The organism is Lentibacillus jeotgali, assembly GCF_000224785.1.
Classification (GTDB): Bacteria; Bacillota; Bacilli; order Bacillales; family Amphibacillaceae; genus Lentibacillus; species Lentibacillus jeotgali.
The window spans coordinates 1-55,842 of record NZ_AGAV01000001.1 but is presented as its reverse complement, the minus strand read 5'-3'; the positions used below and the strand labels follow the sequence as shown (position 1 = coordinate 55,842).

Genomic DNA, 55,842 nt, shown 5'->3' with positions numbered 1-55,842 from the left:
ATTCGCAGTAGCTTGCTTCTTATATTCTTTTTTGTTGTTTTCGATTTCTTCCAGCGTTAATAACGATTGATTTTCCCAGTTTCGGAGAATACCCTCAATGTAATTCAACTGTCTTTTGTTATTGGCACATGCTATCTCCATAGCCTTGCGTATGATTTTTTCAGGTTGCTTAAAAGAAGAATCATCCAACCACGACAACAACTGGTTTTTTCCCTGAATATTATTTAACCCGAATCCGTTACCATCCCAAAATTGAATGATTACTGACGTTTGGTGTTGTTCTTTATCTGTATCTTTATTTTTCTCTAATTCTTCCTCTGTATCTGGTGGACATTTGTCCACCCCTTGTCCACCTAAAAAGTTCGCACTACTTTTTTGCTTACTTTTAGTTATTCTTTGTTGCTGTTTCTTAAAAGCTCCAACGCTTTGCATACCAATCATTTCCTCAACCTGCTTTAGATATATCTCTCCATTTTCTAAAATTTCCACTAGACCAATTTTTGTTAATAATTTCATAGCAACAACAACTGTGTCTGAGTTTGTTTTAGTTAGTTCAGCCAACTTTTTATGGTCATAGGGAATTAGCATTTGACCAACATTTCTTATTAAAATCCCATTGGATCTTAATGATTTTAGGCACAATTTTAAATAAAATAAAGAATATTCCTTACCATTCGGCTGTTCCTCTAACCAATCTATAGCGTCTTCTTCAAAAAAATCCTCTTTTAACTGTAACCAATAAAATCTTTTATTCTTTTCGTAATTAGTCACAGAAGCACTCCTATCACCTATTTTTTTCATCTCCTAAGTACTCTTTTAATAACTTCGGCGAGATGTGATATGTCCATTTACTAGACATTTGGACCGCTATGCCAATCGGTAAAATATCTCTCTGTAAACCAATTCGAACAAATTGCTCGGATTTCCCTAATCTTTTTGCTGCCTCTGATACTTTTATATTCATTTTTTCTTTGTCATCATTGTCTGTGAACATAAAAATCCCTCCAATCGAAATAAATAGGTTATTTTAACAAATTATCACTACAAGAGAACACTTCATCAAAACTTAGATCATTAAAGCCTTGAAGAACACCTGTGACAAATTTACCCCCTGGATTCCTCTTACCATTCATAATTCGATTGACAGTACTTTGCGTAACTCCTACTTCTTCTGCAAATTGGCATTGAGAAATACCTTTGTTCTCCAAATATGTTTGTAGAAAATTTACATCAACTAATATGGCTTTTGTTCCATCCATAAATAACCCTCCCTCCTTTTGCCTTTTGGTAATTGCCTTATGGTAATAAGCTAACATTTACATTACCTTTTGGCAATACTTTTTAATGTTTTTCTCTGAATAAATTTCCTTTTGGTAACAAATTTTAGTAAAATAAGAGTAAGAAAGGTATCAGTGTATTAGGAGCGAAAACGATGACCCATCGATTTGGAAAATACTTAAAAGAAAAAAGAGATGAAAAAGGCTTTACCATCAACCAACTATCTCTATATTCAGGTATTAGTGCTGCTCAGTTGTCTAGAATTGAAAATGGAAAAAGAGGAGTTCCGAAAGCTGAAAATATCCAGAAACTTGCAGAAGCATTGCTCGTACCTTACGATGAAATAATGCGGATGGCTGGGTACTACAAACCAAGTGACACCAAACAACAAGAGCAGGAGCTTCCTGAGCTGTCAGAGAAGGACGAGCGTGATATAGCTAAGGATTTAGAAAAAATGATAAAAAATTTATCTAATGACGATGCATACTCACAATTCGATGGAAGGGCGATAGATGAAATGGAAAAAGAAGATAGAGAATTATTAATTGCTTCGTTGGAAAATTCGCTGCGCATGGCCAAACGAATGGCGAAACAAAAGTTTACCCCCCATAAATATCGAAAGTAAGATATTCTGTGGCATATTTAATACCTAGAAATACAGCAATTAAGCTTATTACAAAATATGGAACGAATTGTCCTTTTGAAATTGCAAGACAGAAGGGTATCACAATTTATTTCGAATCTCTGGGGGGGTCCTTCGGGTACTATGCTTGCTACAAAAGGATTCAATCAATTCATATTAATGATAGTATCAATGAAGCTCTGCAAAAATTTGTTTGTGCCCATGAATTAGGCCATTCAATACTACACAAAAATGAAAATACTCCTTTTTTAAAAAGGAATACATTTTTTTCAACAAACAAAATTGAGTTAGAAGCGAATAAATTTGCAGTCGAACTACTCATTCCAGATGAATTTATTTATGAATTTAGGGATACAAGAGTTACAATAAAAGAAGTGGCTCAGAAATTTGGGGTTCCAGAAGAGGTGTGTCACTTGAAAAAAATTGACCATATAGATTAAAACGTACAATGTTGTACTATTTTTTTATACCGAGAAACAGAACATATATTCTGTTTCAGTTATTAGTAATTGAATTTAATGCCAATTGAAATTACATTAGTTACTACAGCCACAATTAAGGATGGTGATGATTGTGAAAAACCCAAATGGCTACGGTTCAATCTTCAAATTGTCTGGGAAACGAAGAAAACCATTTGCTGTAAGAATTACAACCGGTTGGGATAATAACGGAAAACAAAAGTTTGAATACCTCGGTTACTATACGTCAAGACAGGAAGCAATGATTGCATTAGCTGATTATAACAGTAACCCATATGATCTTTCTGCTGGTAAAATCACTTTTGCTGAAATTTTTGAAAGGTTCTCTAAAGAGAAGTTTCCTAAAGTTTCAAAGTCCAATGTGCTTGGATACACTGCATCATTTAAAAAAGCAGAAGCCCTTCATAACATGAAATTTGTTAATATCAAAAAGTCGCATCTACAATCAGTAATTGACAACTGCGAGAGATCACATGGTACGAAAAGGGAAATCAAAGTCTTGTTCAATCAATTGTATAAATACGCAATGGAAAATGATTTAATTCAAAAGGATTATTCAAGATTCGTAGAACTACCGAAGAATGATTCCAAAAGCTCACGCAAGCCGTTTTCAATCGATGAAATTGATAAATTATGGGACAATGTCCATCGTTTGGATGATATCGATACCGTTCTCATCATGATCTATACTGGATTACGTCCTGGTGAGCTTGTGGAGGTAAAAAATAAAAACATCTACCTTGAAGAAAGATATTTCCGTGGTGGTTTTAAAACAGAAGCTGGAACAAATAGAGTGGTGCCTATCCATAAGAAAATACATTCGCTTTTTGATGCTCGAATGGATCCGAAAAATGAATACTTAATCGTAAATCATGAGGGAAATAAAATGAGTTACTATACGTATTACCACGAAAGATGGAAAAAAGTTATGGAACAGTTGGAAATGAATCATAAACCCCATGATTGTCGTCATACCTTTGCAACACTCATGGATAATGTTGATGCCAATAAATTGTCCATTAAGCGAATAATGGGACATGCATCTAAAGATATCACAGACAAAGTCTATACACATAAAGACATAGAACAGCTTCTCATAGCAATTGACAAGCTATGAGAAGAACTGTTTTTCTCTTTAATTTTTTGTATATTACTCGTATATTACTTGTATATTATGTGTGAATTTTTGCCTATTTTTAAAGCAACGCATATATAGTAGAATCCCCCAACCATAGGCGGCTGGGGGATTCGTGAAAATTGATTGCTTAACGTTTTGAGAACTGTGGTGAACGACGTGCACCTTTAAGACCGTATTTCTTACGTTCAGTCGCACGAGCGTCACGTGTCAGATATCCTTCACGCTTAAGGGTTGCACGGTACTCAGGGTCTGCTTCCAGCAGTGCACGGGCAACTCCGTGACGGATAGCGCCAGCCTGTCCGGTAAACCCTCCCCCGTCAACGTTAACCAGCACATCATATGTGCCCTCAGTTTCAGTAGCTTTCAATGGCTGATTCAAAATAATACGTTGTGTTTCATATGGGAAGTAGTCTTCTGCATTACGTTTGTTAATTAAAACACGGCCTGTTCCTGGAACAAGACGGACACGTGCAGTTGATTTTTTACGGCGTCCGGTGCCGTAATATTGTACTTGTGCCAAATTGAATAACCTCCTTTTTATTAACCGCGAAGTTCGTAAGCTTCTGGTTTTTGTGCTTGATGATTGTGTTCAGCACCTCTGTATACGTGTAGTTTTTTACCCATTTTACGTCCTAAAGGGCCTTTTGGAAGCATGCCTTTAACCGTTGTCTCAAGCATTTGTATAGGATACTTTGAACGCATTTCATTTGCAGAGCGTGCTTTCAGTCCACCTGGGTGGTTTGAATGACGATAGTACATTTTGTCAGTCAGTTTTTTACCAGTCAGCTCAACTTTGTCAGCATTGATAATGATGACATGATCGCCGGTATCAGCATGTGGTGTGTAAGTTGGTTTATGCTTTCCGCGCAGGATTGCAGCAACCTCACTAGACAAACGTCCAAGCCGCTTGCCTTCAGCATCCACAACAAACCATTTGCGTTCGATATTATTTTCATTGGCCATGAATGTTGTGCGCATGGTCATTTCCCTCCAATTTCAATCATTTCATTTCAAGAGTCGTTTACATATTTCATCACAATTAGTTTCCGGGGCTAATCGTGGTTCAAATAAAAATACCACAAACCATCATATACCAGAACCGAGCGGATGTCAAGTTTTACGGGCATTTTTCTTAAATATAGTAAAAGCGGTTCACACACTAGTTTCTGCTAAATAGCTGTTGTGTTTTAGCCCGCATCCAATAGTCAGTAACCGGTTCTATTCAATTAACATTGAATGGGGAACCGCCCCATTCAATGACGTTTCACTTTATCATTATTTCCCGGGAAATGATGAAAGTTGTCTATTATTGACCGTTGTCTGGCCTCCTACTCCTCATACCGTACATTCCTCAGGTATAAACCTTGCGGCGGAACTGTGTCTCCGGCAAGCTGCCGATCTTTTTGATCAAATAAACGCGGTATTTCTGCTGGCTCCAAATTACCCCGGCCCACCTCAAGAAGTGTTCCGACAATGATCCGGGCCATGTTATATAAAAACCCATGTCCCCTCATAACAAATTCTATTTGGCTTCCTTCTCGCTGACAGGAGACTTCCACTAGTGTTCGGACCTTGCTGCCTTTGACACTGGCTTTTGCCGATGAGAACGTGGTGAAGTCGTGCGTGCCCTCGAAGTATTTACACGTTTCCTGCATTTTAGCTATGTCTAAAGTATATGGATACTGGTAAACATAGTTACGTTTGAATACATCCGGTTCCGGTTCATTCAGAATATAATACCGGTATTCCTTTTCCAACACATCAAAACGTGCATGAAATGAAGCCGGAACCTCTTCTGCCTCATTTACATGAATGTCTGACGGAAGCATTGCATTTAGCGCCCGTTTCCAGTCGGCCGGCAGCAGGTTATAATCAGATTCAAAATGAATAGCCTGTGCTTTTGCGTGAACACCTTTATCAGTCCTGCCTGATGGATAAACCTTCACATAGGCTCCTTTATGAATTTTCGCGAGCGCCTCTTCTAATTCCCCCTGCACTGTTCGCTCCCGGGACTGGATCTGTAAGCCCGAAAAATTTGTACCATCATAACTAATGACACATTTGATTTTAGCCATACGTCCCCGGTCCTTCCTAGTAGTTTCTTGTCAAAAATAATAAGGCTGTAACAATAATAAATAAAATAAAGACCATATAGTCACGTTTGCCGAGTATCAACTCTCGCAGTTTCGTACGCCCTTCACCGCCTTGATATCCGCGGGCTTCCATTGCCATTGCCAATTCCTCCGCCCGCTTGAAGGCACTGACAAACAGCGGCACGAGCAGCGGCACAACTGCTTTGACTCGATCCCTTAACGGCCCCGTCCGAAAATCGACACCGCGAGATGCCTGTGCCTTGGAGATTTTATCCGTTTCCTGCATAAGTGTCGGGATAAACCGGAGTGAAATCGACATCATCAACGCCAGTTCATGGACAGGGAACCGTATCCTTTTCAACGGATGGAGCATGTCCTCAATGGCATCCGTTATTTCGATCGGTGTGGTGGTCAATGTCAACAATGATGTCACTAATATAAGCAAGAAAAACCTTATAGATATTGCAAATCCTTGTATGAGTGCGCCTGAATAAATGCTGAATCCAAATATATCTATTAGTACAGTACCTTTATTTGTGACAATCAAATGCAATAAAAAAGTAAATACAATTAAAAACCAGACGGGTGTCAGCCCTTTTAAAATATATCGGATTTGAATCCGGGTCGTGAACATGCTTGCCAGTGCAAAGACAATTAACACACTGTAGCTTATTACTGAATTTGCTAAAAAAACGATGAAAACAAAGAAAAAAATGACAGTAATCTTGGTTCTCGGGTCCAACCGGTGAACAAACGATTCACCGGGAACATACTGACCGATTATCAACGCATTATTCATCTTTTCCGGCTCCCTTCAGGACTTGCCGGATTTCCCTGGCAAGTTCGGCTTCGGATTGCCGGCGGAAAGGAACTTTCTGCTCGAATTTTTCTGAAAATGCATTGATGAACTGTACCATTTCCGGGACGTCCAACTGAACGTTGTGCAACGCCTCCCGTTGCGTCAGAACATCTTCCGGCTTACCTTCCATATATTTTGTTCCATCATTTAAAATAATCACGTTGTCAGCATATTTAACGGCATCTTCCATACTGTGCGTAACAAGGATTGTCGTCAGCGCCTGCCGTTGGTGCATATCATAAAACATATCCATCATCTCATGCTGGCCCCGCGGATCAAGTCCTGCCGTCGGCTCATCCAGTACGAGCACTTTCGGCTTTGTCGCAAGCACACCGGCAATCGCCACGCGTCGCATTTGTCCGCCGCTCAATTCAAACGGGGACCGCCCAAGCAACTCCTCCGGCAGCCCAACTTCAGTTGTTATGTCACGCACACGGTTTTCAATTTCATCTTCAGGGACATTGAAGTTTTTTGGGCCAAAAGCGATATCTTTTTTGACCGTTTCCTCAAATAATTGGTGCTCCGGATACTGAAAAACAACACCTACAAGATTTCGAAGCATTTTCATGTTATCCGGTTTTTCATCATTCGTTAACCGGTATTTTCCAATCGTTACTTCCCCTTCACTCGGACGCACCAGGCCGTTAAGATGCTGGATCAATGTCGATTTGCCGGAACCGGTATGGCCAATAACTGCTGTAAACGTGCCAGATGGGATGTAAAAAGACAAGTCTGCAATCGCTTTATGGGCAAAGGGTGTGTTTTTCTGGTAAATATAGCTTACGTGATTGAATGTGATATCCATAGTTCCTCCAGCAGCTCTTCGTGGTTTAGTGCCTCATTATTGATCGGAACGCCTGCTTTCCACAACTCATCAGATAAAGCTGCCACGAACGGAATATCCAAACCGATCTTGCGCAATTCCGCTTTTTTTGCAAATATATCCCGCGGTGCCGCTTCATCCCAAACCTCACCCGCGTTCATGACAATCACCCGTTCAGCCTCCACGACTTCCTGGAGGTCGTGAGTGATGGTAATCAAAGAAAGATTTCGTTTTTCTTGTACATTTGTGACAGTTTTCATGATTTCAGTTCGGCCTCGGGGGTCCAGCATTGCGGTGGCTTCATCCAAGATCAGAACTTGCGGAAATATTGCCAGCACACTTGCAATCGCCACCCGCTGTTTCTGGCCCCCGGAAAGTTTGTGCGGTTCTGTCAGCCGGTATTCCTGCATCCCGACAGCCGATAACGTATCATTGATACGCCTGACCATCTCATCGCGTTCAATGCCGCGGTTCTCCATCCCAAAGGCAACATCATCCTGTACAGTTGTGCCGACAAACTGGTTATCAGGATTCTGAAATACCATGCCGACATCTTTACGGATCTCCCAAATTGAATCCTGAGTTACCGGGCGGTTATTAATGATAATTTCGCCTTCCTGGGGAAAAAGCAGGCCATTCATCAATTTCGCAATCGTCGACTTGCCTGAGCCATTATGACCAATGATAGCAATTGCTTCATTTTCATAGATTTCAAACGAGCAGTTTTTCAATACCCAGGGCTGCTCTTCTCCGTATCTGAACGATACATTTCTAAACTCGACTATTTTATTTCGCATATTTGCTTACCCTTTCACTCGGGCGGCACTACAAACCCCCTGGTTTTGTTGATCTTCGCTCCAGACAATTCCACTTGCTGTCAACAGACAAAATAGCGATGAGTAGAACAAAGGGTCTACCCCCATGTCCCAATTACAAAAAAAGGGCTGGGATTCACCTCGTGGAAGAGATTCTGTCCTGCCCTTATCATATCGCCTGCATTAAACAAGTTCGATGATTGCCATTTTTGCTCCATCACCCTGACGGGACCCCAGCTTAAGGACACGTGTGTATCCGCCTTGTCTGTCCTCGTAGCGTGCCGCGACGTCATCGAACAATTTTTGAATAACTGTTTCATCCTCATTTGCTTCCTGATCATACAGAAAAGCAGCTGCCTGGCGACGCGCATGAACATCACCGCGTTTGCCAAGTGTAATCATCTTTTCGACTGTTGATTTCAGATCTTTCGCCTTCGCTTCTGTTGTTTCAATACGCTCATGGATAATCAAATCAGAAGCAAGGTTGCGAAGCATTGCCATGCGGTGATCTGTCTTACGCCCTAATTTCCTGGCCATGGACTATCCCTCCCTTTTTACTGAAAATCTCAAGGTGTTATTAGTCATCATCTCGCAAGCCCAAGCCTAAATCTGCAAGCTTCACTTTGACTTCCTCAAGCGATTTGCGGCCAAGGTTGCGCACTTTCATCATATCTTCTTCTGATTTATTTGCTAGTTCTTGAACGGTGTTGATTCCAGCGCGTTTCAAACAATTGTAGGACCTTACAGATAAATCTAGTTCTTCGATAGTCATTTCCATAACTTTTTCTTTTTGATCTTCTTCTTTTTCAACCATAATTTCTGCTTTTTGTGCTTCGTCTGTTAAGCTGATGAAAATATTAAGATGCTCATTAAAGACTTTTGCCCCCAATGAAACAGCTTCCTCAGGACGGATGCTGCCATCGGTCCATACATCCATTGTCAGCTTATCGTAGTTCGAAACTTGCCCTACACGTGTGTTTTCCACTTGATACGTTACACGTGATACAGGTGTAAAAATAGAATCAACCGGGATAACACCAATTGGCTGTTCATCATGTTTGTTCGCTTCAGCCGGTCGATATCCGCGACCGCGCTCTGCCGTTATTTTCATATGAAGTGTTCCATTGCCGTTGATTGTTGCAATCGGCAGATCGGGATTCAGCACCTCTACATCACTGTCGTATGTCAAGTCTGCAGCCGTAACTTTTCCTTCACCCTGCACATCGATCTCTAACGTTTTGACATCATCAGAGTAAATCTTCAATGCAAGCTTTTTCAAGTTCAAAATAATGGTTGTTACGTCTTCAACAACACCTTCGACTGTTGAGAACTCATGCTGAGCCCCATCAATTTGAACTGATGTAACAGCAGCACCCGGAAGTGAGGATAGCAGGATACGACGCAAGGAGTTTCCTAAAGTAGTACCATATCCACGTTCAAGCGGCTCGGCGACGAACTTCCCAAATGTAGCATCATCGGTGATCTCTACCGTTTCTATTCCCGGCTTTTCAATTTCGATCATTCTATAAAACCCTCCTTTAAAACGTCGAAACCCCGGTCAGACATTCGGCAATGTCCAACCGAAATTCCCCAAGTAGGCAGTTGGCGTTTCTGCACTAAAACACTATCGTCTTTATCTTGCTGTCAGGTTCACTTAAAAGATTCGTATATCTCGCTTTTTACTTTTAGCTATCATAACCCATTATAGACAACGTGACAAATATCTATACGCGAGTCTTATACACGACGACGTTTTGGCGGGCGGCAGCCATTATGAGGAACCGGTGTTACGTCACGAATAGCTGTAACATCAAGTCCTGCTGCCTGCAATGAACGAATTGCTGCTTCACGGCCGGCTCCTGGTCCTTTAACCGTTACTTCCAATGATTTCATACCGTTATCGACTGCGTTTTTGGCAGCTGTCTCAGCGGCCATTTGTGCAGCAAATGGTGTTGACTTACGGGAACCTTTAAAGCCAAGTGCACCTGCAGAGCTCCATCCGATTGAATTTCCTTTGACATCTGTAATGGTTACAATCGTGTTATTAAATGTTGAACGGATATGCGCAACACCCGTATCAATATTCTTTTTCACGCGGCGTTTACGCGGTGTGTTCTGTTTGCGTGCCATAGATGTTTACCCTCCTTTGCGTTACTTTTTCTTATTAGCCATTGTGCGACGCGGGCCTTTACGGGTGCGTGAGTTGTTTTTCGTCTTCTGACCACGCAGTGGCAAACCGCGGCGGTGTCTAATTCCTCTGTAGGACCCGATTTCGATCAGACGTTTAATGTTAAGGGATGTTTCACGACGAAGGTCACCTTCAACTGAATAATCGCCGATTGCCTTACGGATGCTGCTTAATTCATCCTCAGTCAGGTCGCGTACACGTGTGCTTTCGGAAACGCCTGCCTCTTTCAGAATTTCCTGGGCAGTGCTTTTGCCTACACCGTGAATATAGGTTAATGAAATAACTACACGTTTATCACGTGGGATGTCAATACCTGCAATACGTGCCATAACTTGCTTGCACCTCCTTGTTTATTAGCCTTGTTTCTGCTTGTGTTTCGGATTATCGCAAATCACCATTAATTTACCTTTACGTTTGACGACTTTGCATTTTTCGCAAATCGGTTTTACAGATGCTCTGACTTTCATCAATTTTACCTCCTTTTATATCGGAGCTCGCGCGAGTCTATTTATAACGGTACGTAATTCGTCCTTTGGTTAAATCATATGGCGAAAGTTCTACCGTCACTTTATCGCCAGGCAAAATGCGGATGAAATGCATACGGATTTTGCCGGAAACATGAGCCAATACTGTGTGCCCGTTTTCCAGCTCCACATTAAACATCGCATTTGGCAATGTTTCGGTTACGGTACCTTCCACTTCAATAACATCGTCTTTAGCCATCGTGTTGATCTCCCTTCTTCAAATCAGTCACAACTTCATTGATAAATTTCGTTATGGCAAATCGCAATTTACCATTTGTGACACGACCAGTTTCTAGAAGGCTGTTTTGGACTTCCGGAGATATATAATCCATTACTTCAATATGATGCAGGTTCTTTTTCTTTGGCCGATCATATTTACGTTTTTCCCCATCTGCCAGCAAGACATACCGGTCATCAATCAGTTTTAGTACCACCGCGTATTGACCTGCTTCGCGTCCTTGCAGAATCCGAACAACTTGACCTATTCGCGGAATCGAATCAGCTTCGTTCAACAACGATCACCTTCACTTAGGCTTACTTTACAAAAAAGATTTTCCGATACGGTTCCATCGGATCTATTCACTGTTAAATCAGTCATAAATACCCACGGCATCCATTATACCGATTTGTGTGCCTGATTGCATCCATACGGTATACAGCCGGCAGATTAATACTCAATTGCTGATTGGATATCTTTAAATACGTGATCGATTTCCTGATCACCATCAATTTTAACAAGATTTCCTTTATCATGATAGAAATCCAACAGCGGCTTCATCTGTTCCAGGTTTACGTTCAGACGGTTTTTTACCGTTTCAGCCTGATCATCTTCGCGCTGCATTAATTTGGATCCATCATTATCACATATTCCCTCTTTTTGCGGTGGGTTATGCGTAACATGATAAGTTGCTCCACACGTCGGACAAATTCTGCGGCCCGCGAGACGCTCCACTAAATCTTCTTCCGGCACATCTACGTGCAGGACATAATCAATTGAGTCATCCATTTCTTCCAATAACGCTTGTAAGCTTTTCGCCTGTGCAACAGTTCTCGGAAATCCGTCCAATAAGAAGCCATTCTTACAGTCATCTCTGCCCAAGCGTTCTTTGACTATTCCTATTGTAACATCATCTGGAACAAGCGCTCCCTGGTCCATATATTCTTTAGCCTTCTGGCCCAGTTCAGTTCCTTCCTTTATCGCTAAACGGAACATATCTCCTGTTGAAATATGAGGGATGTGATATGCTTCATTTATTTTTTCAGCCTGTGTGCCCTTTCCGGCGCCCGGCAGACCCATCAAGATTAAATTCAACAGTTTTCCCCTCGCTCTCATTGGCAGCATACGTTACTTAATAAAGCCTTTATAGTGCCGTTTTACCAGCTGGCTTTCCAGTTGCTTCATCGTCTGCAGGGCAACACCCACAACGATCAGTAAGCTTGTGCCGCCGATTTGTACTGCTTGCGGCAGATTTGCCAGACCGCCTAATACAATCGGCAGTACAGAAACCGCTGCTAAGAAGATTGATCCCACAAATGTTAAACGATACATAACACGTGTAAGGTAGGTCTCTGTATTTCTGCCGGGACGTATACCTGGAATATATCCGCCCTGTTTTTGCAGATTTTCCGCCATTTGCTCAGGATTGACTTGAACAAATGTATAGAAATAAGTGAACGCAATAATCAAACCAACATAAATGACCATCCCGACTGGCTGGGTGTAATCAAAAATGGATTCGATTGTTGCTGCTATTTCATTACCTTCAAAAAGCCCTGCAATCGTCCGCGGTGCAATAATAAATGCTATTGCAAAAATCACCGGTATAACGCCCGCTGCGTTAACTTTTAACGGCAAATGTGTTGAGTGACCGCCAACCGGTGAACGGTTGACCAGCTTCTTGGCATATTGGATTGGTATTTTGCGCAGTGCCTGCTGGATAAAGATAACCCCGACAGTAACTGCCACCACTACCAATGCTATTAACGCAACAATGACAATATTAATGAACAATTCGTCACCGGCATCAACGAAATATTGACTGTATAGCTGGTTCACGCCATTTGGAACTGCCGAAACGATACCAGCAAAAATAAGAATGGAAATACCATTGCCGACACCATTTGCTGTGATCTGTTCACCCAGCCACATCAAAAATGCCGTTCCGCTCGTCAATACAATGGCAATGATCAAAAACTTCCATACACTTGGTTCGCTGATCAGCATCCCCCCGGCCATTGCGTTGAATCCGATCGACATGGCAATCGCCTGGACAAATGCAAGTAAAATCGTTCCATAACGTGTAACCTGAGCAATCTTTTTCCGGCCCATTTCACCTTGTCTTTTCCACTCGGTGAACTTTGGCACGACATCCATCTGCAGAAGCTGCATGATGATGGCTGCTGTAATGTAGGGCATAATCCCCATCGCGAAGATGGAGAAGTTCTGCAGTGCCCCCCCGCCAAATGTATTCAAAAAGCCGAACACATTTTGCTGGTTCATAAAATCAATTGCCTCTCTATTTGTATAAGGCACTGGAATAAATGTACCAAGACGGAATACAATCAGCATTAACAGAGTGAATATAATCTTCCGTCTGATATCACCTACCCGCATTAAATTGGAGATTGAACGGAACATTAAACCACCTCTGTTTTACCGCCCGCTGCCTCGATTGCTTCTTTGGCAGAAGCAGAGAACTTATGAGCTTTTACAGTGAACTTCTTCTCAACATTGCCTTTTCCAAGCACTTTAATGCCGGATTTTGGTTTGCTGACGACACCTTCATCAAGTAATAGCTCAGGTGTGATTTCTGTGCCCTCTTCAAAGCGATTTAAAGCATCCAGGTTTACAATAGCGAACTCTTTGCGGTGAACGTTAGTAAACCCGCGTTTCGGTAAACGCTGGAACAAAGGCATTTGCCCGCCTTCAAAACCTGGCCGTGTGCTGCTGCCTTCACGTGCTTTTTGACCTTTATGTCCTCTGCCGGATGTTTTGCCATTGCCAGAGGCCATTCCGCGGCCAACACGGTTACGTTTCTTACGGCTGCCTTCTGATGACTTTAATTCATGAAGTTTCATGTGTGCACCTCCTCTTACGCTTTATAATATTACACTTCTTTAACCGTTACGAGATGTGATATTTTGTCAATCATACCACGTATGGCTGGTGTGTCTTCACGTACGACGGATTGACGGATTTTTTTCAGGCCCAGTGATTGAACAGTCTGGCGCTGTCCTTCTGTCCGGCCGATGACACTGCGCGTGAGGGTGATCTCTAATTGTTTAGACATAGTATTTCCCTCCTTATCCTAACAGTTCTTCTACAGATTTGCCGCGTAGTTTTGCTACGTTTTCAGCTGTTTTTAAATTTGTTAAGCCATTTAGTGTTGCCCGAATCATGTTAATTGGTGTATTGGAACCAAGCGATTTTGTCAAGATATCGCCTACACCTGCAAGCTCAAGAATTGCACGTACAGGTCCGCCTGAGATAACTCCCGTACCTTCCGTAGCTGGTTTCATCAATACATTTCCTGATCCATAGCGTCCATGGATTTCATGCGGGATTGTAGTTCCGACCATCGGTACCTCAATCAGATTCTTCTTCGCATCGTCAACTGCTTTTTTAATAGCCTCCGGTACCTCTTTGGCCTTGCCGGTTCCAAAGCCTACATGGCCATTTTTATCTCCAACTACAACCAATGCGGCAAAGCGGAAATTCCGTCCACCCTTAACAACTTTCGCAACACGGTTTATCGCAACAACGCGTTCTTCAAGATCTAATTTGTTTGGATCAATGCTAGTATGCATCTATGTCCCTCCTTTATTTCACAATTAAAATTCCAGACCTGCTTCGCGAGCGGCGTCTGCCAATGCCTTTACACGTCCATGATAAAGGTATCCTCCGCGGTCAAAAACAACTGATTGATAACCTTTATCCTTGGCACGTTTTGCAACCAATGTGCCTACCTGCTCAGCAGCTGCTACATTGCTGCTGGATTCCAGGCTTAATTCATTATCGGTGGTGGAAGCACTTGCTAGTGTAACGCCGTCCATATCATCGATTAATTGTGCATAAATGTGCTTATTGGAACGATAAACATTCAGACGCGGGCGTTCCTGTGTCCCAAAGATACTCTTGCGGACACGTTCATGTCGTTTTTTGCGCAGATCATTTTTGTCAGGTTTTGCGATCATTCAGGCCACTCCTTTCTGCTCCCTAGCTAAAATTACTTAGCCGTTTTACCCTCTTTTTGGCGTACTTGTTCGCCTTCATAGCGAATACCTTTTCCTTTATACGGCTCTGGCGGTCTGATTGCACGAATATTTGCGGCAACGCCACCTACCAATTCTTTATCGATACCTTTTACGGTTAATTTCGTGTTTTGTGGAACGTCAATCTCAACGCCTTCGATTGGTTCGATTTCAACGGGATGTGAATAGCCGGCATTGACAACGACTTTATCACCCTGTTTTTGAGCACGATACCCAACACCAGTAATCTCAAGTGATTTTTCGAACCCCTTATGAACACCTTCGATCATGTTCGCAATCAGGCTGCGGGTTGTTCCATGCAGTGACCGGTGCTCCTTGTTTTCACTTGGACGTTCAACAGTCAGTACATTATCTTCAATAACGACTTTCATATCCGGATGAAAGTTCCTTGTCAGTTCACCTTTTGGACCTTTTACTGTTACGCTATTTCCATCAAGGTTAACATCTACACCTTCTGGAATTTCAACTGGCTTCAGTCCGATACGGGACATTCCATACACCTCCTGTCTTAAAAGTATAAATTACCAAACGTATGCCAATACTTCTCCGCCAACAGCCTGCGAGCGTGCTTCTTTGTCGGAAAGTACGCCATTTGATGTCGATACGATTGCAATACCTAAACCATTCAGTACACGAGGCACCTCATCAGCTTTTGCATAAACACGCAATCCTGGCTTACTGATGCGTTTGATGCCCGTGATGACTTTTTCTTCGTTGGAACCGTACTTCATGAAGATACGCAGAACACCCTGTTTGTTATCTTCAATGAATTCATAATCGCGTACAAACCCTTCACGTTTCAGGATATCGGCGATTTCCTTTTTCAATTTGGATGCCGGAAGCTCCAATTTTTCATGACGTACCATGTTAGCGTTACGTATACGAGTCAGCATATCTGCAATTGGATCTGTCATAACCATTACTACATTACCTCCTTCCCGAATCGGGGTTTACCAGCTTGCTTTTTTGACGCCAGGAATTTGACCCTTATAGGCCAGTTCACGGAAACAAATACGGCACAGTTTGAATTTGCGGATCACAGAATGTGGACGGCCACAGCGTTCGCACCGTGTATATTCACGCACTTTAAACTTTTGCGGTTTCTTTTGTTTCGCAATCATTGCTTTTCTAGCCACAATTTTCCCTCCTTAATTTATTTCTGGAAAGGCATACCAACCTGAGTCAGCAATTCACGTGCTTCTTCATCTGTATTGGATGTGGTTACGATAACGATATCCATACCACGTACTTTACTTATCTTATCATAGTTGATTTCCGGGAAAATCAGTTGTTCCTTGATGCCTAGTGTATAGTTGCCACGGCCGTCAAAAGCCTTTTTGGAAATACCGCGGAAGTCACGCACACGTGGAAGTGATACGGCAATCAGTTTTTGCAGAAATTCATACATCCGATCGCCTCTTAGCGTCACTTTGGCTCCAATTGGCATTCCTTCGCGCAGACGAAATCCGGCAATTGACTTTTTAGCACGGGTTACAACCGGCTTTTGTCCGGAAATAAGTGCAAGCTCCTCAACTGCGTTGTCCAAAGCTTTTGAGTTTTGAACGGCGTCACCGACACCCATATTAATAACGATTTTCTCGATGTTCGGTGCTTGCATTACAGAATCATAATCAAATTTATTCATCAAAGATGGCAGTATCTCATCCTGATATTTTTGTTTCAAGTCGTTCATCACGAGCGCCCTCCTTTCACTGCGATCTATTTATCAATTGCTTCTCCGGATTTTTTAGCGATACGGACTTTCTTACCGTCATGATCTTCATAACCAACACGGGTTGGCTCACCGGATTTCGGATCAACTAACATGACGTTGGAAACATGGATGGCTGCTTCCTGGTTCAGAATGCCGCCTTGCGGGTTATCCTGTGAAGGCTTTGCGTGTTTCTTAGTCATGTTAATACCTTCAACCAATACACGTTCTTTCTTTGGATATGCTTCCAGGATTGTTCCTTCTTTACCACGGTCTTTACCGGAAATGACTTTAACTTTGTCACCTTTTTTCACATGCATGCTCTACGCACCTCCTTGACAAGGCTTTTTAAACTCTTTAAGTGGTTGCATAAAAAGTCCGATGAAAAGGACGCACCAAAATATTCGATGCTTACGTTTCCGTTGCTCAAACCTATGCGTAATCGAACTTTCAGGTCTTTTTCATCCTACTCTTCAAACTCGCACCTATAAAACTTCCGGAGCTAGAGATACGATTTTCATGAATTTGGCATCACGCAATTCACGTGCAACCGGCCCAAAAATACGCGTTCCTCGTGGACCTTTATCGTCACGGACAATTACGGCAGCATTTTCATCAAAACGAATGTAGGATCCGTCGTTTCGGCGTACACCGGATTTCGAACGGACAATAACAGCTCGAACAACTTCACCTTTTTTGACAACGCCTCCTGGTGTTGCGTGTTTCACCGTGCAAACAATGATATCACCGATATTGGCAGTTTTTCGGCCGGATCCACCCAAAACTTTGATAGTTTTGACCTCACGTGCACCAGAGTTATCTGCAACTTTTAAATTAGTTTCCTCTTGAATCATATCGCTTTGACCTCCCTTCAGATACCTTCCGAGCGAACTTTAGTTAGATGATGACCGATTCTTCAACAATTTCAACCAGACGGAATCGTTTAGTTGCTGACAGCGGCCGGGTTTCCATGATTTTTACAACGTCGCCCATTTTTGCTTCGTTATTTTCATCATGCGTCTTGAATTTCTTTGAATATTTTACACGCTTGCCATATAGTTGATGGAATTTGTACGTTTCAACCAAAACAGTGATGGTTTTATCCATTTTATCCGATACAACACGGCCTGTGTAAACTTTACGATTATTACGCTCACTCATTTTGAGGCGAACCTCCTCTCAGGTTAATTATTTACGCTTAGTTCGCGCTGGCGTGCGACGGTTTTCATGCGGGCAATGGTTTTTTTCACTTCACCGATACGTGCGGTGTTTTCCAATTGGCCGGTTGCTAGTTGAAAGCGTAAATTAAATAATTCTTCTTTTAACGATTTGACCTTTTGTTCAATTTCGGCAGTGGTTAATTCTCTAATTTCATTAGCTTTCATTTGATTCACCACCAATTTCTTCACGTTTTACGAATTTCGTTTTAATCGGCAGTTTATGAGAAGCCAAACGGAGCGCTTCACGTGCAACTTCCTCTGATACACCTGCGATTTCAAACATGATTTTTCCTGGCTTGACAACTGCTACCCAGCCTTCAGGGGCACCTTTACCGGAACCCATACGGACTTCAAGGGGTTTTGCAGTATATGGTTTGTCAGGAAAGATTTTAATCCAAACCTTACCGCCACGCTTCATGTAACGCGTCATGGCGATACGGGCTGCCTCGATTTGGCGGCTAGTGATCCAGGTCGGTTCAACTGCCTGTAATCCATACTCACCAAAAGCTACTGTAGTTCCACCTTTTGCTTGGCCTTTCATACGGCCGCGGTGTTGTTTACGATATTTAACACGTTTAGGCATTAACATAATGCATGTCCCCCTTCCTTAATTGTCAGTTTTAGCTGGAAGGACTTCTCCACGATAGATCCACACTTTGACACCCAACTTACCATAAGTTGTGTCTGCTTCAGCTGTACCGAAATCGATGTCAGCACGCAATGTGTGCAATGGAACTGTTCCTTCGCTGTAAGATTCCGTGCGGGCAATGTCAGCACCGGCCAAACGTCCAGAGACCTGAGTTCTGATACCTTTTGCGCCTCCGCGCATAGCACGCTGAATGGATTGCTTCTGTGCACGACGGAATGAAATACGATTTTCAAGCTGACGGGCAATGTTTTCAGCTACCAATGTTGCATCCAAGTCTACTTTCTTAATCTCAACAATATTGATGTGAACCCGTTTGCCAGTCAGGCTGTTAAGAGATTTCCTTAGTGCTTCTACTTCAGAGCCGCCTTTACCAATGACCATCCCCGGCTTTCCGGTATGAATCGTGATATTAACACGGTTTGCTGCACGTTCAATGTCAATGTGTGAAACAGCAGCCGTTTGCAGGCGGTTTTCAAGGTATTCTCGGATTTTAATATCTTCATGTAGTAAGTCTGCATAGTCTTTGCCGGCATACCACTTGGATTCCCAATCGTGAATAACACCGACACGAAGACCTTTAGGATTTACTTTTTGACCCACAGATTATCCCTCCTTCTTTTCTGAGACCACGACTGTTACATGGCTCGTGCGTTTATTGATCTGGCTTGCGCGTCCTTGGGCACGTGGACGGAAACGTTTCAATGTGACACCTTCATCCACAAATGCCTCTGAAATAACCAGATTGTCTGGTTCCATTTCATAGTTGTGTTCCGCATTCGCAACAGCAGAGTTCAAAACTTTTTCTACAACCGGCGAAGCACCACGCTGGGTATGACGCAGAATGGCAATTGCTTCACCAACCTCTTTTCCTCGAATCAAATCTATGACTAAACGAGCTTTACGAGGAGCAATACGAACTGATTTCGCAACGGCTTTTGCTTGCATATAGAGTGCCTCCTCTCATTAGCGTTTTGTTTTCCTGTCATCACCGGAGTGTCCTTTGAACGTCCGGCTTGGAGCGAACTCGCCTAATTTATGGCCGACCATATCTTCTGTCACAAAAACTGGTACGTGTTTGCGTCCATCATAAACAGCAATAGTATGTCCAACAAAAACCGGGAAGATCGTTGAACGACGTGACCAGGTTTTAATGACTTGTTTTTTATCGGATTCGTTTAAACTCTCAACTTTTTTCATCAGATGGTCATCTGCAAAAGGTCCTTTTTTCAAACTGCGACCCATGGATAAACCTCCTTTCGCAATTAACGACGGTTTATTCCGTCATACTTTACGGTTATTTTTTACGGCGTTTGCGTCCACGTACAATATACTTGTTTGAAGGCTTATTGCGCTGACGTGTCTTGTATCCGACTGTCGGCTGACCCCAAGGTGATACCGGTGATCTAAGACCGATTGGTGCGCGTCCTTCACCACCGCCGTGAGGGTGATCGTTAGGGTTCATAACAGAGCCACGTACAGTTGGGCGCTTGCCTAACCAGCGGGAACGGCCTGCTTTTCCGACACGAATCAACTCGTTTTCGAGATTGCCAACCTGACCGATCGTAGCACGGCATTCAGAAAATATTAAACGAACTTCACTTGATGTCAGACGAACAAGCGTATATTTGCCTTCGCGTCCAAGAACCTGAGCGTCAGCTCCTGCTGAACGTACCAGCTGTCCGCCGCGCCCCGGCTTCAGCTCAATGTTGTGAACAACCGTACCAACAGGAATATCTTTTAATTTCAATGCATTTCCCATTTTGATGTCGGCATTTTCACCAGATTCAATCTTCTGTCCTGTTTTCATGCCTTTTGGAGCTAAAATATAGCGTTTTTCCCCATCAGCATAGTGAATTAATGCAATGTTGGCTGAACGGTTGGGATCATATTCGATCGTAGCAACGCGTCCTGGTATGCCATCTTTGTCGCGTTTAAAGTCAATAATACGGTATTGACGCTTATGGCCGCCGCCTTGATGACGAACTGTCATTTTCCCTTGATTATTACGTCCGCCGCGTTTATATAGTGGGCTCAACAGAGATCTCTCAGGGCTGTCTGTTGTAATTTCTGCAAAGTCAGAGCCAGACATATTACGTTTACCATTTGAGGTTGGTTTGAATCGTTTGATCGCCATCTTTTTCCCTCCTTCACATATACTTTTTAGTTAGCCTTCAAAGAAATCGAGTTCTTTGCTGTCCTCTGAAAGCTGCACAATTGCTTTCTTACGATCAGGACGATAACCGCCATAACGGCCCATCCGCTTAAATTTACCTTTAATATTCATTGTATTGACACGTTCAACTGTAACATCAAAGACAAGCTCAACAGCATGTTTGATTTCGGTCTTGTTTGCTTTTGGCTCGACTTCAAACGTATATTTCTTTTCCGCCATCAGATCGGCAGAATGTTCTGTAATGACGGGGCGCTTTATAATATCACGTGGATCTTTCATTGTGCAAGCACCTCCCCTGCTTTATCAGCTGCATCTTTAGTGATGACCAGCTTGTCATGCATCAGCAAGTCTAATACATTTATTTCTTCGACTGTTAATACGTGTGCATTTGGAAGATTGTTTGCTGAGCGGATAACATTTTCGTCTTTGTCAGCTGTCACAATCAATACTTTTGAATCAACATTCAATGCTTCAAGCATTTTTACAATTTCTTTTGTTTTCGGGGCATCAAATGCGATGTTTTCCAACACAACGAGATTATCTTCTTGTACTTTGGAAGAGAAGGCAGACTTCAATGCTAAACGACGAACTTTTTTCGGCATTTTATAGCTGTAGCTGCGTGGTGTCGGGCCAAAAACAGTTCCGCCGCCTACCCATTGCGGTGAACGGATCGAACCTTGACGAGCACGGCCTGTGCCTTTTTGGCGCCATGGTTTGCGTCCTCCGCCTCTTCTTTCTGAACGGTTTTTCACATCATGTGTGCCTTGGCGCATTGATGCACGCTGCATCAAAACGGCTTCATGCAGTACATGTGTATTGGGCTCAATACCGAAAACTGAATCATTCAATTCAACATCTCCAGCTTGAGAGCCATCTTGTTTTAGTAGTGTTACTTTAGGCATGACATATCCTCCCTTCTTCGTGTTTGTGATTAGTTAGCCTTTAAAGCACTCGTTATTTTTACGAATGATTTTTTTGCGCCAGGAATGTTTCCTTTGATCAATAGCAGATTGCGTTCTGCGTCGACTTTGACAACTTCGAGGTTTTGAATGGTTACCTGTTTGCCACCCATTTGGCCTGGCATCGTTTGCCCCTTGAAAACACGCATCGAGTTTATGTCGCCCAATGCACCCGGCTTTCTATGGAAATGGGAGCCGTGCGTTTCCGGACCTCGTGCCTGCCCATGGCGTTTGATAGCACCCTGGAAACCTTTCCCTTTCGTTGTACCAGTTACGTCAATTGTGTCACCGGCCTCAAAAGCATCCACACTTATTTCCTGACCAACTTCATATTCATCAGGATTTGCGTTACGGATTTCACGAACGTAGCGCTTAGGGGTTGTGTTTGCCTTTTCAGCATGACCTTTTTCCGCTTTGTTTGATCGTGATTCCTTTTTATCGGCAAAACCGAGTTGCAGTGCTTCATAGCCATCGTTTTCTGCTGTTCTTTTTTGCAGAACGACGTTAGGCTCAGCCTGAATGACAGTTACCGGCGTTAGTTCGCCCTCTTCAGAAAAGAGCTGTGTCATGCCGATTTTGCGACCTAAGATTCCTTTCGTCATCCGTTACACCTCCTATAATTATCGATAGTTTATAATTTGATTTCAATATCAACACCGGACGGCAAGTCAAGACGCATCAGTGAGTCGACTGTTTGCGGTGTTGGGCTGACAATGTCGATTAAACGTTTATGAGTACGCATTTCGAACTGTTCACGGGAATCTTTAAACTTATGTGTCGCACGCAATACCGTGTAAACAGATCTTTCTGTAGGAAGCGGTATCGGTCCTGACACATTGGCACCGGAACGTTTAGCTGTGTCCACAATTTTTTCAGAAGACTGATCTAAAATGCGATGATCATATGCTTTTAACCGAATTCGAATCTTCTCTTTTGCCATTATTTTCCCTCCTTTACGCCTATTTTATAATAGAACTGCTCCATGAAAATTTCTTGATAGCCAGCCATGGCAAAGGGGCCGGGTGTATCAACAACCTTCCACTTCATCGCTTTCTGACCAACATTAATAGTTTACAAAAAATGCATGGTCAATGCAATCCCTGATTTAGCTCCTATTAGATCGCACATCTGTGAATTATACACGCTTAACGCCATGATTGCAAGGGTTGGAGGCGATTTTTTGCAATCAATTTTCATTTATTCTTCTTAAGACATTTTTTGCCCTTTAATCCCGCAGTTGAGATAAACTGCGACATAGTGAAAAATGTGTTGCGATAACACCGCTTCGGAAATACACTTCGCGTACCTTAGGGCGGCTGGTGAGCCCACGGAAAGCGAGTATATTCCAGCTGCGTCGCCAGAAAGCTTACCTAAATGCTCTAATAAGACTTTGTGTCGCAGTTTTTGGATTTTGTGTTAAAAGACATTATTTTCTTAGAAACTATGTTAAGTTAAAATATAATTCATATCCCTCATTCAAGGTTATGAATTCAACCATAAAAAAACAGGCAGTGACGTCAGGCTGCCTGTTTTTTTGAATATCAATTTTTATTTTTGGATTTCAGTTACAACACCAGATCCAACAGTACGTCCGCCTTCACGGATTGAGAAGCGTGTACCGTCTTCGATGGCGATAGGCGAAATCAATTCAACTGTCATTTCGATGTTGTCACCAGGCATTACCATTTCAACACCTTCCGGAAGTTGAATAACACCAGTCACGTCAGTTGTACGGAAGTAGAACTGCGGACGGTAGTTAGCGAAGAATGGTGTATGGCGTCCACCTTCGTCTTTCGACAATACATAAACCTCTGCTTTAAAGTTTGTGTGCGGCGTGATGGAACCTGGTTTCGCCAAAACCTGACCACGGTTGATCTCATCACGGGAAACACCGCGAAGAAGTGCACCAATGTTGTCACCTGCTTCAGCATAATCAAGAAGCTTACGGAACATTTCCACACCAGTTACTGTAGTTTTGCTCAACTCTTCAGCAAGACCAACAATATCTACTTCGTCACCAACTTTAACTGTTCCGCGCTCAACACGGCCAGTTGCAACGGTACCACGGCCAGTGATAGAGAATACGTCCTCAACAGGCATCATAAATGGCTTGTCATGGTCACGCTCTGGAGTTGGAATGTACTCATCGATTGCTGACATCAATTCATAGATTTTTTCTTCGTATTCTGATTCGCCTTCAAGAGCTTTCAAAGCTGAACCTTTAACAACTGGGATATCGTCCCCAGGGAAGTCATATTCAGTCAGAAGATCGCGGACTTCCATTTCAACCAGTTCGAGCAGTTCTTCGTCGTCAACCATGTCAACTTTGTTAAGGAATACAACAATCGCCGGAACACCAACGTTACGTGAAAGCAGAATGTGCTCACGAGTCTGTGGCATTGGGCCATCAGCTGCGGATACAACCAGAATCGCACCGTCCATTTGTGCTGCACCGGTAATCATGTTTTTAACATAGTCGGCGTGTCCCGGGCAGTCTACGTGTGCATAGTGACGGGATTCTGTTTCATACTCCACGTGGGAAGTAGCGATTGTGATACCACGTTCTTTTTCCTCTGGAGCGTGGTCAATTTCGTCAAATTTCATAGCAGTACCTTCACCGGACTGTTTATGCAATGTAGTCGTGATAGCTGCAGTCAATGTAGTTTTACCATGGTCAACGTGTCCGATTGTTCCAATATTCACGTGACTTTTCGAACGGTCAAATTTTTCTTTAGACATGTATAGTTCCTCCTTTAAAGAAATAAAAGTGTTTTTTTTAAAATTTATTGAAAGGCCGAATAAACCATTAAGCTTATCCATAGCCTTCAATAAAAGTTATACGTCAGATTAAGGAAAAAATCAATTATTCTCCAGCATTTTTCTTAATAATTTCTTCCGATATACTCTTAGGCACTTCCTCGTAATGATCAAAATGCATAGTGAATGTTCCGCGTCCCTGTGTATTAGAACGCAGCGATGTTGCATAACCGAACATTTCGGCCAGTGGTACAAACGCTCTGACAACCTGAGCCGGTCCGCGTGGTTCCATACCTTCTACACGGCCGCGGCGTGATGTGACATCACCCATGATGTCTCCCATATACTCTTCAGGAACGACAACATTAACCTTCATCATCGGCTCAAGCAAAACCGGGCTGCATTTAGCTTTAGCTTCTTTAAGAGCCATCGAACCGGCAATTTTAAATGCCATTTCGTTTGAGTCAACGTCATGGTAGCTGCCATCAAATAGTGTTGCTTTAACATCGATAAGCGGGTAGCCGGCTAACACGCCATTTTCCATGGATTCCTGGATACCTGCATCAACCGATGGAATATATTCACGCGGTATAACACCACCGACGATTTTATTTTCAAATTCGTAGCCTGCGCTTTCTTCGTTTGGTTCAAATCTTACCCAAACATGTCCATACTGTCCACGTCCACCGGATTGACGAATGAACTTCCCTTCAACCTCAGCAGATCCACGGAATGTTTCACGGTAGGCCACTTGCGGTGCACCAACTTGCGCTTCCACTTTGAATTCAGCTTTCAGACGGTTGACGATAACGTCCAGATGCAATTCACCCATACCAGAGATGATGGTCTGGCCGGTTTCTTCATCTGTTTCTGTCTTAAATGTCGGGTCCTCTTCTGCCAGTTTGCCCAGTGCAATTCCCATCTTATCCTGATCGGCTTTTGTCTTAGGCTCAATGGCAACAGAGATAACCGGTTCAGGGAAATCCATGGACTCAAGAATAACAAGGTCCTTTTCATCGCAAAGCGTTTCCCCGGTCGAAGTATCTTTCAGTCCTACTCCCGCTGCAATTTCACCGGCATGCACCGTCTTGATTTCCTGGCGGGAGTTGGCATGCATCTGCAAAATACGCCCTACACGTTCCCGCTTGTCTTTAACAGAGTTTTTAACGTATGATCCTGAATCCAATGTGCCGGAGTATACCCGGAAGAATGTCAGCTTACCTACATACGGATCTGTCATGACTTTAAATGCCAGTGCTGAAAATGATGCATTATCGTCGGACGGGCGTGTCGTCGCCTCTTCCGTCTCCGGATCAAAACCTTCAATCGGCGGCACATCAGTTGGGGCCGGCAAATAGTCAATTACACCGTCAAGTACTAATTGAACACCCTTGTTTTTAAATGCCGAACCACAGTAAACCGGATAAAAATCAACATTCAATGTAGCTGTCCGAATAGCTTTTTTCAGCTCTTCATTGGAAATCTCTTCACCCTCAAGATATTGCATCATGAGATCTTCATCAACTTCCGCTACACCTTCGATTAGTTCACCGCGCAATTCTTCAGCCTTTTCCTTATATTCATCAGGAATTTCGCGAGCTTCCGCGCGCGTGCCAAGCTCATCCTCGTAGTAGAATGCCTGCATCGTAATCAGGTCAATGATGCCTTCAAAATTATCTTCAGCACCGATTGGCAGCTGAACGGCATGTGCATTGGCACCGAGACGTTCCTTCAATGAGTTGGTCGAATACAGGAAGTCCGCACCGACCTTATCCATTTTGTTGACAAACACAATTCGCGGAACACCGTATGTTGTTGCCTGGCGCCACACAGTTTCTGTCTGCGGCTCCACGCCTGATTGTGCGTCAAGAACTGTCACCGCACCGTCAAGTACGCGCAAAGAACGTTCAACTTCAACTGTGAAATCCACGTGACCCGGTGTATCAATAATGTTTATACGGTGATTCTTCCACTGGGCAGTGGTTGCAGCAGAGGTAATCGTTATACCGCGATCTTGTTCCTGCTCCATCCAGTCCATCTGTGATGCACCTTCATGGGTTTCACCAATTTTGTGAATACGTCCTGTATAGAAAAGAATACGCTCGGTAGTAGTGGTCTTACCTGCATCAATGTGTGCCATAATACCGATATTACGTGTCTTTTCCAAGGAGAACTCTCTAGCCATGTATTCTTCTCCTTTCTCCTGAAAGCTTTTATTTGATTATCATTACCAGCGATAGTGGGCAAATGCTTTGTTCGCCTCGGCCATCTTGTGTAATTCTTCGCGTCTTTTGACGGACGCCCCGGTGTTGTTCGAAGCATCCAGAATTTCGTTGGCAAGACGTTCTTCCATTGTTTTTTCTCCACGAAGACGTGAATAGTTAACAATATAACGTAATCCTAATGCCTGACGGCGTTCCGGGCGCACTTCCATCGGTACTTGATAGTTTGAACCACCAACACGGCGTGCACGCACTTCCAGAACAGGCATGACATTCTTCATGGCTTGTTCAAAGACCTCCATAGCATCCTGTCCGCTTCTTTCCGAAACAAGTGCAAACGCATTATAAAGGATCTTTTGTGCTTTACCCCGTTTACCATCAATCATGATCTGGTTGATTAAACGCGTTACCAATTTTGAATTGTAAAGCGGATCCGGCAAGACATCGCGTTTAGGTACTGGTCCTTTACGTGGCATATGTCCCCCTCCTTTCCCTGAATCTAGTGATTCAATTTATTTTTTCTTAGCTTTTTTCTTCTTAGTGCCGTATTTTGAACGGCCTTGTGCACGGCCTTCTACACCAGCAGTGTCAAGCGCACCGCGTACAATGTGATAACGGACACCTGGCAAGTCTTTTACACGACCTCCGCGAATCAATACAACACTGTGTTCCTGCAGATTGTGTCCAATTCCAGGAATGTAGGCTGTTACTTCCATGTTGTTTGACAAGCGAACACGTGCATATTTCCGCAGTGCAGAGTTCGGCTTCTTCGGTGTCAACGTACCAACACGGGTACAAACGCCACGTTTTTGTGGTGCATTTTGGTTTGTGAATTGTTTTTTGAAGCTGTTATAACCTTTGTTCAGTGCAGGTGAAGGATACTTCTTAGGTTTCCTCACACGACCTTTGCGTACCAACTGATTAATTGTAGGCAATTCATTTCCTCCTCTCTTTTTTAGTCGACAATACGATACACGGATACCACCCTTCACATTTGCTATCTAATACCACATATCCAGGTGGTTCATTTTTTTGCAAAAAACAAAGTCTTCGCGATAGAATCGCCAAAACTTTATTGCTTTACTGCAACAGCTGATGCACCGACATCGATACCGCAAGCAACACCGAGCTTCTGCATGGAATCAACCCGGTGGCAGGGTACACTCATTTCATGAGCCAATCCTTCCACCTTTTGCGTGACTTGCCGGTCCGCATCATCAGCAATAAATACCTCACTTACAGCACCACGTTTGATTGCTTTAAGTGTCTGTTTCGTTCCGATTATCAAATCTGATCGAAACCGGGTCACTTTTTCATAAGACATCCGCATATCCTCCAAAGTAACAAGTATAATCGGAAGCACCCTCGATATATTACCATTCCTGGTGTGTGTTGTCAACGTTATTTCGGCTAATTTTTGAGTGCTTCCGACACTACTACTTGCCTATGAAAATGTGTTTTCTACCGGCTCGGTTTCTTCCGGTTCATCAACATTTTCTTCTGGTTCATCCAAAGATGTTTCAAGATTTCGGTAGCGCTGAATACCAGTCCCGGCAGGAACCAGCTTACCGATAATGACATTTTCCTTAAGTCCCAGCAGTTCATCCCGCTTGCCTTTAATCGCAGCATCCGTCAGTACACGGGTTGTTTCCTGGAAGGACGCGGCGGATAAGAATGAATCAGTTTCCAGTGATGCTTTTGTAATACCGAGAAGCACTGGCTGGCCGATAGCCGGTTGCCGGCCTTCCTCGAGAACCGTCTGGTTAGCATCCCGGAATTGGTGAATTTCCAGTAATGATCCAGGCAGTTCATCCGTATCTCCTGATTCTACAACACGAATCTTGCGCATCATCTGACGCACCATGACCTCGACGTGTTTATCGCCAATTTCAACACCTTGCATACGGTATACTTTCTGAACTTCACGCAGCAGGTATTGCTGTACGCCATCAATGCCTTGTACGCGGAGGAGTTCTTTTGGATCAACCGAACCTTCTGTGAGTGCTTGCCCGGCATTCACCTCATCACCCTCAGACACTCTCATGCGTGCGTTGTAAGGGACAGGGTATGTGCGTTGCTCAACATCACCCTGGATGACAACCTCTTGTTTATCTTTCACTTCTTTTATTTCTTTTACGGCACCATAAATCTCACTGATCACTGCCTGACCTTTTGGATTGCGTGCTTCAAACAGCTCTTGAATCCGTGGCAAACCTTGTGTGATATCGTCACCTGCAACACCGCCAGTGTGGAAGGTACGCATGGTCAGCTGTGTACCAGGTTCACCAATTGCCTGTGCCGCAATGATACCGACTGCCTCACCAACTTCGACCTCATCACTGGTAGCTAGGTTGCGGCCATAGCATTTCTTGCAGACGCCATGTTTGGTGTTACATGTAAATGCAGACCTGATAATGACTTCTTCAACCCCAGCTTCAACGATTTGTTTTGCCTGGTCTTCTGACATAACAGTGTTCTTCTCTGCAATGATTTCATCGGTTTCAGGATGACGCACATTTTCAAATGCCGTACGCCCCACTAAGCGGTCAAGCAACGGTTCGATCACTTCGACATCATCTGTTAACGCTGAAACCGTCAAGCCACGGTCTGTTCCGCAATCGTCTTCACGAATGATGACATCCTGAGCGACGTCAACAAGCCGGCGGGTCAGATAACCTGAGTCAGCCGTTTTCAGTGCTGTGTCGGCAAGACCTTTACGGGCACCATGAGTGGAAATGAAGTATTCCAGTACGGTCAGACCTTCACGGAAGCTGGACTTGATCGGCAATTCCATTATCTCACCGGAAGGATTGGCCATAAGACCGCGCATACCGGCAAGCTGTGTGAAGTTGGAAGCATTACCTCTTGCTCCGGAATCACTCATCATAAAGATCGGGTTCCGTTTATCCAGCGATTCCATCAGGCGTTCCTGAATATCATCCTTGGCCTGTGACCAAATTGCGATAACCCGGTCATAGCGCTCGTTGTCCGTAATCAAACCGCGTCTGAATTGTTTCGATACTTTGTCGACTTGTTCCTGTGCATCATTGAGAACCTCTTCTTTTTCTTTCAGGACAACAATATCAGAGACACCTACAGTCATGCCTGCCCTGGTTGAGTAACTAAACCCAAGGTCTTTCATTCGGTCAAGCATTTTGGATGTTTCGGTTATCTTGAATCGTTTAAACACTTCAGCAATGATGTCTCCCAGTATACCTTTCTTGAACGGCGGAATGATCTCAAGCTTCTTAATCTCTTCAGTAATATCCGTCCCCTGTTCAACGAAGTATTTGGCTGGTGTTTTAATTTCCAGATTGGACTTTGTCGGTTCGTTAATATATGGGAACGAATCCGGCAAAATCTCGTTGAAAATCAGTTTGCCGATTGTTGTCAGAAGCATTTGGTCCTGCTGTTCATCCGTAAAGGATTTTTTATTAAGGCTCGATGCTTTGATCGCAACACGTGAATGCAGGTGAACATAACCGTTCTGATAGGCAAGCAGTGCCTCATCCGTATCCTTGAAACGGCTTCCCTCACCAACCGCATTTTCACGTTCCAATGTCAAGTAATAGTTACCCAGAACCATATCCTGTGATGGTGTTACAACAGGTTTGCCATCTTTCGGGTTCAAGATATTCTGTGCAGCGAGCATCAGGACACGTGCTTCTGCTTGTGCTTCTGCTGAAAGCGGGACGTGTACAGCCATTTGGTCACCGTCAAAGTCCGCGTTATATGCCGTACAGACAAGTGGGTGAAGACGAATGGCACGGCCTTCCACCAGAACTGGTTCAAATGCCTGGATACCCAGGCGGTGCAAGGTCGGCGCACGGTTTAACAAAACCGGATGCTCCTTGATCACTTCTTCAAGCACACCCCATACTTCCGGGTGAACCCGTTCGATTTTACGTTTAGCCGATTTGATATTATGAGCAAACCCTTTTTCGACAAGCTCTTTCATAATAAATGGCTTAAATAGTTCCAACGCCATTTCTTTTGGCAGACCACATTGGTACATTTTCAGACTCGGTCCAACAACGATTACAGAACGTCCGGAATAATCAACACGCTTACCAAGCAAGTTTTGACGGAAACGTCCCTGTTTCCCTTTCAGCATATGGGAAAGTGACTTTAGCGGGCGATTTCCGGGCCCTGTTACAGGGCGTCCGCGCCGCCCGTTATCAATCAACGCATCTACCGATTCCTGCAACATCCGCTTCTCGTTTTGAACGATGATGCTCGGTGCCCCGAGATCCAACAGGCGTTTCAGACGGTTATTGCGGTTAATGACACGACGATATAAATCATTCAGGTCTGATGTGGCAAAACGTCCACCGTCAAGCTGAACCATCGGCCGAATTTCCGGCGGGATGACCGGAAGAACATCGAGAACCATCCAGGATGTGTCATTACCGGAATTACGGAATGACTCGAGGACCTCAAGACGCTTGATCGCTCGCGTTCTGCGCTGTCCATGTGCTGTCTTCAACTCTTCTTTCAGTGTATCAACTTCTTTTTCAAGATCAATATCATGCAGCAGCTTGCGGATTGCTTCAGCACCCATTTGCGCTTTGAATGTGGCGCCATATTTCTCATAATAGGCACGATATTCCTTCTCGGAAAGAAGCTGTTTCTTTTCCAGTGGTGTATCGCCAGTTTCCGTAACAATATATGCAGCAAAATAAATGACTTCTTCCAAGGCACGAGGGGACATATCCAGCACCAGACCCATGCGACTTGGAATCCCTTTAAAATACCAAATGTGTGAAACAGGCGCAGCCAGTTCAATATGACCCATGCGTTCACGACGGACTTTCGCTTTTGTAACCTCTACCCCGCACCGGTCACAAACGACACCTTTGTAGCGTACACGTTTGTACTTTCCACAATGACACTCCCAGTCCTTTTGCGGTCCAAAGATCCGTTCGCAAAACAAACCATCTTTTTCCGGTTTTAAAGTACGGTAGTTGATTGTCTCCGGCTTCTTGACCTCGCCATGAGACCATGAGCGAATTTTCTCTGATGAAGCTAACCCGATTTTCATATACTCAAAATTATTTACATCCAGCAAGGGTCTACCTCCCTTTTTTGTGTCCGAATTCCATGGACCGGAAAATGCCGGTCTCTCACCGGAATCTTCCTGGTCCGATATTCATCATCAGCCTATACAGCGCAATCCTGTTAATTTTCCTCGGTCTCCAGGTTTAGTTTGCTTGCTGCTTGTGTATCCTCTTCTTCCAGTTCGCGCATTTCGATTTCCGACTCGTCACTGGCCAGCATTTTCACATCCATTCCAAGACTCTGAAGCTCTTTAATGAGTACTTTAAACGACTCAGGTACGCCAGGCTCTGTTACATTATCACCTTTAACGATTGATTCATAGGCTTTGACACGGCCTACCACATCATCCGATTTCACCGTCAGGATTTCCTGCAGTGTATAAGCAGCACCATATGCTTCAAGTGCCCAGACTTCCATTTCACCGAAACGCTGACCGCCGAATTGTGCTTTACCGCCCAACGGCTGCTGGGTTACAAGTGAATAAGGTCCGGTTGAACGGGCATGCAGTTTGTCGTCAACCATATGCGCCAGTTTAATCATATACATGACACCGACAGAAACACGGTTATCAAACGGCTCGCCACTCCGGCCGTCATACAGGATTGATTTAGCATCCTTCGCCATACCTGCTTCCTGCAATGTCTCATATACATCTTCCTCATTTGCGCCATCAAACACCGGAGTGGCCACATGCAGACCAAGTTCGCGCGCTGCCATACCCAGGTGCATTTCAAACACCTGTCCGATGTTCATACGGGACGGAACACCCAATGGGTTAAGCATAATATCGATTGGCGTGCCATCAGGCAGGAACGGCATATCTTCCTCGGGCAGAATCTTGGAAATGACACCTTTGTTACCGTGTCTTCCCGCCATTTTGTCCCCTTCAGAGATTTTCCGTTTCTGAACAATGTAAACACGTACCAGCTGGTTCACACCCGGTGGCAATTCGTCGCCGTCTTCCCGGTTGAATATTTTAACTTCCAGTACAATACCGCCTGCTCCATGCGGTACTTTCAACGACGTGTCACGGACCTCCCGGGCTTTCTCACCAAAGATGGCATGAAGCAGCCGTTCTTCAGCAGACAGCTCCGTTACCCCTTTAGGCGTCACTTTACCCACCAAGATATCACCATCAGAAACTTCCGCACCAATACGGATAATCCCGTTTTCGTTAAGATTTTTCAGGGCGTCTTCACCGACGTTTGGAATGTCCCGTGTAATTTCTTCCGGTCCGAGTTTTGTATCACGAGCTTCCGATTCATACTCTTCTATATGGATCGACGTGAAGTCATCATCTTTCACCATACGCTCACTCATGATGACCGCGTCTTCATAGTTGTAACCTTCCCAAGTCATAAAGCCGACAAGTGCATTTCGGCCAAGTGCTAATTCACCATCTTCCATCGATGGGCCGTCAGCCAGAACTTCCCCTTGTGTTACACGATCGCCCTTCGACACAATTGGACGCTGATTATAGCATGTTCCCTGGTTCGAACGGATATATTTCTGCATGCGATAAACATCCAGGTCGCCTTTCACCTCTTTGCCATCAACTTCAGAAACTCGGCGGACACGGACTTCTTTAGCTTCAACATGCTCCACAACACCGGCATTCCGGCAAATAATGGCAGCACCCGAATCCTTGCCGGACACATACTCCATTCCCGTACCGACAATTGGTGCCTGAGGCTCCATCAACGGTACTGCCTGACGCTGCATGTTTGCACCCATCAGCGCACGGTTAGAGTCATCGTTTTCCAAAAACGGAATACATGCCGTTGCAGCAGAAACAACCTGCTTTGGCGAAACGTCCATATAATCGAGTTTTTCGCGCGGCACTACTGTGTTATCCCCACGGAAGCGGGCGATAACCTCTTCGTCAGCAAAAGTGCCATCCTCATTCAGACGAGCGTTTGCCTGTGCCACAATATAGTTATCTTCTTCATCAGCCGTCAGATAATCCGTTTCACCGGTTACTTTACCCGTCTCCGGATCAACACGGCGATAAGGTGTTTCTATAAATCCGAATTCATTGACCTTTGCATAACTGGACAATGAATTAATCAGACCGATATTCGGTCCCTCAGGCGTCTCGATTGGACACATGCGGCCGTAGTGTGAATAGTGAACGTCACGTACTTCAAAACCGGCACGCTCACGTGTCAGACCGCCTGGGCCAAGAGCAGACAGGCGCCTTTTGTGGGTTAATTCCCCTAACGGATTTGTCTGATCCATAAACTGTGACAGCTGTGAACTTCCGAAGAACTCCTTAATGGAAGCTATAACCGGACGGATATTAATCAGCTGCTGCGGTGTAATACTTGATGTATCCTGAATTGACATACGTTCGCGCACCACACGTTCCATACGGGAAAGCCCGATCCGGAATTGATTTTGCATCAATTCCCCAACAGAACGCAGACGCCGGTTACCCAGATGATCAATGTCATCGGTTCCTCCGACACGATGCAGCAGATTAAAGAAGTAGCTGACAGATGATAGAATATCTGCAGGTGTAATATGCTTAACATTGCGGTCAACACCAGCGTTGCCAATGACTTCCAATTGACGTTCGCCCTCAGGGTCAGTCGGATCAATGATTTTTACGGATTGCAAACGAATTGATTCATCCAGAACGCCTTCATTTGTTTCAACATGTTTTTCCCCAAGCATATTATCCTGGTTTTCCAGATAAGGAATGATTTTATTAAGCAGTTTGCGTTCCAATTTGTCGCCCTCTTGAGCCAGAACTTCTCCGGTCTCGGGATCAACAACCGGCTCAGCCAGAATTTGATTGAACAGACGGTTTTTAATGTTTAATTTTTTATTCATTTTGTACCGGCCAACACGTGCCAGGTCATATCTTTTCGGATCGAAAAAGCGTGACACCAGCAAACTCTTGGCGTTTTCAACCGTTGGCGGTTCACCTGGGCGCAGACGCTCATAGATTTCGAGCAACGCTTTTTCAGTTGTTTCTGTGTTGTCTTTTTCAAGGGTATTCTTCAGGTATTCATTTTCCCCGAGAAGATCAATTATTTCCTGGTCTGTGCCAAATCCAAGCGCACGCAAAAGAACCGTGATCGGCAACTTCCGTGTACGGTCGATTCTTACATATGCAACATCTTTGGCATCTGTTTCAAACTCCAGCCATGCCCCGCGGTTCGGAATCACGGTTGCAGTCACACCACGTTTGCCGTTTTTATCATATTTCTCGCTGTAATAGACACTTGGTGAGCGTACAAGCTGAGAAACAATAACGCGCTCAGCACCATTAATAATAAATGTACCTGTGTCTGTCATCAGCGGAAAATCGCCCATGAACACTTCCTGCTCTTTCACTTCACCTGTTTCATTATTGATCAGGCGAACCTTCACACGAAGCGGGGCATTATATGTGACATCCCGATCTTTGGATTCATCAACAGGGTACTTGGGTTCACCAAGACTATAATCAATGAATTCCAATGATAGGTTGCCCGCGAAATCCTCAATTGGGGAAATATCCTGGAACATCTCCCGCAAACCTTCCTTTAAAAACCAATCATAGGAAGCGGTTTGAATTTCGATTAGATTTGGCAGTTCCAACACTTCACTAATGCGCGCATAGCTTCTGCGTTGGCGGTGCCGTCCGTACTGAACTAGTTGACCTGTCAACTGCTTCACCCCTCAAATCAGCATTTTTCAAAGATTATTCACCATAGTTGCTGCAGTGAAAAATGACTCATATATTTAGAAAACAAACTGATATAATGATCAGTTGTTTTAAATCCATCGTACAGATACAAAATAACAATAGCACATGTACTACTGTTACAATAACTCCCGGCAATTCCGCAGTCAGCATAACTGCAGAAAACATATTTTAACACTGGCAATAACCTTAACTTCCAACGATTAAGAAGGGAAACATACGACCTTGATTTTTCCAATAATTTACCATTGTTTTTTGCCGATTCTACCATTGTTCCCAGGTTACCAGTGATTTATACGTTTTATATAAAATGAAATCTTCACTTGACAAAAGAAGTCCCATATTAGCATTTTAATATAATATCATAAGTAAACTATAAGGTCAATCATTTTTAGCCGCTAAAACATAATAGCCTTTACTGCGGTCAATTACTTTAACATTTCCGAATAAATCTTTCAATTTATCCATTGCAGATGGCGCTCCCTGCTTTTTCTGGATGACCACCCACAACTCTCCATTCTTCAGCAGGGCATACCTGCTGTCTTCAAACATCTGATAAACAGTCCGTTTGCCCGCCCGAATAGGAGGGTTGGTAAGAATGGCTGCAAATTTTCTATCTTTAAGATGATTAAACCGATCACTTAGTGCAAATTCAACATTGGTTACATCGTTGTAATACGCATTTTTTTCAGCGAGTGCGATTGCCCGTTCATTAATGTCTGTCAGCATAACAGTGCGGTCTTTATAACTATGCGCAACAGCGATTCCTATTGGTCCGTAGCCACAGCCAAGATCGAGGAAATTCCCCGCAATCGCGGGCTTTTCAAAATGTTCAATCAGCAATCGCGAACCGTAGTCTACCTGATGTTTGGAGAATACGCCATAATCGCTCTCGAACATAAAATTCTCGCCTCTCAGCCGGTAATTCCATTTCTTAGGTGAACTTTTGGATTGAGGGTTTTGTGAAAAGTAATGCTCAGACATTTGGACACCCGCTTCGTTGTGTAATGTGAAGGTAAAATATATATAGAGCCCGTCGTAATACCGACGAGCTCTCATTCATCAAACTACTTAAGTTCTATAGTTGCGCCTGCTTCTTCAAGCTGGCCTTTGATTTCTTCAGCTTCTTCTTTAGTTGCGCCTTCTTTAACAGCTTTAGGAGCGTTATCAACCAGTTCTTTTGCATCTTTCAGGCCAAGACCAGTGATTTCGCGGACTGCTTTAACAACCTTAATTTTAGAATCGCCAGCGTCCTGAAGTTCTACATCAAATTCAGTTTGTTCTTCAGCAGCTTCTCCGCCGCCATCTCCACCAGCAACTGCAACTGGCGCTGCAGCAGTTACGCCAAATTCTTCTTCAATTGCTTTAACTAAATCATTTAATTCTAAAACAGACATTTCTTTAATCGCATCAATAATTTGCTGATTATCCATTTTTATTCCTCCATTTTTATCGTTTGGTTATCCGAAAGCCGGAATACCGGCAGCCAAATTATGCACCTTGTTCTTCTTTCTGATCTGCAATAGCTTTTGTTGCGTATGCAAAGTTGCGCACTGGTGCTTGCAATACGCTGAGCAGCATTGATACCATGCCTTCGTAGTTCGGCAGGTCTGCAAGTTCCTTGATTTGCTCAAGGGAGGCAATTTCGCCTTCAATGACGCCGCCTTTAATTTCCAAAGCTTCGTGCTCTTTAGAGAAGTTGTTAAGAATTTTAGCCGGCGCTACAACGTCATCATTACTGAAAGCAACTGCAGTCGGGCCGACGAGTGTTTCGGACAAGCCATTCAGGTCGGCTTTTTCCACTGCACGGCGTGTCATGGTGTTTTTGTATACTTTAAATTCCACGTTTGCTTCACGCAATTGTTTACGCAATTCATCTGCTTCAGCAACGTCAAGCCCGCGGTAGTCCACCAGCATTGTTGACTGACTGTCGCGGAATTTATCTGCAATTTCATCTACAAGCTGCTTTTTCTGCTCGATAATATTTGCATTAGCCATCATTCCACCTCCTGTTAAATGTTCATCATACCGCATTTATTAAGAAAGCCTCCATGCAGACATGGAGGCTTGTATGACAAATGGGAGCCCATTCGGGGGGTTATCCATTTGCTGTCCAACACCTCGGCAGGAAATTAAGCATTATCTGCACCTGCTGTCTACGGTATAACGTATTCATCTCTATAACGTCATTCATTGTACTTGACCACTCACTAAAAGTCAACCATGCAATCTGCCGTAAACCGTCAAGCCCTGTGGCCAATTAAGCTGATTGATATTAACTGCGGTAGCCGGAAACATCGACTCGGATGCCTGGTCCCATTGTGGACGTTACAGAAGCATTGCGCATATAAACACCTTTTGCTGCCTGTGGCTTTGCTTTCATAAGTGCATCAGCAATTGCTTCAAAGTTCTCAACCAATTTCTGGTTATCAAATGAGATTTTTCCAAGCGGAACATGAATATTGGCGGATTTGTCAACACGATATTCCACTTTACCGGCTTTAATTTCATTTACAGCTTTTTCAATTTCGAATGTTACCGTGCCTGTTTTAGGGTTAGGCATGAGCCCTTTAGGTCCAAGCACACGGCCTAGTTTACCTACTTCAGCCATCATGTCCGGTGTTGCCACAACAACATCGAAATCAAACCAGCCCTGATTGATTTTATTGATAAGATCCTGCTCTCCGACGTAATCCGCTCCGGCATTTTCGGCCTCTGTAGCCTTATCGCCTTTTGCAAATACCAGGACACGCTGGGTTTTACCGGTTCCGTTCGGCAGAACCATAGCACCGCGGATCTGCTGGTCAGCTTTCTTAGGGTCAACTCCCAGACGGAAAGCAGCCTCAACTGTTTCATCAAAGTTTGCCTTTGCGGTTTCTTTCAGTAAAGCGACCGCTTCTTCGGCATCATATGCTTTTGAACGATCAACAAGCTTGGCAACTTCTTGATATCTTTTACTTCTTTTAACCATTTTACTTCCTCCTCAGGTTGTGGTTTTTAGCGGTAAGACCTCCCACTTAAAAATGCTCGTCAGCGCCGTCCAGGGTGATGAACAGGGCACTGAGGCATTTTCATGAAAAAAGTTGCGTAATATGGCAGACCATTTATCGCAACTGTATTTATTCATGTTTAACGCGCATTAGTCTTCAATCGAAATACCCATGCTGCGTGCGGTTCCTTCAACCATACGTACAGCAGCATCCAAATCAGCTGCGTTCAAGTCAGGCATTTTGGTTTCCGCAATTTCCTGTACCTGATCACGTTTGACCGAAGCAACTGTATTACGATTCGGTTCGCCTGATGCTGTATCAATACCGGCCGCCTTTTTCAGCAGTACTGCAGCTGGCGGGGTTTTCGTAATAAATGTAAATGAACGATCTTCGAAAACCGTAATCTCAACCGGAATAATCATACCAGCCTGATCCTGGGTACGAGCGTTAAATTCTTTACAGAATCCCATGATATTCACACCAGCCTGACCCAATGCCGGTCCTACCGGCGGCGCTGGATTTGCTTTACCGGCCTCGATTTGCAGCTTCACTAGTTTAATTACTTTTTTAGCCACGAGACACACCTCCTTAAAGTCCGTGATGTGGTAATAGGGTAAGTTCCCCTCCCACTCAACATTACAAATCCCCGCATCTTACCGGGGACATAAATAACAAAAGAATTTTAGCATGTATTATCAAATTATGCAAGGTATTGCTTATGATTTTATAGATTTGATTTCTTCTTTTACAGCTTTTCCACCTGGGAAAAATCGAGTTCAACAGGCGTTTCGCGTCCGAACATATTAACATGTACTTTTAGTTTCTGCTTATCGGCATCGATGTGCTCGATGGTGCCTGTAAATTCGCTGAACGGTCCATCGGCAACTTTCACGTTCTCTTTCAATTCAAAATCAACTTGTTTAACAGGCTCGGATACACCCATCCGTTTGAGCACCGCATCTATTTCATCAGGCAGAAGGGGCGTTGGCTTTGTCCCGTGTCCGCTTGACCCGACGAACCCGGTGACTCCTGGGGTGTTGCGCACCACGTACCACGAATCGTCCGTCATGACCATTTCCGCGAGAACATAGCCGGGGAAAAATTTCTTTTTGACCACTTTCTTCTTGCCATTTTTGATTTCCGTCTCTTCATCTTCCGGCACAAGAACCCGGAAGATCTTATCCTCCATACCCATTGTTCCCACACGTTTTTCAAGATTCGTCTTCACCTTGTTTTCGTAGCCAGAATAAGTGTGGATTGCATACCAGTTTTTTTCCATGTGATCAGGACAATTGGCTTGCCCTTCCCTCCCTTAATTGACTTTTTTAACTTTTTTGCTTTAGACAGCCTTAGCAGCAGTATTGAGCCTTCTTAACCGCAGAAATTCAACCATATTAAAAAACCCGATATCTCCGGGTTTTTTAAATCAAAATATTATTTTCCATTATAGCATAAAAACAGGTTTGTTATTCAAGATTTGCGGTTAAAAAAATAAATTCAGCAGTTGTGAAATGCCAAGATCAACGATTGCAAAAAACACTGCAACAAATGTGACCGTTGTTAATACAGTTATTGTATAGCTTGTCAGCTCGCGGCCTTTTGGCCAGCTGACCTTTTTCATCTCTCTTGAAACATTCTTGAAAAATTTAATGATTTTCAAAGGTTGTCCCCCTCCACACCCTGCCTGAATAACGCTTTTATTTTGTCTCGCGATGCAATGTGTGTTTGCCGCATGTTTTGCAGTATTTCTTTATTTCTAATCGTTCAGGCTGCTTGGATGCATTTTTGCTCGACGTATAATTTCTGCTTGCACACGAAGTACAAGCCAGTATCACTTTTTTGTCACCCGTACCACCCCGCTCTCAGGGTTTTCACTCATACAAATGTAGCACGGCTCGCATGAAGTGTCAATGGACTACCCAATCCCTGCTCCGTTCGCTTCCAGGAGCAGCTCCAATTTACGTTTGATGCGCTGCAGGGCGTTATCGATTGATTTAACATGCCGTTTTAATTTGACCGAAATCTCCTGATATGTACAGCCATCCATATATAAGCTCAGAACCTTTTTTTCCAGGTCGCTTAATAGTTCCGATAGTTTTCCTTCCATATCAAAAAATCTTTCCCTGTTTTCAAGCAATTCCTGAGGATCAAATGATTTTGAACCAGCAATTACATCCAGCAGAGTTCGGTCAGATTCTTCATCATAAATTGGTTTATCCAGAGACACATAGGAGTTGAGCGGGGTATGTTTCTGTCGTGTAGCCGTTTTGATGGCGGTAATTATCTGTCTGGTAACACAAAGTTCGGCAAATGCCTTAAATGATGAGAGCTTGTCCCCATCATAATCACGGATTGCCTTATAGAGGCCGATCATGCCTTCTTGAATGATATCTTCTTTATCAGCACCAATAATAAAGTATGTACGTGCTTTGGCCCGCACATAATTAATATATTTATGTATCAGAAAGTCCAGCACATGGCTATCCCCCTGATGGATCAAGCGAATAATTTCGTCATCATGAAGCGATTCCAGAACCTGATAATCTCTTTCTGCCAGCTTGACACTCACCAAAAAAGACCCCCCGGCTGCACTGCAGTCAATTTAAAGGTATTATACAGTAAGCGCTTCCTGCTAGTCAAATTAGATTTAAAAAGTGAATTCCTTCGATGCCAGAGGAAGAGCGGCTCTATCCAGAATTTATCCGAAATAGAAAAATACTTTTTCTTCGTGTCATGCATAAGATCCAAGCATTCCTCAGCTTTTTGCCATCGGCCAGACAAAGAGATTACGAATCCCCCCGCCGCCACTTTTCAAATTTCTCCAGGACATCTTCTGTCAATGGGATTTTAATCTGTGGCTGAACTTTTTGATGCTTTTCTATCTGCTGTCCTATTTCTTTATCGATATCATCCAGTTCGATTTGCAGTTCCCGTGCCGATTTCCTTAAAGCCCCCCGGCCAAAAATGGTTCGCTGTTCCGCATAGTCTGAGGTTGCTACATAAACCTGATTAATCACGTTCTTTAAATCTTTTACAATTCGTTCAATACATTCATCGGCTGTTTCATTCTCTTTGGTATAAATGATTTCAACCTGATATTCCTTCAATTTGCTTGCGATTCCTTTTACATAGTACGCATCAAATACGATAATCACCCGCATACCAGTATACGCCTGATATTCGGCCAGCTTTTCAATTAGCATGTCTCGTGCTTGTCCAATGCTGGTCTGCTTCAGCTTGCGTAGTTCCTCCCAGTCGCCGATAATATTATAGCCGTCCACCACGAGCACATTCATGATGAGTCACCAGCCGGATATCGTTTGCGGAACACCTCGTAAAGCAATAAACTGCAAGCAACAGATGCATTAAGGGAGGACACATGCCCTTTCATTGGCAGGCTGAGTGTCCAGTCACATTTGTCTCTTACCAGCCGGCTCATCCCCTTGCCTTCATTACCAATCACCAGAGTAATCGGCAGTGTCCCATCGAGCTCCCGGTAATCTTCAGTCGCATCAGCCTCTGTTCCGACAACCCATACATAACGTTTCTTCAGTTCCTCAATCGTATTGGCAATATTGGTTACCCGTGCAACCGGTACATGTTCCAGGGCACCTGCAGCCGTTTTGGAGACTGCGTTTGTTAGCCCGACAGAACGCCGCTTTGGAATGATCACGCCATGTGCACCCACTGCATCTGCACTGCGCAGTATGGAACCCAAATTGTGTGGATCCTCCAGCTGATCTAAAATGATGAAGAATGGTGCTTCATGCCGCTTCTCTGCATTGGAAAACAAGTCCTCCAGTGATGCATAAGCGTAAGAGGCAACATAGGCAACAACCCCCTGATGGTTCCCGGTGACCATTTGGTCAAGCTTATTTTTCGGCACTTTTTGTATAATGGTACCGGCACTTTTGCTTAATTGCTGCAATTTTCCGGATAAGCCTTTATTCAGGTGTTCTGAAACAAACACTTTGTTAACCGGTCTTCCTGATTTCAATGCTTCTATAACGGGATTCTTGCCCATAATGATTTCCTGCTCCATTGTCAACCCTTCCTCCCTTCAACGAACGCCACAGCTGCATTCAGCAGTTCGGTTAAGCGCTCTTTATCTTCCAGTAAATAATAATAGCCGATCAGTGCCTCAAACGCTGTACTATAGCGATATGTCTGGACACTTGTGTTCCTTGGGACAGTTCCGGATTTCGCATTTCTCCCTCGGGTAACAACCTTTTCTTCTTCAGCGGTCAGATAATTTATCTCCATCCAGTGCAGAACAATCGCTGCCTGTGATTTGGCCGAGACGAACGAGACAGCTTCTTTGTGGAGTTGGTTAGGCTTTACTTTTCCGGCTTTTAAAAGGTGCTCTCGCACATGCACCTCGTAAACCGCATCCCCCATATAGGCAAGCGCAAGGCTCTTCATCTGTCTGACATCAAGACCCATTGTCTGCTCTTTTCCACCGGGTGCCTTGAGGCGTATCTTCCAGGATAATATTTTTCCCCTTCAGGGCGTCGCGAATTTCATCGGCCCGGCCGAAGTCACGGTTTTTTCTGGCTTCAGTCCGCGCCTTCAGCAATGCTTCGATGTCCTCATCCAGCAGCGGTTCTTCTGTTTCCATCCGGATTCCCAGTACATCAAGCACGGTGTTCATGCTTTCCTGGAAAGCCCTGATAACATGTGTATCTGTCTGTTTTTCCTCAAGGTACACGTTTGCCTCTTTTGTCAGTTCAAATAAAACCGAGATGGCATTCGCTGTATTAAAGTCGTCATCCATTGCCGCCTCAAATTGATTGTGCAGCTGGCTGATTTTCTCCAGCCACGCATTACTTTTATCTGTCAGGTCCATACTTGACTGGCTGCGGTGTTCCAGATTGGTCCAAGCGTTTTTAATCCGGTCAAGACTGTTTTTTGCTCCCTGAAGCAACTCTTCAGTGAAATTAATTGGATTCCGATAATGGACACTGAGCATGAAAAAGCGGATAACCTGTGGATCATGCTGTGAAATAATATCTTTTGTTAAAACAAAGTTGCCAAGTGATTTGGACATTTTTTCGTTATCAATATTAATATACCCATTATGCATCCAGTAATTAGCAAACGGCTTTTCGGTCATTGCTTCCGACTGCGCGATTTCATTCTCGTGGTGCGGAAATGTCAGATCCTGACCGCCGGCATGAATATCAATCGTCTCGCCAAGATACTTTTTGGCCATTGCGGAGCATTCGATATGCCACCCAGGACGTCCTTGCCCCCATGGTGAATCCCAGGCAATCTCATCATCCTTTGCTTTTTTCCATAAGGCAAAATCGAGCGGATCTTCCTTTTTCTCGCCAACCTGTATACGTGCACCGCTTCGCAATTCATCTATGGACTGGTGTGATAATTTCCCGTAATCGTCAAACGAACGGGGTTTGAAATAAACATCCCCATCCACTTCATAGGCATATCCTTTACTGATCAGATTTGAGATAAAACGTATGATATCATCCATCGTTTCGGTAACTCTCGGGTTATAGGTGGCTTTTTTGACGCCGAGCGCTTCCACATCACTCAGGTAGGCTTCTATAAACCGGTTTGCCACATCCGGCACTTGCTCATTCAGTTCATTGGCTGCATTGATGATCTTGTCGTCCACATCCGTAAAATTCAAAACGTAATCCACTTCATATTCTTTATATTCAAGGTAGCGTCGGACGGTATCGAACACAATGGCAGGCCGGGCATTGCCGATATGAATATAATTATAGACAGTCGGGCCGCAGACGTACATGCGGACCTTGCCTGCATCGAGTGGTTTAAACGCTTCTTTGTCATGTGTCAGTGTATTATAAATCGTTATCGCCATTCTGCTTCACTTCCTTTAACTTTGCTATCTCTTCTTTCAACTCATCAATTTCCTCCTGCAGCCGTTCACACCGGTCAGCCACAGGATCAGGCAGTTTATGATGATCGAGGTTTTTACGAACTTTTTCCCCGTTTTGCACAACAACCCGGCCCGGGACCCCTACGACGGTTGAATGATCAGGCACATCTTTTAAAACAACTGAACCTGCTCCAACTTTTGAACTGTTACCGATTGTAATGTTGCCGAGTACTCTGGCACCGGTTGTCACCATCGAATTATCTTTGACTGTGGGATGCCGTTTCCCTTTTTCTTTACCCGTGCCGCCGAGTGTCACACCCTGGAACAAGGTGACATTATCACCGATTTCGCATGTCTCGCCGATGACCACTCCCATACCGTGATCAATAAAAAACTTTCGTCCGATTTTTGCTCCGGGGTGAATCTCAATACCGGTAAAGAAACGGCTGATTTGGGAAATAGCTCGTGCTATAAAAAGCAAGTTGCGTTTATAGCAAAAGTGCGCCATGCGATGTGCCCAGATAGCGTGAAGCCCTGAATAAGTCAGGAACACTTCAATATATGACCGCGCTGCAGGGTCCTGGTCAAACACAACATCCATATCTTCCTTCATCCGTTTAAAGATGCCCATTGTAATTACTTCCTCTCCCTTTGAGTTATATAGGTTGTATTTATGCAGTAAGCCACTATGATACTTTTCTGCTAAAAAAATAAGCGCCTCTGTGTAATGATTACACAGAGGCGCTTATGACGCGGTTCCACCCTGTTTGGAGAAAGTCGGCTTTCTCCCGGCTTTGGCTCTGTTAACGGTTGAGGACCGCCGTTATATACTGGCATTCCATAACGGGCTCCAAGGTGCATTTCAAAAACGATGCTCAGAATCACTTGCAGCCGGTGATGATTCTCTCTGGATAAGCAGGGGCGTTCTTTACTTCTCCTTGTCAACGCTCTCTATTACAGTCAGTTCAAAAAGAGTGGCAGATGCCCTTTTTGATTAATTGTGTTATCACTATATTATATTTAGCTCTAAATGTGAATTATTAAGCTCCGAGCTGGTTTAATAAATTATGCAGGCGGCTCACGACAGTGTCTCTGCCCAACAATTCAATTGCCGTCTGCAGCTCCGGTCCGTGTGTCTGACCGGTCGTCGCAACCCGGATTGGCATAAACAGTTTTTTGCCTCGGTGGCCGGTTTCTTTTTGGGTTGCCTTGATCTGCTGTTTAATGGCATCTTTCTCAAAGTTCTCCAGGTGGATCAACTTATCCGTAAAGACCTGAAGCACCTCAGGGACCTGTTCCTGCTGCAACACATCCATAGCCCCCTCATCGTAGCTGATGGAGTCATTGAAAAACAGCTCAGTCAGCTCTACAATTTCAGCCCCGTACCGCAACTGCTCCTGATACAGTGTAATAACCTTCTCAGCCCACTCTCTTGTGGCTGCATCCATATTATTCGGCAATTTCCCCGCTTCAATCAAGTGCGGCATCGCCAGTTCGATGATTCGCTCAGTATCCGCAGCTTTAATATATTCGTTGTTCATCCACTTCAGTTTATGCCGGTCAAAAATAGCAGCCGACGTTGACAGACGGTTCGGATCAAAAATCTTAATCAGCTCGTCCTGTGTGAAGATCTCCTCTTCACCGACCGGTGACCAGCCAAGTAATGTGATAAAATTAAACAAGGCTTCAGGCAAATAGCCCAGATTGCGATATTGCTCAATGAATTGCAGAATATGTTCATCACGCTTGCTCAGCTTTTTGCGTTCTTCATTAAGGATCAGGGTCATATGGCCGAAATTCGGCGGCTCCCAGCCAAATGCTTCATAGACCATCATTTGCTTTGGCGTGTTCGAAATATGCTCCTCGCCGCGCAATACATCCGTGATTCCCATCAGATGGTCATCGATGGCCACAGCAAAATTATAGGTCGGTGCACCATTCTTTTTGACGATCACCCAATCGCCAAAATCACTGGATTCGAAGGTAATATTTCCGCGGACAATATCATTGAACGTATACGACTTATTATTAGGAACACGCATGCGAATGCTTGGCTTGCGCCCTTCCTGTTCAAACGCCTCGATTTGTTCCGCACTCAGGTGGCGATGAGCACCGGCGTATTTTGGAACTTGCCCTTTGGCACGCTGCTCTTCACGCTCCTGTTCCAATTCTTCCTCGGTCATATAGCATTTGTAGGCCAAACCTTTCTCAAGCAACTCGTCAACATATTGCTGATAGATTTCCAGCCGCTCCATCTGGCGGTATGGGCCATATTCGCCGCCGATATCAGCGCCTTCATCCCACTCAATGCCGAGCCATTTCAAATACATCATCTGGCTTTCTTCTCCGCCAGCGACATTGCGCTTGGCATCGGTATCTTCAATCCGGATAATAAACTTCCCGTCAAAATGTTTCGCATATAAATAATTAAATAGAGCTGTACGTGCGTTCCCTATGTGTAAATGACCGGTCGGACTCGGTGCATAACGTACACGAACCTGATTTGTCATGGTGGCGCTCCTTTCTTAATTTATGAATAATGACAAATATATCATACGCATAAAAAGTGATAACATCCAAGGTTATCACTTTTTGTATCCTTCTTAAGTTATACCGCTTTTACAAGGCTTTTTCAAGTAATTTTGGTTTTGCAAAGATCATTCTTCCTGCTGACGTCTGCAGCACGCTTGTAATCAGAACCTCAATTTTCTTGCCGATGTAATCGTGACCTTCTTCGACCACAATCATTGTGCCATCATCCAAATAAGCGATGCCCTGATTGTGTTCCTTGCCGTCTTTGATTACATGAACCATTAATTCCTCACCCGGCAGGACAACCGGCTTGACGGCATTTGCCAGGTCATTGATATTCAAAATAGGCACACCCTGAAGGTCACATACCTTATTTAAGTTGAAGTCATTGGTTACAACGATACCGTCAATTACCTTCGCAAGTTTAATTAGCTTGCTGTCTACTTCCGGAATATCTTCAAAATCACCTTCGTAGATTTCAACTTCCACCGGCAATTCCTTTTGAATCCGGTTGAGCACATCAAGTCCGCGGCGCCCGCGATTCCGTTTCAGCACATCAGAGGAATCAGCGATATGCTGCAGCTCGCCAAGTACAAACTGAGGGATGACAATTGTCCCCTCCAAGAAGTTTGTCTGGCAAATGTCAGCGATACGGCCGTCAATAATCACACTTGTATCCAATATTTTGGACTTCGGCCGGATTTGTTGAGGAGCCTCCATGTCGGAGACACGTTTTTTATCCCGTTCTTTCCGGTTAAAGTTAAGCAGATTCATTAGTTCATCCCGACGCCTGAAACCAACCTGAAACCCGAAATAACCAAGTAAAATGGTAATAAAGAGCGGTAAAACCTGTGAAACAAGATAAATATTAATGTCGGTCAGCGGGATGTTCACTAGATATGCAATCACCAAACCGCCAATCAGGCCAAAACTTCCAAACAGCAAATCACTTACCGGAATCTTGATCAGTGCCTCTTCAATCCATCGTAAGAACCCAACGATAAACTCCGCGACAAAATAAGAGATAACAAATAATATAATTGCACCTATGACCATGCCTAAATAAGGGGATGCAGCCCAAGCCGCGTCGGTAAAGTCCAGCAACCTGACAATCTCCGGGATATACAGAAATCCAATGGTACCTCCACTAATGATAAAAAATAAATGGACAATCATTTTCAGCACCATTACTCACCTCCTATCGTTTATTATTACCCATTTTTTATAGAATAACCGTTATTCGCCAGATTTAATTCCAAGTATCACCTAAAGCCTACCACAACTGCAAAAGTCCGTCAATTTATAAAACAATATATTTTATCACATTTCATTTAAATTGTCAATTTAATGTTTCAGGGTGCGGAGAATTAAAAACGACCGGATCAGCGTGTCAAACCTTCATCCAGCGCCTCCTGGACCGTATTGACACCTACGATCTGAATCGACTCGGGCGGGGCCCAGCCTTCTAGGTTCTTTTGCGGACAAATGACCCGTTTGAAGCCAAGTTTTGCCGCCTCCTGCACACGCTGCTCAATCCGGGCCACACGCCTGATTTCACCCGTCAGTCCAACCTCGCCAATCACAATATCTTCTGGCCTTGTCGGGTGGTTGCGGAAGCTTGATGCAATACTGACAGCCACAGCCAAATCAATGGCTGGCTCATCCAGTTTCACGCCGCCTGCCACTTTAATGTATGCATCCTGATTCTGAAGCATAAGACCAACGCGCTTTTCCAGAACAGCCATCAAAAGCGGCACGCGATTTGTATCAATACCGGTTGCCATGCGTCGCGGATTCCCAAAGCTGGTGGGTGAAATCAATGCCTGGATCTCCACCAGTACCGGACGCGTACCTTCCATCGAAGCAACAACAGTTGAACCGGCTGCCCCCTGCGACCTTTCTTCCAGAAAGATTTCGGATGGATTCATGACTTCCCTTAAACCTTCCTCTTTCATTTCAAAAATACCCATTTCGTGTGTGCTTCCGAAACGATTTTTGACACTGCGCAAAATCCGGTATGTATGATGACGTTCCCCTTCAAAATATAGGACAGCATCTACCATATGCTCCAGCATCCGAGGTCCGGCGATCGCTCCTTCTTTGGTCACGTGCCCGACAATAAAGATAGGGATACCGTTTGACTTGGCAACACGCATTAATTCACCGGTACTTTCGCGCACTTGGGAGACACTTCCCGGAGCGCTTGTCACTTCTTCACGATAGATTGTCTGAATCGAATCTATCACGACGAACGCCGGCTTGATTTGTTCAATCTGATTGATGATGTCAAGCAAGTTGGTCTCAGCCATCGCATACAACAAATCTGAACTCACACCAAGCCTGTCTGCCCGCAGTTTTGTCTGCCGGATTGATTCCTCACCGGAGATATAAAGGACCGGCAATTGCTTCTCAGCGAGCTGTGAGGATACTTGCAGCAGCAATGTAGACTTTCCAATTCCCGGGTCACCACCTATCAGTGCAAGTGACCCGGGAACAACGCCCCCGCCGAGCACTCTGTTAAATTCCTTCATTCCGGTTGTGATCCGGGGCTCTTTTTTTGTTTCAATTGATGTAATGCTCTCGGGCTGACTGGCAGATCTGCCGTCCCTGCTCATTGTATGCCTGCCGCCCGCAGATGATGCTTCTATTTCCTCAACGAGTGTATTCCAATTGTTGCACCCTGGGCACTTGCCCATCCATTTGGCAGATTCATAGCCGCATTCCTGACAAACATACTTCATTTTCCGTTTAGCCAATATGAACCTTTCCCTTCACTATAGTCTCTATTATATACGATTGACATCACATAAAAGTTACAGCTCTCTATCAGTTTCATAAATTTCGTTCCATATTTATTCCACAAACCGAAAAACAGACGTTTAAAAAAGAGTGAACATCCTTCATTATAACATTTGTCTTCTGCTCTGCTGTAACGCAAAAAGCTGAAAGGTTGCTTCCTTCCAGCTTTTTGGACACCATTTCCTGCTGTAAATTTTTTGATTACGGTAGAATAATGAATTCCCCTTTGTTATTCAAACCGATTTTCACTTTTTCGCCTTTTTGGAAGTTTTCCTTCAGCAGCTCTTCGGAAAGCATATCCTCGATATTTTTCTGAATTGATCTGCGCAATGGCCGCGCACCGTATTCCGGATCAAACCCTTCATTGGCAATCTTCTCAACAGCTTTGTCAGTAAGAGTGAATTCAATATCCTGTTGTATCAAACGGCTCTGAAGCTGTTTAATCATTAGATTGACGATATATTTCATATGTTTGCGTTCTAATGAATGGAACACGATTGTTTCGTCAATCCGGTTCAGGAATTCAGGACGGAATGCTTTTTTCAATTCGTCGGTCACCTTTGTTTTCATGTTCTGATAGTCTTGTTCCTGGTCATCATCCAGTGCGAATCCGACATATTTATTTCGTTTCAGTTCGTTAGCGCCGACGTTTGATGTCATGATTAGAACAGTGTTGCGGAAATCAACGACACGACCTTTGGAATCGGTAAGGCGTCCATCCTCAAGCACCTGCAGCAAAATATTAAATACTTCAGGGTGCGCCTTTTCCACTTCGTCGAGCAAGACAACTGAATATGGCTTTGTCCGGACCTTCTCAGTCAGTTGTCCACCTTCATCATAACCGACATATCCCGGAGGCGAACCTACAAGACGGGAGGTGGCATGCTTTTCCATATACTCCGACATATCAATCCGGATCATGGCTTCTTCATCAGCAAACATGGATTCGGCCAGTGCCCTTGCAAGTTCCGTTTTACCGACACCGGTAGGCCCGAGGAAAATGAACGATCCGATTGGCCGTTTAGGGTCTTTCAGCCCGGCACGTGCCCGGCGGATAGCTTTGGCTACTGCTTCCACCGCTTCCTCCTGGCCAATCACCCGATTATGCAGGGTCTCTTCCAGGTTCAAGAGCCGTTCGCTTTCATCTTTTGTCAGCCTGGAAACCGGCACACCTGTCCAGATGGAGACGACTTTTGCTATGTCTTCTACCGTTACTTCAGAATCCTTCTGACCCTGCTTTTCTTTCCATTTATTTTTCGTTTCTTCCAGTTCTTCACGCAGGCGTTGCTCGGAATCTCGTAATGAAGCGGCTTTTTCGAACTCCTGACTTTGAACGGCGGAATCCTTTTCTTTGCGCACATCGTCAAGTTTCTGCTCAAGTTCTTTTAAGTCTGGCGGAACAGTATAAGAACTCAAGCGAACTTTAGAACCGGCCTCATCAATCAAGTCGATGGCTTTATCAGGCAGAAAACGGTCTGTGATGTACCGGTCAGATAAATTGGCTGCTGCCTCAATGGATTCATCTGGGATGGTCACACGGTGGTGAGCTTCATACCGGTCGCGCAACCCTTTTAAAATCTGGACCGTTTCATCCAACGTTGGTTCATCGACCTGAATTGGCTGGAATCTGCGTTCAAGGGCAGCATCTTTTTCGATATATTTACGATATTCATCAAGCGTAGTGGCGCCAATACATTGCAGTTCTCCCCTGGACAATGCTGGTTTTAAAATATTGGAAGCATCGATTGCCCCTTCTGCGCCACCCGCACCAATTAATGTGTGTAATTCATCAATAAACAGGATAATGTTGTTTGCCTGGCGAATTTCTTCCATCACTTTTTTTAGACGGTCTTCAAATTCACCCCGGTATTTTGTACCAGCTACAACCGTCCCCATGTCAAGCGTCATGACACGCTTGTCACGGAGTATTTCCGGGATTTCATTGTTGACGATTTGCTGGGCAAGGCCTTCCGCAACAGCTGTTTTACCGACGCCAGGCTCCCCGATCAAGACCGGATTGTTCTTAGTACGCCGGCTTAATACCTGGATGACTCGCTCAATTTCCTGGCTGCGGCCGATAACCGGGTCAACATTCCCTTCCTTGGCACTTTCAGTCAAATCGCGTGCCAGCGAATCAAGCGTTGGTGTATTGGCATTCGATGACTGCGAACTTCTGTTGTGGCGACCTGCCTGAGATTCATTGCTGCCCAGAAGCTGCAGAACCTGCTGGCGTGCTTTATTAAGGCTAACGCCTAGGTTGTTAAGAACACGTGCTGCGACGCCTTCTCCTTCACGAATCAGCCCAAGCAGAATGTGCTCTGTGCCAACATACGAGTGACCTAACTTACGTGCTTCGTCCTGGGATAATTCCACAACCTTTTTGGCACGCGGTGTATAATGAATGGTTTGCATCGGCTGCTTGCCTGTGCCGATCAGTTTCTCCACTTCCTGCTGAATCTTGGTCACTTCCAGACCCAGAGATTCAAGTGCCTTAGCTGCAATACCATTGCCTTCACGGACAAGCCCAAGCAGGATATGCTCTGTCCCGATATTATTGTGCCCCAGTCGCACCGCTTCTTCCTGAGACAATGCCAATACTTTTTGTGCGCGTTCTGTGAAACGTCCAAACATCATAATCTTTTCCTCCCTACCTAGTTCTCTAATTGCATTCGCTCGCGAATAAGTGACGCCCTTAGTACATCCCGTTCATTAGGTGTCAGTGTCTTTTTCGCATATTGCTGCAGAAAACCGGGCTGTGTGAGCACCATTAATTCGTTCAAAATATTCCTTGAAACATTTTCAATAATACCTGAGTCAATTCCAAATCGGACATCTGATAAACATTTTGCCGTTTCTTTTGATTCTATGATCCGGCTGCACGTCAACACGCCGTAGGATCGGTAAATCCGGTCCTCCAGCCTGACGGGCGACTGATCCATGATCTGATTTCTCGCGCTACGTTCATGTTCAATAAGTTCACGGACAACACTTTGCAGATCCTCCACGATGTCCTCTTCCGACTTGCCAAGTGTTATCTGGTTTGATATCTGAAAAATATTCCCTGTTGCCTGACTGCCTTCCCCGTAAATGCCGCGGACGACAAGACCAAGCTGATTAATAGCCGGGATCATCCGATTAATCTGCTGTGTCCAGGACAAAGCCGGCAAATGCATCATGACTGACGCTCGCATACCGGTTCCGACATTCGTCGGGCAGCCGGTCAAATAACCGCGCTCTTCATCGAAGGCATAATCGATTTTTTCCTCCAGCCAATCGTCCAGTTCAAAAACTTTCTGCAGAGCTTTGTTCAGCTGAAACCCGGGGTAATAAAGCTGAATGCGGAGATGATCTTCCTCGTTCACCATAATTGAAACCTGTTCGTTTTTAGATATAAGTACGGCTGAGGCATGATTTCGTTCCGCCAGATGCGGGCTGATTAAATGTTTTTCAACTAAAACACGTCTTTCCACGGGCGTCAAGTCTTTGATAGGGACAAATGCAAAATCACGATAGTCCTGGAATGACTGACTTTCATACTCCTGATGGATGAATTCATTGATATATTTCAAATCCTCTTCATTTGCCAGAATCGGGAATGCATATTGGGCAAAATTTCTGGCCAGCCGTATTCTGCTGCTCAACACGATATCGCTGTCAGGCCCCTCTTCGCGCATCCAGGGACTAATTGCTTCATTCATAAAGTGCTGCAGTGTCATGAATCATCACCCCGCGTTTGTTCTTCCAGTTCTTTAATTTTGTCCCGAACGGTTGCAGCTTCTTCAAATGCTTCATTTTTAATTAACCGCTGCAGTTCCTCCTTGTAGACATCAACTTGCTTCTTAAGGCGCATATCTCCACCGATGCGCGCCGGAATTTTTCCATAGTGCTTTGTGTTACCGCTGTGAACACGACGAAAAATGGGATCAAGGCTGTCCGCAAACGTCTCATAGCAATCTGGACAGCCAAATTTGCCCAGCCGCTTAAATTTTGAAAGTGTCATCTCACACTTCGGACATTTCAATTCCTTTGTCTGCTGGCCAGTTGTGCTTTTAGGGCTTTCGAATGTTGAATTAAGCAGCCCGGACAGTAAATGTTGAAGTGAATACCCTTCTTCCGGATAATTCATATAGCCTTTTTCTTTTGCACAGACTTCGCACACATAAACTTCCGTTTTTTCACCGTTGATCACCTGGGTGAAATGAAGCGTAGCGGGCCGTTCATGGCATTCTTGGCATTCCACGTTAGTCCCCCCTCGATTAACTATTCAAATACTTCAGAGTTGTCAGCATCGACGTTAAGATCCGTGCACGAATTTCGTCACGCAATGGCAGCTGGAATGCAAGTGTCTCCCTGTTAATGGCACTTAACATGATCTTAGCTTCACGTTTTGTCACCAGTTCCTCTTCAATCAGCCGTTCAAGCACATCTAATGCCGCCTGCTGTGAAACACTCGGATTGATCATGCCGATAATATCATCGATTAACGCCGCTTTATCCTGATGTTTAATTCTTATGATCCTGATATATCCGCCGCCGCCGCGTTTACTTTCCACTATATATCCTTTTTCCACAGTAAAACGTGTTTTAATCACATAATTGATCTGGGAGGGCACACATTGAAATTCCTCTGCTAATTCACTTCGTTTAATATCAATCGTATCCCTGCCGGCGGATTCCAAAATCTGTTTTAAATGCTGTTCTATGATATCAGAAATATTACGCATATCTCCTCATCCTCTTCAACGTTGGTGTCCACTACTTAAGTTGTTTTGACTTTGACTAACTTTGACTATACTTCCATTATACGTATTACGCACAAAGATGCAAGTAATCTTATCAATAGCTTAGACAACTTTAGAGGAATTGAAACATCCTGACCATTTCAGAACGGAGATAGTCTATGAAAATGTTCCCGTCAAGCAACAGTACATGAGCATTGTATTTCATTTTAATTATTTTCGTTCCGAGATATTTTTGACATAATCAATTTTTGATATATCCTCAAAAAGTTCTACCTGATTTAAATTCTTATAAGGAGCAATTTTGACGATAATATTTCGAAGGTCTTCATCGATTCGTTCAATTTGCACCTGCTTAATCGCCAGCGAACAAGATTCAAAAACAGATACGACACTATTGATTGTTAATCCGGGAAGTGCTGTTATTTCAATTTGATAAGGCTTTTCCTTTCTGAATAATTTTTCAAAGTTATTCAGAAAGATAAGACTCAGCAGGATGATAAACGTTGTAAATACAGCCGCACCATACATACCGGCTCCGACCACAAGACCAAGCCCGGCAACTGTCCAAATGGACGCGGCGGTAGTCAGACCGCGGATAGTCATGCCGTTGACAATAATTGTACCGGCGCCCAAGAAACCAATACCGCTTATGACATAAGACGGAATCCGGGTCGGGTCAAAACGAATATTGTCATATGCATCAATCAATGTCTCAAAACCATATAGTGACAGGAGCATCATCAAACATGCTCCCACGCCTACCAGTATATGAGTTCTGAACCCTGCGGAATGGTTTTTTAATTCCCGTTCAAAACCGATTACTCCGGATAAAATTAAGGCGATTAAAATGCGGAGCATAATAATATTAAAATTATCCCCAATAAGTTCAAGTTCATCCAAGTATTCAAACACAGGTTAAACCTCCCCTCTTGCTATGTATAACGGATTAATTTAAAAATATGATGTAAAACAGTTTTAAACGTGGTGAACTTATTTCCCATATAATATAAAGTGAAACTTCAATGAGGCTGGGACAAAAGTGTCTTTCCAAACAAAAAAATCTGAACAATTAGAATAAATGATTAGTGCAATACCTCGCTCCGGAAGTATACTCCGCTGAATCTTATTACCGTTCGTTTTTATAGTTGAAACTTTAGTTATGTCCCAACCTCATTGTTAGTTGAACGAATCGGGTATTACTGACAGTTGGATCCCCCTCTTATCCTTTTTGATTTTTTTCTCTTCTTGAAGTGGGGCTTACTGCCTGTTACATACGGGGTGAAACTCATGTACACCCTTTCATAACAGAAATAATAAAAGAGGCTGATCCAAGTTTTGTTGGGTTCAGCCTCTTATGTCAT

At 44.0% G+C, this 55,842-nt stretch carries 71 protein-coding genes and 2 other annotated features (1 of these 73 only partly in view); of the genes, 3 read left to right on the top strand and 68 right to left on the bottom strand.

The annotated features are described in order from the left end of the window. The 3 genes in view from ON01_RS00355 to ON01_RS00345 are tightly spaced (at most 28 nt apart) and all read right to left on the bottom strand, a layout consistent with a single transcriptional unit that may run on beyond the window. Positions 1–771, bottom strand: partial view of a phage replisome organizer N-terminal domain-containing protein gene (locus ON01_RS00355; RefSeq protein WP_029328926.1) — the 5' portion only. Its footprint begins 24 nt before the window's first position; only the first 771 of its 795 coding nucleotides appear in the window; it begins with the start codon at positions 769–771; the stop codon falls past the left edge of the window. Positions 772–784: 13 nt separating this feature from the next. Further along, positions 785–994: a hypothetical protein gene (locus tag ON01_RS00350; protein WP_010529026.1), complete on the bottom strand. Its 210-nt coding sequence runs from the start codon at positions 992–994 to the stop codon at positions 785–787. Between the two features lie 28 nt (positions 995–1,022). Then, positions 1,023–1,259 (bottom strand): helix-turn-helix transcriptional regulator, encoded by a 237-nt coding sequence (locus tag ON01_RS00345; RefSeq protein WP_010529025.1) that lies wholly within the window; start codon positions 1,257–1,259, stop codon positions 1,023–1,025. A gap of 173 nt (positions 1,260–1,432) precedes the next feature. On the opposite strand from ON01_RS00345, the gene ON01_RS00340 reads away from it, so the two are divergent. The 3 genes from ON01_RS00340 (at position 1,433) to ON01_RS00330 (ending at position 3,517) form a co-directional block, all read left to right on the top strand. Continuing rightward, a complete protein-coding gene (locus ON01_RS00340) occupies positions 1,433–1,903 on the top strand; it encodes a helix-turn-helix domain-containing protein (protein WP_010529024.1) in 471 nt (156 codons plus the stop codon). 8 nt (positions 1,904–1,911) lie between these two features. Beyond that, on the top strand, positions 1,912–2,361 hold the full coding sequence (locus tag ON01_RS00335) for an ImmA/IrrE family metallo-endopeptidase (protein WP_010529023.1): 450 nt from the start codon (positions 1,912–1,914) through the stop codon (positions 2,359–2,361). 127 nt (positions 2,362–2,488) lie between these two features. Further along, the gene (locus ON01_RS00330) at positions 2,489–3,517 is read left to right on the top strand and encodes a tyrosine-type recombinase/integrase (protein WP_245544957.1); all 1,029 of its coding nucleotides are present in this window, start codon (positions 2,489–2,491) and stop codon (positions 3,515–3,517) included. A 148-nt stretch (positions 3,518–3,665) separates the two neighbouring features. Here ON01_RS00330 and rpsI read toward each other — a convergent pair whose 3' ends face one another. From rpsI to ON01_RS00005, 65 genes are all read right to left on the bottom strand, one after another. Beyond that, a complete protein-coding gene (gene rpsI / locus ON01_RS00325; protein ID WP_010529021.1) occupies positions 3,666–4,058 on the bottom strand; it encodes a 30S ribosomal protein S9 in 393 nt (130 codons plus the stop codon). A 20-nt stretch (positions 4,059–4,078) separates the two neighbouring features. Continuing rightward, a complete protein-coding gene (rplM, locus tag ON01_RS00320) occupies positions 4,079–4,516 on the bottom strand; it encodes a 50S ribosomal protein L13 (RefSeq protein WP_010529020.1) in 438 nt (145 codons plus the stop codon). 350 nt (positions 4,517–4,866) lie between these two features. Beyond that, positions 4,867–5,613, bottom strand: a complete 747-nt coding sequence (gene truA / locus ON01_RS00315) for a tRNA pseudouridine(38-40) synthase TruA (protein WP_010529019.1) — start codon at positions 5,611–5,613, stop codon at positions 4,867–4,869. Positions 5,614–5,629: 16 nt separating this feature from the next. Beyond that, positions 5,630–6,430 (bottom strand): energy-coupling factor transporter transmembrane component T family protein, encoded by an 801-nt coding sequence (locus ON01_RS00310; RefSeq protein WP_010529018.1) that lies wholly within the window; start codon positions 6,428–6,430, stop codon positions 5,630–5,632. Beyond that, complete coding sequence (locus tag ON01_RS00305) at positions 6,423–7,295, bottom strand: energy-coupling factor ABC transporter ATP-binding protein (protein ID WP_010529017.1); 873 nt, start codon at positions 7,293–7,295, stop codon at positions 6,423–6,425. The genes ON01_RS00310 and ON01_RS00305 overlap by 8 nt, the downstream gene beginning before the upstream one ends. Continuing rightward, a complete protein-coding gene (locus ON01_RS00300) occupies positions 7,271–8,110 on the bottom strand; it encodes an energy-coupling factor ABC transporter ATP-binding protein (RefSeq protein WP_010529016.1) in 840 nt (279 codons plus the stop codon). The genes ON01_RS00305 and ON01_RS00300 overlap by 25 nt, the downstream gene beginning before the upstream one ends. A 201-nt stretch (positions 8,111–8,311) precedes the next feature. Further along, positions 8,312–8,665 (bottom strand): 50S ribosomal protein L17, encoded by a 354-nt coding sequence (gene rplQ, locus ON01_RS00295; protein WP_010529015.1) that lies wholly within the window; start codon positions 8,663–8,665, stop codon positions 8,312–8,314. A gap of 40 nt (positions 8,666–8,705) precedes the next feature. Next, positions 8,706–9,650, bottom strand: a complete 945-nt coding sequence (locus ON01_RS00290; protein WP_010529014.1) for a DNA-directed RNA polymerase subunit alpha — start codon at positions 9,648–9,650, stop codon at positions 8,706–8,708. 215 nt (positions 9,651–9,865) lie between these two features. Continuing rightward, positions 9,866–10,258, bottom strand: a complete 393-nt coding sequence (rpsK, locus tag ON01_RS00285) for a 30S ribosomal protein S11 (protein WP_010529013.1) — start codon at positions 10,256–10,258, stop codon at positions 9,866–9,868. 21 nt (positions 10,259–10,279) lie between these two features. After that, positions 10,280–10,645, bottom strand: a complete 366-nt coding sequence (gene rpsM, locus ON01_RS00280) for a 30S ribosomal protein S13 (protein WP_010529012.1) — start codon at positions 10,643–10,645, stop codon at positions 10,280–10,282. A gap of 24 nt (positions 10,646–10,669) precedes the next feature. Next, positions 10,670–10,783: a 50S ribosomal protein L36 gene (rpmJ, locus tag ON01_RS00275; protein ID WP_010529011.1), complete on the bottom strand. Its 114-nt coding sequence runs from the start codon at positions 10,781–10,783 to the stop codon at positions 10,670–10,672. 37 nt (positions 10,784–10,820) lie between these two features. Beyond that, complete coding sequence (gene infA, locus ON01_RS00270; protein WP_010529010.1) at positions 10,821–11,039, bottom strand: translation initiation factor IF-1; 219 nt, start codon at positions 11,037–11,039, stop codon at positions 10,821–10,823. Beyond that, a complete protein-coding gene (locus ON01_RS00265; RefSeq protein ID WP_010529009.1) occupies positions 11,032–11,352 on the bottom strand; it encodes a KOW domain-containing RNA-binding protein in 321 nt (106 codons plus the stop codon). Before ON01_RS00265 ends, infA begins: the two co-directional genes overlap by 8 nt. Before the next feature lie 155 nt (positions 11,353–11,507). After that, positions 11,508–12,152, bottom strand: a complete 645-nt coding sequence (locus tag ON01_RS00260; protein ID WP_010529008.1) for an adenylate kinase — start codon at positions 12,150–12,152, stop codon at positions 11,508–11,510. Positions 12,153–12,185: 33 nt separating this feature from the next. After that, entirely contained in the window at positions 12,186–13,478 is a 1,293-nt protein-coding gene (gene secY, locus ON01_RS00255) for a preprotein translocase subunit SecY (protein WP_010529007.1), read from the bottom strand. Next, positions 13,478–13,918, bottom strand: coding sequence for a 50S ribosomal protein L15 (gene rplO / locus ON01_RS00250; protein ID WP_010529006.1), 441 nt, complete (start codon positions 13,916–13,918; stop codon positions 13,478–13,480). The genes secY and rplO overlap by 1 nt, the downstream gene beginning before the upstream one ends. A gap of 29 nt (positions 13,919–13,947) precedes the next feature. Continuing rightward, entirely contained in the window at positions 13,948–14,130 is a 183-nt protein-coding gene (gene rpmD / locus ON01_RS00245) for a 50S ribosomal protein L30 (RefSeq protein WP_010529005.1), read from the bottom strand. A gap of 13 nt (positions 14,131–14,143) precedes the next feature. Then, positions 14,144–14,647, bottom strand: coding sequence for a 30S ribosomal protein S5 (gene rpsE, locus ON01_RS00240; RefSeq protein ID WP_010529004.1), 504 nt, complete (start codon positions 14,645–14,647; stop codon positions 14,144–14,146). Positions 14,648–14,671: 24 nt separating this feature from the next. Beyond that, positions 14,672–15,034 carry a 50S ribosomal protein L18 gene (gene rplR, locus ON01_RS00235; protein ID WP_010529003.1) on the bottom strand — a complete coding sequence of 121 codons (363 nt, stop codon included), beginning with the start codon at positions 15,032–15,034 and terminating at the stop codon, positions 14,672–14,674. A 32-nt stretch (positions 15,035–15,066) separates the two neighbouring features. Next, positions 15,067–15,603, bottom strand: coding sequence for a 50S ribosomal protein L6 (gene rplF / locus ON01_RS00230; RefSeq protein WP_010529002.1), 537 nt, complete (start codon positions 15,601–15,603; stop codon positions 15,067–15,069). 30 nt (positions 15,604–15,633) lie between these two features. Further along, complete coding sequence (rpsH, locus tag ON01_RS00225; protein ID WP_010529001.1) at positions 15,634–16,032, bottom strand: 30S ribosomal protein S8; 399 nt, start codon at positions 16,030–16,032, stop codon at positions 15,634–15,636. Positions 16,033–16,062: 30 nt separating this feature from the next. Beyond that, complete coding sequence (locus ON01_RS00220; RefSeq protein ID WP_010529000.1) at positions 16,063–16,248, bottom strand: type Z 30S ribosomal protein S14; 186 nt, start codon at positions 16,246–16,248, stop codon at positions 16,063–16,065. Positions 16,249–16,265: 17 nt separating this feature from the next. Then, positions 16,266–16,805 carry a 50S ribosomal protein L5 gene (rplE, locus tag ON01_RS00215; RefSeq protein WP_010528999.1) on the bottom strand — a complete coding sequence of 180 codons (540 nt, stop codon included), beginning with the start codon at positions 16,803–16,805 and terminating at the stop codon, positions 16,266–16,268. 26 nt (positions 16,806–16,831) lie between these two features. Then, the gene (gene rplX, locus ON01_RS00210; RefSeq protein WP_010528998.1) at positions 16,832–17,143 is read right to left on the bottom strand and encodes a 50S ribosomal protein L24; all 312 of its coding nucleotides are present in this window, start codon (positions 17,141–17,143) and stop codon (positions 16,832–16,834) included. A 165-nt stretch (positions 17,144–17,308) separates the two neighbouring features. Continuing rightward, positions 17,309–17,677, bottom strand: coding sequence for a 50S ribosomal protein L14 (gene rplN, locus ON01_RS00205; protein WP_010528997.1), 369 nt, complete (start codon positions 17,675–17,677; stop codon positions 17,309–17,311). Positions 17,678–17,720: 43 nt separating this feature from the next. Further along, a complete protein-coding gene (gene rpsQ, locus ON01_RS00200) occupies positions 17,721–17,984 on the bottom strand; it encodes a 30S ribosomal protein S17 (protein WP_010528996.1) in 264 nt (87 codons plus the stop codon). Between the two features lie 23 nt (positions 17,985–18,007). Beyond that, a complete protein-coding gene (gene rpmC, locus ON01_RS00195) occupies positions 18,008–18,208 on the bottom strand; it encodes a 50S ribosomal protein L29 (protein ID WP_010528995.1) in 201 nt (66 codons plus the stop codon). Continuing rightward, a complete protein-coding gene (gene rplP / locus ON01_RS00190) occupies positions 18,198–18,632 on the bottom strand; it encodes a 50S ribosomal protein L16 (RefSeq protein WP_010528994.1) in 435 nt (144 codons plus the stop codon). The genes rpmC and rplP overlap by 11 nt, the downstream gene beginning before the upstream one ends. 18 nt (positions 18,633–18,650) lie before the next feature. Then, on the bottom strand, positions 18,651–19,292 hold the full coding sequence (gene rpsC / locus ON01_RS00185) for a 30S ribosomal protein S3 (protein WP_010528993.1): 642 nt from the start codon (positions 19,290–19,292) through the stop codon (positions 18,651–18,653). Between the two features lie 3 nt (positions 19,293–19,295). Further along, on the bottom strand, positions 19,296–19,637 hold the full coding sequence (rplV, locus tag ON01_RS00180; RefSeq protein ID WP_010528992.1) for a 50S ribosomal protein L22: 342 nt from the start codon (positions 19,635–19,637) through the stop codon (positions 19,296–19,298). An 18-nt stretch (positions 19,638–19,655) separates the two neighbouring features. Continuing rightward, the gene (gene rpsS / locus ON01_RS00175; protein WP_010528991.1) at positions 19,656–19,934 is read right to left on the bottom strand and encodes a 30S ribosomal protein S19; all 279 of its coding nucleotides are present in this window, start codon (positions 19,932–19,934) and stop codon (positions 19,656–19,658) included. A gap of 52 nt (positions 19,935–19,986) precedes the next feature. Next, positions 19,987–20,826 (bottom strand): 50S ribosomal protein L2, encoded by an 840-nt coding sequence (gene rplB, locus ON01_RS00170; RefSeq protein WP_010528990.1) that lies wholly within the window; start codon positions 20,824–20,826, stop codon positions 19,987–19,989. A gap of 30 nt (positions 20,827–20,856) precedes the next feature. After that, complete coding sequence (gene rplW / locus ON01_RS00165) at positions 20,857–21,144, bottom strand: 50S ribosomal protein L23 (RefSeq protein WP_010528989.1); 288 nt, start codon at positions 21,142–21,144, stop codon at positions 20,857–20,859. Beyond that, complete coding sequence (gene rplD / locus ON01_RS00160; protein WP_010528988.1) at positions 21,141–21,767, bottom strand: 50S ribosomal protein L4; 627 nt, start codon at positions 21,765–21,767, stop codon at positions 21,141–21,143. The genes rplW and rplD overlap by 4 nt, the downstream gene beginning before the upstream one ends. Before the next feature lie 29 nt (positions 21,768–21,796). Next, positions 21,797–22,426 (bottom strand): 50S ribosomal protein L3, encoded by a 630-nt coding sequence (rplC, locus tag ON01_RS00155; RefSeq protein WP_010528987.1) that lies wholly within the window; start codon positions 22,424–22,426, stop codon positions 21,797–21,799. Between the two features lie 29 nt (positions 22,427–22,455). After that, positions 22,456–22,764, bottom strand: a complete 309-nt coding sequence (gene rpsJ, locus ON01_RS00150; protein ID WP_010528986.1) for a 30S ribosomal protein S10 — start codon at positions 22,762–22,764, stop codon at positions 22,456–22,458. A gap of 608 nt (positions 22,765–23,372) precedes the next feature. Continuing rightward, a complete protein-coding gene (gene tuf / locus ON01_RS00145) occupies positions 23,373–24,563 on the bottom strand; it encodes an elongation factor Tu (protein ID WP_010528985.1) in 1,191 nt (396 codons plus the stop codon). Positions 24,564–24,687: 124 nt separating this feature from the next. Then, complete coding sequence (fusA, locus tag ON01_RS00140; protein WP_010528984.1) at positions 24,688–26,766, bottom strand: elongation factor G; 2,079 nt, start codon at positions 26,764–26,766, stop codon at positions 24,688–24,690. 42 nt (positions 26,767–26,808) lie between these two features. Continuing rightward, complete coding sequence (gene rpsG / locus ON01_RS00135) at positions 26,809–27,279, bottom strand: 30S ribosomal protein S7 (protein WP_010528983.1); 471 nt, start codon at positions 27,277–27,279, stop codon at positions 26,809–26,811. A 36-nt stretch (positions 27,280–27,315) separates the two neighbouring features. Continuing rightward, complete coding sequence (gene rpsL, locus ON01_RS00130; RefSeq protein WP_010528982.1) at positions 27,316–27,738, bottom strand: 30S ribosomal protein S12; 423 nt, start codon at positions 27,736–27,738, stop codon at positions 27,316–27,318. A gap of 137 nt (positions 27,739–27,875) precedes the next feature. Further along, positions 27,876–28,127, bottom strand: a complete 252-nt coding sequence (locus tag ON01_RS00125) for a 50S ribosomal protein L7ae-like protein (protein WP_010528981.1) — start codon at positions 28,125–28,127, stop codon at positions 27,876–27,878. 120 nt (positions 28,128–28,247) lie between these two features. Beyond that, the gene (rpoC, locus tag ON01_RS00120) at positions 28,248–31,871 is read right to left on the bottom strand and encodes a DNA-directed RNA polymerase subunit beta' (RefSeq protein WP_010528980.1); all 3,624 of its coding nucleotides are present in this window, start codon (positions 31,869–31,871) and stop codon (positions 28,248–28,250) included. A 110-nt stretch (positions 31,872–31,981) separates the two neighbouring features. After that, positions 31,982–35,518: a DNA-directed RNA polymerase subunit beta gene (gene rpoB / locus ON01_RS00115; protein ID WP_010528979.1), complete on the bottom strand. Its 3,537-nt coding sequence runs from the start codon at positions 35,516–35,518 to the stop codon at positions 31,982–31,984. A 418-nt stretch (positions 35,519–35,936) separates the two neighbouring features. Next, the gene (locus ON01_RS00110) at positions 35,937–36,539 is read right to left on the bottom strand and encodes a class I SAM-dependent methyltransferase (protein WP_029328924.1); all 603 of its coding nucleotides are present in this window, start codon (positions 36,537–36,539) and stop codon (positions 35,937–35,939) included. An 83-nt stretch (positions 36,540–36,622) separates the two neighbouring features. Then, positions 36,623–36,988 (bottom strand): 50S ribosomal protein L7/L12, encoded by a 366-nt coding sequence (gene rplL / locus ON01_RS00105; protein ID WP_010528977.1) that lies wholly within the window; start codon positions 36,986–36,988, stop codon positions 36,623–36,625. A gap of 58 nt (positions 36,989–37,046) precedes the next feature. Further along, entirely contained in the window at positions 37,047–37,553 is a 507-nt protein-coding gene (gene rplJ / locus ON01_RS00100; RefSeq protein WP_010528976.1) for a 50S ribosomal protein L10, read from the bottom strand. Positions 37,554–37,585: 32 nt separating this feature from the next. Beyond that, positions 37,586–37,735: a sequence feature (ribosomal protein L10 leader region), on the bottom strand. A gap of 95 nt (positions 37,736–37,830) precedes the next feature. Further along, positions 37,831–38,526 (bottom strand): 50S ribosomal protein L1, encoded by a 696-nt coding sequence (rplA, locus tag ON01_RS00095; RefSeq protein WP_010528975.1) that lies wholly within the window; start codon positions 38,524–38,526, stop codon positions 37,831–37,833. A 168-nt stretch (positions 38,527–38,694) separates the two neighbouring features. After that, positions 38,695–39,120 (bottom strand): 50S ribosomal protein L11, encoded by a 426-nt coding sequence (gene rplK, locus ON01_RS00090; RefSeq protein ID WP_010528974.1) that lies wholly within the window; start codon positions 39,118–39,120, stop codon positions 38,695–38,697. A 170-nt stretch (positions 39,121–39,290) separates the two neighbouring features. Further along, the gene (nusG, locus tag ON01_RS00085; RefSeq protein WP_010528973.1) at positions 39,291–39,824 is read right to left on the bottom strand and encodes a transcription termination/antitermination protein NusG; all 534 of its coding nucleotides are present in this window, start codon (positions 39,822–39,824) and stop codon (positions 39,291–39,293) included. 204 nt (positions 39,825–40,028) lie between these two features. Beyond that, a complete protein-coding gene (gene secE, locus ON01_RS00080) occupies positions 40,029–40,205 on the bottom strand; it encodes a preprotein translocase subunit SecE (protein ID WP_010528972.1) in 177 nt (58 codons plus the stop codon). Positions 40,206–40,242: 37 nt separating this feature from the next. Then, positions 40,243–40,380, bottom strand: a complete 138-nt coding sequence (rpmG, locus tag ON01_RS18660) for a 50S ribosomal protein L33 (RefSeq protein ID WP_010528971.1) — start codon at positions 40,378–40,380, stop codon at positions 40,243–40,245. An 80-nt stretch (positions 40,381–40,460) separates the two neighbouring features. Next, a complete protein-coding gene (gene sigH / locus ON01_RS00075) occupies positions 40,461–41,114 on the bottom strand; it encodes an RNA polymerase sporulation sigma factor SigH (RefSeq protein WP_010528970.1) in 654 nt (217 codons plus the stop codon). Positions 41,115–41,331: 217 nt separating this feature from the next. Then, on the bottom strand, positions 41,332–41,841 hold the full coding sequence (locus ON01_RS00065; RefSeq protein ID WP_010528968.1) for an NYN domain-containing protein: 510 nt from the start codon (positions 41,839–41,841) through the stop codon (positions 41,332–41,334). Then, positions 41,838–42,587 carry a 23S rRNA (guanosine(2251)-2'-O)-methyltransferase RlmB gene (gene rlmB / locus ON01_RS00060; RefSeq protein WP_010528967.1) on the bottom strand — a complete coding sequence of 250 codons (750 nt, stop codon included), beginning with the start codon at positions 42,585–42,587 and terminating at the stop codon, positions 41,838–41,840. Before rlmB ends, ON01_RS00065 begins: the two co-directional genes overlap by 4 nt. 2 nt (positions 42,588–42,589) lie before the next feature. Further along, on the bottom strand, positions 42,590–42,988 hold the full coding sequence (locus ON01_RS00055) for a Mini-ribonuclease 3 (RefSeq protein ID WP_010528966.1): 399 nt from the start codon (positions 42,986–42,988) through the stop codon (positions 42,590–42,592). Next, positions 42,978–44,390, bottom strand: a complete 1,413-nt coding sequence (cysS, locus tag ON01_RS00050; protein ID WP_010528965.1) for a cysteine--tRNA ligase — start codon at positions 44,388–44,390, stop codon at positions 42,978–42,980. The genes ON01_RS00055 and cysS overlap by 11 nt, the downstream gene beginning before the upstream one ends. Beyond that, the gene (cysE, locus tag ON01_RS00045; protein ID WP_010528964.1) at positions 44,371–45,039 is read right to left on the bottom strand and encodes a serine O-acetyltransferase; all 669 of its coding nucleotides are present in this window, start codon (positions 45,037–45,039) and stop codon (positions 44,371–44,373) included. The genes cysS and cysE overlap by 20 nt, the downstream gene beginning before the upstream one ends. A 103-nt stretch (positions 45,040–45,142) precedes the next feature. Next, positions 45,143–45,362, bottom strand: a binding site (T-box leader). 86 nt (positions 45,363–45,448) lie between these two features. After that, on the bottom strand, positions 45,449–46,918 hold the full coding sequence (gltX, locus tag ON01_RS00040) for a glutamate--tRNA ligase (RefSeq protein ID WP_010528963.1): 1,470 nt from the start codon (positions 46,916–46,918) through the stop codon (positions 45,449–45,451). 109 nt (positions 46,919–47,027) lie between these two features. After that, positions 47,028–48,125 (bottom strand): PIN/TRAM domain-containing protein, encoded by a 1,098-nt coding sequence (locus ON01_RS00035; RefSeq protein WP_010528962.1) that lies wholly within the window; start codon positions 48,123–48,125, stop codon positions 47,028–47,030. A 197-nt stretch (positions 48,126–48,322) separates the two neighbouring features. After that, complete coding sequence (gene radA, locus ON01_RS00030) at positions 48,323–49,696, bottom strand: DNA repair protein RadA (protein WP_010528961.1); 1,374 nt, start codon at positions 49,694–49,696, stop codon at positions 48,323–48,325. Between the two features lie 244 nt (positions 49,697–49,940). Continuing rightward, entirely contained in the window at positions 49,941–52,373 is a 2,433-nt protein-coding gene (clpC, locus tag ON01_RS00025; RefSeq protein WP_010528960.1) for an ATP-dependent protease ATP-binding subunit ClpC, read from the bottom strand. A gap of 17 nt (positions 52,374–52,390) precedes the next feature. Further along, positions 52,391–53,455, bottom strand: a complete 1,065-nt coding sequence (gene mcsB / locus ON01_RS00020; RefSeq protein ID WP_010528959.1) for a protein-arginine kinase McsB — start codon at positions 53,453–53,455, stop codon at positions 52,391–52,393. Continuing rightward, positions 53,452–53,979, bottom strand: coding sequence for a protein-arginine kinase activator protein McsA (gene mcsA, locus ON01_RS00015; protein WP_010528958.1), 528 nt, complete (start codon positions 53,977–53,979; stop codon positions 53,452–53,454). The genes mcsB and mcsA overlap by 4 nt, the downstream gene beginning before the upstream one ends. A 16-nt stretch (positions 53,980–53,995) precedes the next feature. Further along, complete coding sequence (locus ON01_RS00010; protein ID WP_010528957.1) at positions 53,996–54,463, bottom strand: CtsR family transcriptional regulator; 468 nt, start codon at positions 54,461–54,463, stop codon at positions 53,996–53,998. 228 nt (positions 54,464–54,691) lie between these two features. Beyond that, positions 54,692–55,393, bottom strand: a complete 702-nt coding sequence (locus ON01_RS00005; protein ID WP_010528956.1) for an MgtC/SapB family protein — start codon at positions 55,391–55,393, stop codon at positions 54,692–54,694. Between the last annotated feature and the right edge of the window lie 449 nt (positions 55,394–55,842).

What these genes read in the sequence shown, in the direction of transcription:
- rpsQ (WP_010528996.1), bottom strand. Translation starts at nt 17,984, where the DNA reads ATGAGTGAGCGTAATAATCGTAAAGTTTACACAGGCCGTGTTGTATCG.
- ON01_RS00300 (WP_010529016.1), bottom strand. Translation starts at nt 8,110, where the DNA reads ATGCGAAATAAAATAGTCGAGTTTAGAAATGTATCGTTCAGATACGGA.
- ON01_RS00065 (WP_010528968.1), bottom strand. Translation starts at nt 41,841, where the DNA reads ATGAATGTGCTCGTGGTGGACGGCTATAATATTATCGGCGACTGGGAG.
- mcsB (WP_010528959.1), bottom strand. Translation starts at nt 53,455, where the DNA reads ATGACACTGCAGCACTTTATGAATGAAGCAATTAGTCCCTGGATGCGC.
- cysE (WP_010528964.1), bottom strand. Translation starts at nt 45,039, where the DNA reads ATGGGCATCTTTAAACGGATGAAGGAAGATATGGATGTTGTGTTTGAC.
- rplB (WP_010528990.1), bottom strand. Translation starts at nt 20,826, where the DNA reads ATGGCGATCAAACGATTCAAACCAACCTCAAATGGTAAACGTAATATG.
- rplR (WP_010529003.1), bottom strand. Translation starts at nt 15,034, where the DNA reads ATGATCGCAAAACCTGACAAAAATGATCTGCGCAAAAAACGACATGAA.
- rplC (WP_010528987.1), bottom strand. Translation starts at nt 22,426, where the DNA reads ATGACGAAAGGAATCTTAGGTCGCAAAATCGGCATGACACAGCTCTTT.
- rplD (WP_010528988.1), bottom strand. Translation starts at nt 21,767, where the DNA reads ATGCCTAAAGTAACACTACTAAAACAAGATGGCTCTCAAGCTGGAGAT.
- infA (WP_010529010.1), bottom strand. Translation starts at nt 11,039, where the DNA reads ATGGCTAAAGACGATGTTATTGAAGTGGAAGGTACCGTAACCGAAACA.
- rpmD (WP_010529005.1), bottom strand. Translation starts at nt 14,130, where the DNA reads ATGTCTAAACAATTAGAGATCACCCTCACGCGCAGTGTCATCGGCCGG.
- ON01_RS00310 (WP_010529018.1), bottom strand. Translation starts at nt 6,430, where the DNA reads ATGAATAATGCGTTGATAATCGGTCAGTATGTTCCCGGTGAATCGTTT.
- secY (WP_010529007.1), bottom strand. Translation starts at nt 13,478, where the DNA reads ATGTTCCGTTCAATCTCCAATTTAATGCGGGTAGGTGATATCAGACGG.
- ON01_RS00110 (WP_029328924.1), bottom strand. Translation starts at nt 36,539, where the DNA reads ATGTCTGAGCATTACTTTTCACAAAACCCTCAATCCAAAAGTTCACCT.
- rpsG (WP_010528983.1), bottom strand. Translation starts at nt 27,279, where the DNA reads ATGCCACGTAAAGGACCAGTACCTAAACGCGATGTCTTGCCGGATCCG.
- ON01_RS00350 (WP_010529026.1), bottom strand. Translation starts at nt 994, where the DNA reads ATGTTCACAGACAATGATGACAAAGAAAAAATGAATATAAAAGTATCA.
- rpsK (WP_010529013.1), bottom strand. Translation starts at nt 10,258, where the DNA reads ATGGCACGCAAACAGAACACACCGCGTAAACGCCGCGTGAAAAAGAAT.
- nusG (WP_010528973.1), bottom strand. Translation starts at nt 39,824, where the DNA reads ATGGAAAAAAACTGGTATGCAATCCACACTTATTCTGGCTACGAAAAC.
- rplQ (WP_010529015.1), bottom strand. Translation starts at nt 8,665, where the DNA reads ATGGCCAGGAAATTAGGGCGTAAGACAGATCACCGCATGGCAATGCTT.
- rplP (WP_010528994.1), bottom strand. Translation starts at nt 18,632, where the DNA reads ATGTTAATGCCTAAACGTGTTAAATATCGTAAACAACACCGCGGCCGT.
- rpsE (WP_010529004.1), bottom strand. Translation starts at nt 14,647, where the DNA reads ATGCATACTAGCATTGATCCAAACAAATTAGATCTTGAAGAACGCGTT.
- fusA (WP_010528984.1), bottom strand. Translation starts at nt 26,766, where the DNA reads ATGGCTAGAGAGTTCTCCTTGGAAAAGACACGTAATATCGGTATTATG.
- rplF (WP_010529002.1), bottom strand. Translation starts at nt 15,603, where the DNA reads ATGTCCCGTATCGGACTGAAGCCAGTTGAAATTCCAGAAGGTGTAGAT.
- rpmC (WP_010528995.1), bottom strand. Translation starts at nt 18,208, where the DNA reads ATGAAAGCTAATGAAATTAGAGAATTAACCACTGCCGAAATTGAACAA.
- rplA (WP_010528975.1), bottom strand. Translation starts at nt 38,526, where the DNA reads ATGGTTAAAAGAAGTAAAAGATATCAAGAAGTTGCCAAGCTTGTTGAT.
- rpsH (WP_010529001.1), bottom strand. Translation starts at nt 16,032, where the DNA reads ATGGTTATGACAGATCCAATTGCAGATATGCTGACTCGTATACGTAAC.
- rplJ (WP_010528976.1), bottom strand. Translation starts at nt 37,553, where the DNA reads ATGGCTAATGCAAATATTATCGAGCAGAAAAAGCAGCTTGTAGATGAA.
- rplW (WP_010528989.1), bottom strand. Translation starts at nt 21,144, where the DNA reads ATGAAAGATCCACGTGATATTATAAAGCGCCCCGTCATTACAGAACAT.
- rpmJ (WP_010529011.1), bottom strand. Translation starts at nt 10,783, where the DNA reads ATGAAAGTCAGAGCATCTGTAAAACCGATTTGCGAAAAATGCAAAGTC.
- ON01_RS00055 (WP_010528966.1), bottom strand. Translation starts at nt 42,988, where the DNA reads ATGGGTCTTGATGTCAGACAGATGAAGAGCCTTGCGCTTGCCTATATG.
- rplE (WP_010528999.1), bottom strand. Translation starts at nt 16,805, where the DNA reads ATGAACGACTTGAAACAAAAATATCAGGATGAGATACTGCCATCTTTG.
- ON01_RS00340 (WP_010529024.1), top strand. Translation starts at nt 1,433, where the DNA reads ATGACCCATCGATTTGGAAAATACTTAAAAGAAAAAAGAGATGAAAAA.
- rplV (WP_010528992.1), bottom strand. Translation starts at nt 19,637, where the DNA reads ATGCAAGCAAAAGCCGTTGCGAAATCAGTTCGTATTGCTCCTCGTAAA.
- rpsM (WP_010529012.1), bottom strand. Translation starts at nt 10,645, where the DNA reads ATGGCACGTATTGCAGGTATTGACATCCCACGTGATAAACGTGTAGTT.
- ON01_RS00010 (WP_010528957.1), bottom strand. Translation starts at nt 54,463, where the DNA reads ATGCGTAATATTTCTGATATCATAGAACAGCATTTAAAACAGATTTTG.
- truA (WP_010529019.1), bottom strand. Translation starts at nt 5,613, where the DNA reads ATGGCTAAAATCAAATGTGTCATTAGTTATGATGGTACAAATTTTTCG.
- cysS (WP_010528965.1), bottom strand. Translation starts at nt 44,390, where the DNA reads ATGGCGATAACGATTTATAATACACTGACACATGACAAAGAAGCGTTT.
- rplX (WP_010528998.1), bottom strand. Translation starts at nt 17,143, where the DNA reads ATGCATGTGAAAAAAGGTGACAAAGTTAAAGTCATTTCCGGTAAAGAC.
- rplO (WP_010529006.1), bottom strand. Translation starts at nt 13,918, where the DNA reads ATGAAACTTCATGAATTAAAGTCATCAGAAGGCAGCCGTAAGAAACGT.
- clpC (WP_010528960.1), bottom strand. Translation starts at nt 52,373, where the DNA reads ATGATGTTTGGACGTTTCACAGAACGCGCACAAAAAGTATTGGCATTG.
- ON01_RS00305 (WP_010529017.1), bottom strand. Translation starts at nt 7,295, where the DNA reads ATGGATATCACATTCAATCACGTAAGCTATATTTACCAGAAAAACACA.
- tuf (WP_010528985.1), bottom strand. Translation starts at nt 24,563, where the DNA reads ATGTCTAAAGAAAAATTTGACCGTTCGAAAAGTCACGTGAATATTGGA.
- ON01_RS00125 (WP_010528981.1), bottom strand. Translation starts at nt 28,127, where the DNA reads ATGTCTTATGAAAAAGTGACCCGGTTTCGATCAGATTTGATAATCGGA.
- rplN (WP_010528997.1), bottom strand. Translation starts at nt 17,677, where the DNA reads ATGATTCAAGAGGAAACTAATTTAAAAGTTGCAGATAACTCTGGTGCA.
- rlmB (WP_010528967.1), bottom strand. Translation starts at nt 42,587, where the DNA reads ATGGAGCAGGAAATCATTATGGGCAAGAATCCCGTTATAGAAGCATTG.
- ON01_RS00330 (WP_245544957.1), top strand. Translation starts at nt 2,489, where the DNA reads ATGATTGTGAAAAACCCAAATGGCTACGGTTCAATCTTCAAATTGTCT.
- rplL (WP_010528977.1), bottom strand. Translation starts at nt 36,988, where the DNA reads ATGGATAATCAGCAAATTATTGATGCGATTAAAGAAATGTCTGTTTTA.
- rplM (WP_010529020.1), bottom strand. Translation starts at nt 4,516, where the DNA reads ATGCGCACAACATTCATGGCCAATGAAAATAATATCGAACGCAAATGG.
- gltX (WP_010528963.1), bottom strand. Translation starts at nt 46,918, where the DNA reads ATGACAAATCAGGTTCGTGTACGTTATGCACCGAGTCCGACCGGTCAT.
- ON01_RS00290 (WP_010529014.1), bottom strand. Translation starts at nt 9,650, where the DNA reads ATGATCGAAATTGAAAAGCCGGGAATAGAAACGGTAGAGATCACCGAT.
- ON01_RS00345 (WP_010529025.1), bottom strand. Translation starts at nt 1,259, where the DNA reads ATGGATGGAACAAAAGCCATATTAGTTGATGTAAATTTTCTACAAACA.
- rpsJ (WP_010528986.1), bottom strand. Translation starts at nt 22,764, where the DNA reads ATGGCAAAAGAGAAGATTCGAATTCGGTTAAAAGCATATGATCATCGC.
- rpsS (WP_010528991.1), bottom strand. Translation starts at nt 19,934, where the DNA reads ATGGGTCGCAGTTTGAAAAAAGGACCTTTTGCAGATGACCATCTGATG.